Genomic DNA, 48713 nt, shown 5'->3' on the forward strand with positions numbered 1-48713 from the left:
ACGCTGGGCGCCATGTTTCCCGAACGCGTCATCCTGGGTGTCGGCACCGGCGAGTCGCTCAATGAAGTGCCATCTACCGGCATGGTCTGGCCCGAGCTCAAGGAACGCTCGGCGCGGCTGCGCGAGGCGGTGACGCTGATCCGCCAGCTGTGGAGCGAGGATCGAGTCACCTTCAATGGCGAATATTACCAGACCCAGAACGCTACCATTTACGACAAGCCAGAGCAGATGGTGCCGATCTACCTGGCCGCCGGCGGGCCGCTTAATGCCAAATATGCCGGTCGCGCCGGCGACGGCTTCATCTGCACCTCCGGCAAGGGCGCCGAGCTTTATGTTGATCAGCTGCTGCCCAATGTCGCCATCGGCCGCGACGAATCCGATCGTGCTGACAAGCCTTTCGAGCGAATGATTGAAGTGAAGGTTTCATTCGATACCGACGCTGCGGCGGCGCTGGAAAACACCCGCGGCTGGGCTGCGCTGTCGCTCTCGGCCGAGGAAAAGCATTCGGTGGAAGATCCTGCCGAAATGGAACGTCTCGCCGCGGCTTTGCCCATCGAACGCATCGCCAAGCGCTGGATCGTATCCAGCGACCCCGACGAGCATGTCGCGGCCATCAAGACCTACATCGACTACGGCTTCGACCATCTGGTGTTCCACGCCCCGGGCGAAGACCAGAGCCGCTTTATCGCGCTTTACGCCAAAGAGATTCTTCCGCGCCTGCGGGCGCTGTCTGCCCAATAGGTCCGCCATGCCCATGCCGCGCTATTCCGTCTGGGGCGTTACCGGCATGCCGGAGGTCGATGCCGGCGATGATCTCGTCGCGCTCATCGCCGCGGCCATTGACGCCTCCATCGCCGAAGACCCGGAAGCCGCTCTGCGCGATGGCGACATCCTCGTCATCACCAGCAAGATCGTCTCTAAGGCCGAGGGCATGCAGGTGCCCGCCGCCGATCGCGAGAAGGCCATCGCCCAGGATACCGTCCGCGTCGTTGCCGAGCGCGTCCATCCCGGCGGCGTCACCCAGATCGTCGAAACCCGCCACGGCTTGATCATGGCCGCCGCCGGCATCGACACCTCCAATGTCCCCGACGGCCTCGCCCTCCGCCTGCCGCTCGATCCCGACCGATCCGCCCGCACTCTATGTACCGGCCTGCGCGCCCGCTTCGGCGTATCGCTGGGCATCATTATCACCGACACCTTCGGCCGCCCCTGGCGCGTCGGCCAGACCGACGTGGCCATCGGCGCTGCCGGCATCATGGTCACCGACGACCTGCGCGGCGGTGTCGATGCCAATGGCCGCCCGCTCAATGTCACCATTACCGTGCTGGCGGACGAACTGGCCGGCGCCGCCGATCTGGTCAAGGGCAAGGCCAGCGGCATTCCCGTCGCCGTGGTGCGCGGCCTCGGCCGTCTCGTGACCGCGGTAGACGCCCCCGGCGCCCGCACGCTGACCCGCGTCGGCGATGACGACATGTTCCGCTTCGGCTCGGCCGAGGCCTATCAATTGGGCTATGACGCCGCGCAGGCCGAACTGCGCGCGCAGCCCCAGAGCAAACGCGTCAAACAGGACTGACCCCATGCGCCCCCTGAACTCGCTGCTGAGTCTTGCCGTGCTTGCTCTTTCCGCCAGCGCCGCCTTCGCGCAGACCACCTATCCGCTGACCCTCGACAATTGCGGCGTCGAAGTCACCCTGCCCGCCGCCCCGGCAAAGGTCTTGACCATCAAGTCGACCGCCACCGAAATGCTGCTGGCTCTCGGCCTCGGCAGCCATATCGCCGGCGTCGGTTTCCAGGATGGCCCGGCCCCCGAGCCATGGAAGGCTGAGGCCGCGGCCCTGCCCGTCCTCTCGGACAAGCTGCCCTCCCAGGAGGTCGTGCTCGAGGTCGAACCCGATTTCATTTACGGTGGCTGGGAAAGCAATTTTGCCGCCGATGGCGCCGGTGAACGCCCAACGCTCGCCGCCCTCGGTGTCGCCACCTATGTCTCCCCGGCCGCCTGCCGCTCGATCAAGCCGGCCAAGCTGACCTTCGACGAAGTCTTCGCCGAGATCGCCGAAATGGGCGAAATCTTCGACGCCAAGCCTGCCGCGGGTGCGCTGATCGCCGAACAGCAGGCGGTGCTTGATGCGATTCCCACCGACGAACGCGGCCTCACCGCCGTCTGGTATTCCTCCGGCACTAAGGCCCCATATGTCGGTGCCGGCAGTGGCGCACCGCAGATGATGCTCGAAGCCCTCGGCCTCGACAATATCTTCGCCGCCGAGGACGAAGGCTGGTTTGCCGCCAGCTGGGAAGCCGTAGTCGACGCCGATCCCGACGTCATCGTCCTGGTCGACGCCACCTGGAATTCCGCCGAACAGAAGAAAAAGCTGCTCGCTGAAAACCCGGTGACCAGCAAGCTCGATGCCGTCATCAACCAGCGCTATCTGATCGTCCCCTTCCCTGCCTCGGAAGCCGGTGTGCGCAATGTCGGTGCCACGGCCGACATGGCCACCCAATTGGCCGGGCTCAGCTTTACGCCGTGAGCCCAACGCGGCTGGCGGCACTAGGCGTGAGCCTCTTCGCCCTGTTGCTGGCCAGCCTCGTGCTGGCCGTCACCTTCGGCCCCGCCGATATTGCCCCCGTGGAAGTCTGGCAGACCATCGGCCATCACTTCGGCCTGGTCACGGAAAGCCCGGTCAGCCGGCTGCGCGACGCCATTATCTGGGACCTCCGCCTGCCCCGCGTGCTGGCCGCCGCGGCGGTCGGCGCTGGCCTCGCGCTCTGCGGCGCGGTCATGCAGGCGTTGACCCGCAATCCGCTCGCCGATCCCTATCTGCTCGGCCTCTCCTCCGGCGCCTCGCTCGGCGCCGTGACGTTCCTATTGCTCGGCGCGTCGCTTCTGATGCCGCTCGGCGCCTTCCTCGGCGCCGGCGCCGCCATGGGTCTGACACTCCTCGTCACCCAGCTCCTCGGCGGCGCCACGCCAACCCGCGCCATCCTCGCCGGCATTTCCATCTCGGCGCTGGCCGCCGCCGCCACCTCATTCCTGATCTTCTGGTCAGCCACCGGCGATTCCTACCGCGAAATTCTGAGCTGGCTGATGGGTTCGCTCTCCGGCGTCGTCTGGTCCGAGGCCCTGCTTACCATCGCCGCCCTGACCCTCTGCGGCCTGCCCATCCTGCTCTCCGGCAAGGCCCTCGACGCCTTCGCCTTTGGCGATACCGCCGCCGCCACCCTCGGCGTCGACGTCGCCCGCCTGCGCTGGTTTCTGCTCGGCGGCACCGCCCTCCTCACCGGCATCCTCGTCTCCATCGGCGGCGCCATCGGCTTTGTCGGCCTCATCATCCCGCATGTCGTGCGGCTGCTAACCGGCTCGCGCCATCGCCTGCTGCTGCCCGTCGCCATGCTGCTCGGCGCCAGTTTCATGGTCTGGACCGACACCGCCGCCCGAACCCTCTTCGCCCCGCGAGAACTGCCAGTCGGCATCATCACCGCCTTGCTTGGTGCCCCGATCTTTCTCGCCGTCCTCCTGCGCTACCGACGCATCACATGAGCGGCCTTTCCGTCTCCAACCTCAGCGTCACCTTGGGCGAAAAAGCCATTCTGCGAGACGTGAGCCTCTCCGCGGCCCCCGGCCAACTCACTGGCCTGATCGGCCCCAATGGCGCCGGCAAATCCACCCTGATGCGCGCCCTGCTCGGCCTAACGCCGCTCACTTCTGGCGCGGTCACCTTCGACGACACCGACCTCCTCGCCATGCCGCGGCGCACCCGCGCCCAGCTCGCCGCCTTCGTCGAACAGAGCGGCTCCACCGACGCCCGCCTCGCCGTTCACGAGGTCGTCATGCTCGGCCGCATCCCCTTCCAGTCCGTCTGGCAATCCATGCCCTCCTCCGCCGACACAGCCGAAGCCGACGCCGCCCTCGCCGCCGTCCACATGTCCGCTTTCGCCACTCGCCTGTTCCACACCCTCTCCGGAGGCGAACAGCAGCGCGCCCTCATCGCCCGCGCTTTGGCCCAGCAACCGCGCCTGCTCATCCTCGACGAACCGACCAGCCATCTCGACGTCCATGCCCAGCTCACCATACTCGACTTGCTGCGCCGCCGCGCCCAGGCCGGTGCCACGGTCGTCCTCGCCCTGCACGACCTCAACCTTGCAGCCGCCTTCTGCGACTCGCTGGTCGTGCTGCATGACGGCCATCGGACCGGCCAGGGCAGTCCCGAACAAGTGCTGACCCCCGCGCTGCTCCGCGCGGTCTATGGCGTCGACGCAACCCTGCTCAAACACCCCAAAACCGGCCGCCCCCTCATCGCCTACGACCTGCCCGGCTGAAACCGCCCTGCCCCGCGCAATTGCGATTGACAATTTTCCGGCGCCGACCCAAATTTTGATCGACTGGTCAAATTTTGACCTGAGGGCATTTGGGAGGCATTCATGGAATTCGGCATCACCTTCAAGGGCTTTATCGAAGCGGAACGCGCGCGCTACCTGGTGCGCGCCGCCGAATATGCCGGCTTCTCATACTGCTGGTTCTATGACTCCCACATTCTCTGGCGCGATTGCTACGCCGCCATCGCCATGTGCATGGAACACACCGAACACATGCGCTTTGGCCCACTGGTAACCAATCCCGATGTGCGCGACTGGTCGGTCGCCGCTTCGATATTCGGTTCGCTGTCTAAACAGTCCGGCGGCCGCTTCGACCTCGCCGTCGGCCGTGGCGACAGCTCCATGCGCGTCATGGGCAAAAAGCCCGCCACTCTCGCCCGCGTCGCCGAATTCATTGCCAAAACCAAGGCCATGGTGCGCGGCGAAGAAGTCACCTATGGCGAAATCCCCGCCGCCGTAAAATTCCCCTGGGCCGTCGGCCATGACATGCCGAGCTGGATTGCCGCCTATGGCCCCCTGGCCCTCAAGACCGCTGGTGAACATGCCGACGGCGTCGTGCTACAGCTGGCCGATCCCGGTCTCTGCAAATGGTTCACCGACCAGTGCATCGATGCCGGCAAGGCCGCGGGCAAGGACATGTCCAACTTCCGCTCCCTGGCCGCCGCCCCCGCCTATTTCGGCGACAAGGCCCGCGCCATTGAGGCCACCAAGTGGTTCCCGGCCATGGTTGGTAATCACGTCGCTGATATCGTCGAAAAATACGGCGCCGACAGCGACAAGGTGCCCGCTTCGCTCACCAGCTATATCGAGAAACGCCGCGGCTACGACTATTCCAAGCACGGCCAGGCCGATAACCCGTTCCTCGACTTCATCACGCCCGACGTGGTGGAAAACTTCTGCGTCCTCGGCGAGCCCGACGAGCACATCGCCAAGATCCACACCCTCAAGGATGCCGGCGTCACCCAGTTCAACATCTATCTCGATAGCGGCGACGAAGAAGAAATCATCGCCGGCTACGGCCGCCACGTCATCCCGGCGTTCCGCTAGCGGTTGAGGATCGTCCCGCTCATCACATCGATCTGCATGCCATCAAACGCCGGGCTCACGTTCCCCGGCGTTTCCGCATCGGTGCGCGCATAGTCCAGATCGATATGCATATTGGTGAGCACCGCCTGCTTCGGCGCAAAGCGTTCAATCCACTCCAGCGTTTCCGGCAGGCTCAGATGGCTCGGATGCGGCGTCGGCCGCAGCGCGTCGATAATCCACAGGTCGAGCCCCGAAATCGCCGGGAATGACGCCTCGGGAAAGCCCGACAGGTCGCAGCTATAGGCCAGATTGCCGACGCGATAACCCAGCGAATTGATATTGCCATGCGCCTGCTCGAACACCGTCACGGTGATCGAACCACCCGGCCCATCGACCTCCAGCACATCCCCCGGCACGATCTGATGCGCATTGAGGATCGGCGGATAGTCGCTGCCCGGCGGCGAGACGAAGCAATAGCTAAACGCTTCGTTCAGCCGCGCGCCAGTGTCGGCATCGAAATACACATCAACACGCTTGCGATTATGCAACGCCAAAACCCGCAGGTCATCAATGCCATGCGTATGGTCGGCGTGGGCATGGGTATAGAACACCGCCTCCACCCGATCGACGCGGGCCGCCAGCATCTGCTCGCGCAGGTCGCAGCCGGTGTCGATGACGATGCGGGTCGGCTCTTCGCTACCCTCGCTAAACCCTTCCAGCAGCAGCGAACAGCGCAGCCGGCGGTTACGCGGGTCGTCGGGATCGCAATCGCCCCAGACATTGCCGATACGCGGCACCCCGCCGGATGACCCGCAGCCCAGAACGGTCGCGACGATCCTTTGGGCTGGCGGCATCGGTTACAAAAGTCCGGTTTTGCTGAACAGTCGGGCGAAGTTGGCGGTCGTTTCGGCGCCGAGCTGTTCGAGGCTGATGCCCCGCACTTCGGCGACCTTTTCGGCGGTGTGACGCACGAAACTGGGCTCGTTGCTCTCGCCGCGATGCGGGATCGGGGCGAGATAAGGGGCATCCGTTTCAACGAGATAGCGGTCGGCCGGCACGAATTTGGCGACGGTGCGAATCTCTTCGGCATTGCGGAAGGTGATGATGCCGGAGAAGGAAATATAGCCGCCGAGGTCGAGTGCTGTGCGGGCAAGGTCTTCACCGGCGGTGAAGCAGTGCAACAGGAACGGGAATGCCCCCTGCCCTGACTGTTCCTTGAGGATCGCGGCCATGTCATCGTCGCATTTGCGGCTGTGGATAACCAGTGGAAGACCGGTGATCCGCGCGGCCGCGATGTGGCGAAGCAGCCCAGTCCTCTGCGCCTCTTTGGGTGCATTGTCGTAGAAGTAGTCCAAGCCCGCTTCACCGATGGCAACGCAGCGGGGGTGGGCACTTAGCCGGACAAGATCATCCGTTGTGATATGCAATTCCTGGTCGGCATGGTGCGGATGCGTGCCGACCGAGCACCAGACGTTGCTGTAACGTTCTGCCAGTGCGGCGTAGGTGGAGAACTTTTCCACAGCTGTGGAAATCGTCACCATTCCCGTCACGCCAGCCGCTGCTGCGCGCGCCATTACGCCGTCGATATCATTGGCAAGCGCCTCGAAATCGAGGTGGCAATGGCTGTCGATCAGCATCTCATTCGGCCTTGCGTACGATGCGAGCAAACACGCCCTGCGGCGCAGGCAAAGGGGTGTTTTGCAGCAATCTTGCAGCCACTTTGCTTGCAGAAAGCGTGCGGTCTGCTTCCGAAATGCCTAGTTGATCGAGCAGGCGCGCCGCTGATGCCGGGACGAAGGCCAGCATGGGGATGGCCAGACGCCGAACCGTGTCCGCCGTAACATAGAGTACCGTCGCCATCCTCTCCGGATCGGTCTTCTTCAGCGCCCAGGGCTCCTGCCCGGCGAAGTAGTTGTTGGCCGAGCTCAGCGCCGCGATGATCGCGCCACTGGCTTCATGCACCAGCTGCTCGTCCATCGCCTTTTGCGCTGCCTCGATCGCTGCGGTGACCTCGGCGATGATCGCCTCATCAGCCTCGGTCAGCGGACCGGGCGTCGGCACCTTGGCGTCGCAGTTCTTGTTGATCATCGACAGCGAGCGCTGCGCCAGATTGCCAAGGTTGTTGGCCAGGTCGGCATTGACCCGCAGCGTCAGCTTGTCGTCGCTATAGTCGCCGTCATTGCCGAAGGAGACTTCGCGCAACAGGAAGTAGCGCAGCGCGTCGGCGCCGAACTGCTCCACCAGCGCGAACGGGTCGATCACATTGCCGACCGACTTGCTCATTTTCTGGCCGTCGACGGTGAGGAAGCCATGCGCAAAGACGCGGTGCTGCACCTCGATGCCGGCGCTCATCAGGAAGGCGGGCCAATAGACCGTGTGGAAGCGGATGATGTCCTTGCCGATGACATGCAGGTCCGCCGGCCAGAACTTCTTGAACAGCTCACTAGCTTCATCGGGGAAGCCGACGCCGGTGATGTAATTGGTCAGAGCATCGACCCAGACATACATCACATGGCCTTCGGCGCCGGGCACCGGAATGCCCCAGTCGAAGGTGGTGCGGGAAATGGAGAGATCCTGCAGCCCGCCCTTCACGAAAGAAATGATCTCGTTGCGGCGTTCTTTCGGCGCGATGAAATCGGGATTGCTCTCATAGAGGTCGAGCAGCTTCTGCTGATAGGCCGAAAGGCGGAAGAAATAGGTCGGTTCCTCGACCCAGTTCACCTCGGCGCCGGTCGGGGCAAATTTCTTGCCGTCCTTCTCGGTCAGCTCGTCTTCGTCGAAATAGGCCTCGTCGCGCACCGAATACCAGCCCTTGTAAGTGGACTGGAAAATGTCGCCATTATTGTTGGCGGCCATCTTGTTCCAGATCGCCTGGCTGGCCTCGTGATGGCGCTGCTCGGTGGTGCGGATGAAATCGTCATTGGAGACGTTCAGCGCTTCGGCAAGCCGGCGGAAATCGGCCGAATGGCGGTCGGCCAGCTCGCGTGGCGTGACGCCCTGCGCCGCCGCCGTCTGCACCATCTTGATGCCATGCTCGTCGGTGCCGGTGAGGAAATACACCTCGCGGCCCTCCAGCCGCTTCCAGCGGGCGATGGCGTCGGTCGCGATCATCTCATAGGCATGCCCGATATGGGGCGCGCCATTGGGGTAGGAGATCGCGGTCGTGACGTAGAACGGCTTGGAGGTCATAGGGGCTCGGCTGAAACTGTCGTGGCTACATGCTTCCTGATCGCATCGAAAATGGCGATCAGCGTCTGCTTCATGTCGAGACTGATGCTGTCGGCCTCGGCGAAAAGGGCGTGTGCCTTGTCCCATAGCTCGTTGGCAGAGGCAAGACGCCTGCGAGCGCCCGGCTGCATGGCAGCATTCCGGGCCTCCTCGGCCAACCAGTCATCCAGCATTTCCCGCGCAAAAGTCAGCTCTGTGCTCTGCCGCTCCGACCCCAGCGTTTCTGCCAAGGCAATAGCCACACCCGCCGGCTGTCCCGCTGGATTGCTCAGCCAGGCCTGCAGCGCGCCAAGCGCCGAATCCGCCTCCAGCGCCAAAGTCTCGAAAGCCCGTCGCGGGCGACCACCGGCCAGCGCAATGGCGCGATCCACCTCGTTGCGCCCCAGCGCCGGATCATGGTCCAGCAGCACGCCGCGCACATCCTCATCGCCCACCGGCCGTAGCGCCAGATTGTGGCAGCGCGACTTGATGGTCGGCAGCAATTGCCCCGGCCGATGCGAGATCAGCAAAAAGATCGTCTCCGGCGGCGGCTCTTCCAGCGTCTTGAGCAGCGCATTGGCGGCCGATGGATTGCAGTAATCGATGGCATCGATGATCGCCACGCGATAGCCCGAGCGGCCCCGCGTATGGTGCAGGCTGTCGCGCAGCTCACGCACATCCTCCACCCGGATCACCGTATAAAAGCTCTTGGCGTCCTTGGGCCGGCGCCGGAGGAGAAAGAGGTTCGGATGCGACAAAGCCGCAATCTGCTCCTCGACGCGATGCCCCTCTTCGTCGCCGGTCTGGGTCAGGATGGCCGCGGCCAGCTCAAAGGCAAACGTTGCCTTGCCGATGCCCTGCGGTCCATGCAGCAGGATGGCGCCCGGCAGCCGGCGCTCGGCGAGTTGCTGGAGAATAGGCGCCCGCACCCGCTCATGCCCGCGCGCCAATTGGCGCCGCTCGGGCGGCAGCACGTCTTCAAGGGCATCGGGATCGATCACGCCGCTGTGCCAGCCAGCAGTTCGGGAAACCGCCCGCTGACCGCCTCCCAGATCGCCGCCTCCAGCGCCTCTTCGGCTTGCGCCGCCGAAATCACCACGCAGCGCTCCGGATTGGCTTTGGCAATCGCCAGGAAGCCGTCGCGCAGCTTGTGGTGCCACTCGATCTCCTCCTTCTCGAAGCGATCGCCCGTCACCTGCAGTCCGTCTTCGACGGCCCGCTCCGCTACCCGCTTGAAGGCCGCATCGGGATCCATGTCGAGCACGATGGTCAGGTCCGGCACATGGCCGTCCAGCGCCAGGCTTTCGAGGCCCGCGATCAGCTTCTCATTCACGCCGCCGGTCAGCCCCTGATAGGCCCGCGTCGAATCGTGAAACCGGTCTGACAGCACCCAGGTGCCATTGCGCAGGTTGGGCGCGATCAACTGGTTGACGTGGTCGAGCCGCGCCGCCGCAAACAGCACCGCTTCGGCGCCCGGCCCCCAGCTTTCCGACCGCCCCTGCAGGATGAAGGAGCGGATCGCCTCGGCCTTGGGCGTGCCACCCGGCTCGCGCGTGCGGATCGCCTCGATGGAATGCCGCTGCAGGTTATGCAGCAGGCGCTTCACCTGGGTGGATTTGCCCACGCCTTCGCCACCCTCAAAGGTGATGAAACGGGCGCGGCTGGTTTTGGGCACATCGAGCATGGCTTCGTCTTATACGAGTCAGATTGGCAGGAACAGACGGCTGCGACGCGTGACCCGATGCGTTTTAGCGCAACCCGCGATCAGGGTATCCAGCCCAGGGCCAGCTGCTTCAGTGCATCGGTGGCTTTGCGGGTGATGCCGCCATCTTCAATGGTTTCCGCGGCAAACAGCGGCGCAACCTGCACCAATTGGTCATCGCAGAACACGCGCAATTCGGCGACCTGGTCGCCCTGCAGCACCGGCGGCATCAGCGGCCCGGTATAGCTGACCGAAGCGCTGAGGCATTTGCGCGAGCCTTTCGGCAGGTACAGCGCCACCTCGCCGTCTCCGACGAGGCCCACGCTGCCGCTGGTTCCGCCATAGACATTGGCATAGGCCACCACATCGCCCGCCGCATAGGCCGAGACCCGCTCGAAAGCCCGCGCGCCCCAGGTAATGAGCTTGCGTCCCTCTTCGGTGCGCTGCGCCATGGACGTCAGCCCATGCACCACGGCAATCAACCTTCGCCCGCCATCATCGGTCGAAATCACCGATCCGTAACCGGCCGATTCCGTATGCCCGGTCTTGAGTCCGTCGACGCCAATACCCAGCTCGACCAGCGAATTGCGGTTGGGCTGCTTGATGCCGTTCCACTCCATCTCCGGCTCGGAGAAATAGTGGTAATAATCGGGGAATTCGCGGATCAGGTAGCGCGCCAGATCGGCCAGATCGCGCGCCGTCACATGCATTTCCGGGTCCGGCAGGCCGGTCGGATTGGTGAAATGGGAATCCGTCAGCCCAATCTCTTCGGCCAACTCGTTCATCATCGCGGCAAAACTGCCTTCCGAGCCGGCAATGCCTTCGGCCAGGATAATCGCCGCATCATTGCCCGACTGGATGATCACCGAGCGGATCAGGTTCTCGACGCTGATCTGCGAGTTGAGATCGGCAAACATTGTCGAGCCGCCCGAGGTGGCGCCACCAGTGCGCCAGGCATGTTCGGAAACGAAGAATTCGTCGCTCATCTTGACCCGGCCATCGCGCAATTCGTGGAACACCACGGCGATGGTCATGAGCTTGGCCATGCTGGCCGGCTCCATTGGCAGGTCGGCATCCTTCTGGAAGATCACCGTGCCGCTCTGTTCATCCATCAGGATGGCGAACTTGGCCTGGGTGTCGAATTGCGCCTGCGCCATGGCCGGCGCGGTCAGCGCCAGCGTGATCGCCAGAATGTGCCAGAACCGCGCCACGTCGCCCTCCCGATGCCGACTGCCAGACTAGTTGAGTTTTATGTCATTCAGTCCGAGTTCGCGAGCCAGATCGAGAACATCAATGCGTGATACGCCGGGCTTGAGATAGGTCATCCGCAGCCGCGTTGCGTCACGGCCGGCCATGGTCACCGGCTCTTCGGCGACCGAACCAAGAATGGCGAACTGTTCGGTCAGCGCGATGGCATTGTCTTGGTCGGCAAACACGCCCAGCGTCAGGTCGATCTTGCGCGCATCGGCATCCACCGACTGCACCCAGTCGGCCAGCGCCGGCGACTGCGTCGCCATGGCATTGACCGCCGCATGGGCGCTGCCCACAGCGACGTCGGCCTTTTGACCATCTGCATAAGAGAACAATCCGCCAAAGAAATTGCCGGCAATATCGGCCAGGCTATTGGTGCTGTCATTATAAGCAAACTGGGTTTCGCTGGCATAGGCCGGGCCGGAATAGCTCGCCACCAGCATGCGGGTATCGTCACCTTCGAGCGGCGCCGGACCGACATATTGCGCGCTGATCTGCGCATGCCCCGAATTCACATAGCCGAGCATTTCGGCGGCGCGATGCGACAGGTCCATGATGCGGCCGGGCATGTAGGGACCACGATCATTGACGCGGACGATCACCGAGCGGCCATTGGCCTGGTTGGTGACGCGAACATAAGAGGGCAGCGGCAGCGTCGGATGCGCGCCAGTGATGGCATTGGCCGAAAAGATTTCGCCATTGGCGGTGCGGCGGCCATGGAAATCCGAGCCATACCAGGAGGCTTCGCCGCTGGCGGCATAATCGGGCTGTTCGGCCGGCGTATAGACCTTGCCGCGCACCGTATAGGGCTTGCCGACCTGATAGCGGCCGCCACCCTTGGGCGGATTGGGATTATTGGTGACCCGCGGCGAAACGCCGACGCCATATTCGGAAGACGAAAATGCACTGCGCTTGACCGTTGCACCGAGCCCGCCACCACAGGCGGCGATCATCGGGGCGATCAATGACGCCAGGGCGACAAGGCGGATGGCTTTACGCCAAGGGGTCGTCGTCACGATACGCAAACTCTACGCTGGTCACACTACGAGCGCAGATCATAACGCGATCGAGAAACACTCGCCCCCAAAAGACCCATTTCTGGTTTCAGCGAAGTTAAGGCGAACAGATTGTTAGCGGTGCCGACGGCATTTGATGCCAATGCGGCGCGGATTTGCCCGAGAAAGCCGTATTGGGCCGGTTACCCTATCACCGTCTCGACCATGCGCAGCCAATTGCCCAGCGCGATCTTGCCGACCAGTTCCTGACCATAGCCCTTGTCGAGCAGCGCCTGCAGCAGTTTGGGCACCCCGGTCACATCGCCGATCGGCGCCGGCATCTGCGCGCCATCGAAATCGCTGCCCAGCGCCACGCCATCCTCGCCCAGCGCCTCCACCAGCGCATCGACATGGCGCACCATCAACTCGATCTCGGTATCCACGGTGAACTTGCCATCCGGCCGCAGGAAGCCGGTGGCAAAGTTCAGCCCGACCATGCCGCCCGTGTCGCGGATTGCTGCCAGCTGCCAATCCACCAGATTGCGCGCATGCGGGCAGATGGCATGCACATTGGAATGCGTCGCCACCAGCGGATGCGTGCTGACCGCCGCCACATCGCGGAAGCCGGCGGCATTGAGATGGCTGAGATCGATCATGACGCCCAGCTGGTTGCAGACCCGCACCAATTCCTTGCCGGCCTCGCTCAGGCCCGGCCCGATATCGGGATCCATATTGTGGCGGAACGGCACGCCGGTACCAAAGGCATTGGCCCGGCTCCAGGTGATGCCAATCGACCGCAGCCCGGCGGCATAAAGCACATCCAGCGAGCGGAAGTCGGTGTCGATCGCCTCGGCACCTTCGATATGGAAAATCGCGGCGAGCTGGGCCTCAGCCATGGCCGCGCGGATCTCCGCCGCCGTACGACACACCGCCAGCGCCCCGGCCCGCTCCAGCCGGAACAGCACCGAAGCCATGCCATTCGTGGACGCCAGCGCATCAGCGACCGCCAGCTCCGGCGGCAATTCCGGGCTCAGCCCCGGACTATTGGCAACCGCTGCCAGATTGCTCTTCAGCGGCGGCGGAAACATCGCAAAAAACCCGCCCGCCATGCCGGCCGCCTTGGCCCGCGGCAGGTCGATATGGCCCGTCCCATTGCCCTTGATGAACAGCCCCTCCTGATCCCCCGGCGCCTCGGCCAGGCGCAGCAGGGTGTCATTGTGGCCGTCGAAGAAGGGAATGGTCATGAGGTCGTCCGGGAATCAGCAAATTGTCCAAAGCCTAGCATCAAGTGAGCGGTCATTTGGCAAACGCCCCCCGATCCCCTACATATCGCTCAACATGACCACCAAAAAACCAACAAAACCACGCAACACGTCCGGCCCGCGCCGCGCGACATCGCCGCGCGCCGACACGCTTCCCACCCGCGAACAGCTGCTCGCAGCCCTCGCCGAGCAGTCCGACATCAAGGGCAAGCGCGACCTGGCAAAAGTCTTCGGCATTCGCGGCGACATGCGGCGCCCCTTCAAGGCCATGCTGGCCGAGCTGGAAGGCGATGGCGTCATCACCCGCACCCGTAAAGCTCTGCGCCGCACCGCCGCCCTGCCCCATGTCACCGTGCTCGATATCCCGACCGATGCCGATCCCGACAACATGCATGCCTATCCGGCGCAGTGGAACGAGGAGGAAGGCGACAAGCCCCGCGTCACGGTGATCGCCGGCCGCGACGCTCGCGTCGTTCCGGCCCCGGGTGATCGTATCCTTGCCCGCATCGATGCCGGCGAGGACGAGATCCCGAACTACACCGCCAAGCCAATGAAGATCCTCGACAAGCCGCGCCGCGGCCAGATCGGCATCGTGCGCATGGATGACGATGGCGCCCGCCTGATCCCGGTCGATCGCAAGCAGAAGGAAATGCGCATCCCGCTCGGCGACCTGCTCGACGCCAGCGACGGCGATCTGGTGGAAGTGGAGGTCAAGCTCTCCGGCCGCCTGATGATCCCGCGCGCCAAGGTGACCAAGGTCATCGGCAATCCGCTGTCGGAAGGCGCCGTCAGCCTGATCGCCATCCACAGTCTCGAAATCCCCTATCACTTCCCCGCCTCGGTCATTCGCGAGGCCGAGGAAGCCAGGGAAGCCACGCTGAAGGGCCGCGAGGATTGGCGCGGCCTGCCGCTGATCACCATCGACCCCTTCGACGCCAAGGACCATGACGACGCCGTCTATGCCCAGGCCGATGAAGACCCAGCCAATCCGGGCGGCCATGTCGTCTATGTCGCCATCGCCGATGTTGCCGCCTATGTCCGTCCCGGCACGGCGCTGGACCGCGAAGCATACCTCCGTGGCAATTCGGTCTATTTCCCCGACCGCGTCGTCCCCATGCTGCCCGAGCGCATTTCCAACGAGCTCTGCTCGCTGAAAGAAGGCGAGCCGCGCGCTGCCTTGGCCGTCCGCATGGTCATGGGCTCCGATGGCAAGAAGAAGAGCCACAGCTTCCATCGCGTGCTGATGCGCTCGGCCGCAAAGCTCAGCTACCAGCAGGCGCAGGCCGCCATTGATGGGAAGGCCGACGACAAGACCGGCCCGATCCTCGATCCGATCCTGCGGCCCCTCTACGCCGCCTATGACGCCATGGCCTCAGCCCGCGACGTGCGTGGCCCGCTCGATCTCGACCTGCCCGAGCGCAAGATCGTCCTCGACGACAAGGGCATGGTGAAGGACATCCGCATCCCGGAACGCCTCGACGCCCACCGCCTCATCGAAGAGATGATGATTGCGGCAAACGTCGCCGCGGCTGAAACGCTCGAAGCCAAGCGTTCACCCCTGCTCTATCGCGTCCATGATGAGCCCTCGTCCGAAAAGCTGCAGGCCCTGCGCGACTTCCTCGGCTCGCTCGATATCGCCATCAAGAAGTCCGACTCGGTCCGGGCCAGCGACTTCAATGGCATCCTCCGCCAGGCCCGCAAGGCCGGCAATGTGGAACAGGTGTCCGAAATGGTGCTGCGCAGCCAAGCGCAGGCCGTCTACGACAATGAAAACCTCGGCCATTTCGGTCTCAACCTCGATCGCTATGCCCATTTCACCTCACCGATCCGCCGCTATGCCGATTTGATCGTCCACCGGGCGCTGGTCTCAGCGCTTGGCCTCGGCGATGACGGCATGACCGAAAACGAGGGCCTGCGCCTCGCCGGCATCGCCCAGCACATTTCCTCAACCGAACGCCGCGCCATGAGCGCCGAGCGTGAAACGGCCGATCGTCTGCTGGCGCAATTCCTCGCGGCCCAGATCGGCGCCCGCTTCGAGGGCCGCATTGCCGGCGTCACCCGCTCGGGTCTCTTCGTCCGCCTGCTTGAGACCGGCGCTGATGGCTTTATCCCGGCCTCGACCCTCGGCCAGGATTTCTACCGCTATGTCGAAGAGCAGCAGGCGATGATCGGCGACCGCACGGGCGAGAAATTCGCCCTCGGCGATCGCGTAACCGTCCGGTTGCTTGAAGCCGCGCCCGTCGCCGGTGCGCTGCGGTTTGAACTCCTGTCGGAAGGCTCACGCGGCAATCCGTCATCTGGTCGTCGCAACCAGAAGCGCCCATCTAGGAGTTACGGTCCCAAGGGCCGAACAAAGAGGTGATGCGGATGGGTACCAAGAGTCTCGAAGAACGCAGCGTCGGCCAGGCCATCTGGCGTGGCACCCTGTGCAAGTGCCCGCATTGCGGCAAGGGCAGCATGTTCCGCGCCTATCTCAAGGTGGCGGACGAATGCCATGTCTGCGGCGAGCAGCTCAACTTGCACCGCGCCGACGACTTCCCGCCCTATATCGCCATCACCATTGTCGGCCACATCCTGATCCTCGCCATGATGCACATGGAAATGGTCTGGCACGTCAATCCGCTGACCTATCTCTACACCATGGTCCCGCTGGCCGTGATCATGCCGCTGGCCATGCTGCCCTCCATCAAGGGCGCCATCGTCGGGCTACAATGGGCGAACCACATGTATGGCTTCGGCACCGGCCAGGTGGATTGATCTTCCTTACCTCTCCCTCTGTGGGAGAGGTCGATCCTTTTGGGTGGGGTGAGGGGCCGCCCTCATCCCGCGAGAGACAAGTCTTCAAGCCCGGCTGAACCGCACCGCCGCCCAGCCACCTTCTAGCTCGGCATGCTCACCCGCCAGCCAACCCGCCGAAGCCAGGGCTCCCGCTCCTGCCCCATCAGCCAGAGCCTCCTCGCCCTTGGGCCTTGCCAGCCACAGCGTCCCGTCCGCCGGCAGTTTCTCCACCACCTGCCCGACAAACGCTTCCGCTTCGACCGCAGTCCGGCAGAATGCCACTACGGCCTCGAATGCATCGCTCAGGTGCACCGGCTCCACCTCCGCTCCTGCGGTTATCCCATGCGCTATATCCTGTGGTACATTGATGAGCACCACGCGGGTCCCGGCCTGCAGTTGTAGTGTCTTGAGCAGATTGGCAGCTTCCGTCATCTCACGCCTTTCGGTTTACGCGTTTAGCTTGACAACTGCCGCCAAATCCGTAGGTTGCGCCCAAATTCAAAGCGCTGCGATTTCGCGGCGCCTTATTATTTGTCGAGGATAGACCATGGCTAAAGCCGCTTCCGTCAAGATCAAGCTCGTGTCGACGGCTGATACTGGCTATTACTACGTCACCAAGAAGAACGCCCGCACCCAGACCGAGAAGCTTTCGTACAACAAGTACGACCCGGTAGTGCGCAAGCACGTCGAGTTCAAGGAAGCCAAGATCAAGTAATCTGGCGCCTGCTCGGTATCGAGACACAAAAGCCCCGCATCCATGATGCGGGGCTTTTTGCTGCCCATATCGCCATCTGGTGACGGTTTGGTTCCCCAAGTGTGAAACCACAGGGCTTGAAAATGCGGGGATATTTTTCACTGAGGGAATGAGTGGCTGGTCCGGAGCGGCATGTCGAAGAGGCCACTCTGTCCGCATCCGGACCAACCGCCCCACGGGACTCAGGAGTTGCGGCGGACCTGAGAGAGCCGTAGGGAACCAAAAAGAACTGTCCTGAAATGAAACAGTTCTCGTGTGGTTGCAACCTACGCCTCGGCCCGGAAAACTCAAGGATTTCCGGCGCCTTCAGGCTTGCAATGCTTTGTTAATTATAACGGATAACCCTAACGCTGCCGATTGCGCAGCATAATCAAGCCGCGTCGAACACCACGCGATTGCGGCCTTCGCGCTTGGCCCGATACAGCGCCACGTCAGCCCGCTTGATCAGCGACTCCGGCGTATCAGACGCATTTTCGTTGAGCGTCACCCCGGCCGATACCGTCACCGCCAGCGGCCGTCCGGCATTAACCTCAAAAATCCGTTCCGAAATCGACTGCCGCACCCGCTCCGCCACCAGTTCGGCCTGCGCATAATCGGTATCGGGCATCAGTACGACAAACTCTTCCCCGCCGAATCTGCAAGCAAGATCAACGCCCCGGATGTTGCGCTTGAGCCGTGCCGCGAATTCCTTGAGCACTGCGTCACCGATGTCATGGCCATAGGTGTCATTGACCGACTTGAAGTGGTCGATGTCCAGAATCATCAGCGCCATGTCGCGCTCTTGGCTCTGCGCCTTGCCCAGCATGACCCCGAGATGGCGGTCGAAATAGCGCCGGTTGTAGAGCCCGGTCATGTCGTCGGTCACGGCCAAGGCCATGGTATTGCTGACGCTTTGGCGCAGCTCCATGGCATAGCGCTGCCGGCGGATCTGGGTCCGCACGCGAGCTGCAAGCTCATTGCGCTCCACCGGCCGCGAGATGAAATCATTGACGCCTAGGTCCAGCGCCCGCACCACGCGCGGCTTGTCTGCCTCGTCGGCGACCAGGATGATCGGCAGGTTGCGCGTATGTTCGAGCGTCCTGATCTGCGAGCAAACCCGCAGCGGATCAAAGTCGGTCAGCGACATCGCCACCAGCGCCAATTCATAATGCTTGCCAGTCACCTGGAACACCGCATCGGCTGGCTGCGTCAGGATATCCACGTCATGCTCGGGCGTGAGATACTGCGCGATACGCTCGCCGTGGCGCTGATCGGTATCGACAATCAGAATGGAGCCGCCGGTCGTGTTGATCTTGTCCATCTGCCGAATGGCGTCTTCGATGGCAATCTGTTGCCCGGTCACGGCGCGGGCGCGGAGTTCGTCGGTCAGCGACTTCAAGCGAGCCAGACTTTTGACGCGCGCCATCAGTTGCACGTCGTCCACCGGCTTGGTCAAAAAATCATCCGCACCGGCATCGAGACCATTCACCCGGTCGGATGGCTGGTCGAGCGCGGTGATCATCACCACCGGCACATGCTGGGTGCGGGGATTGGCCTTGATGCGACGGCAGGCCTCGAAGCCATCCATATCCGGCATCATGACATCGAGCAGCACGATGTCGACGTCGGAAGTCTCCATGATTTCAAGGGCTTGCGGGCCGGACGAGGCCGTTACGACGTCATAGTACTCCGCCGATAACCGCGCTTCGAGCAGCCGCACATTGGTAGGAATATCGTCAACGATCAATACGCGTGCGGTCACTCTGCAGCCCCGAAGCTATGCGCTCGCCAATGGCGTCCCTTCCATTGGCATCAAGCCACCGATCAAGCAGCAGAGCTGCGATCAGGCCGGGCCAATATAGCGGGCAATAGTTTCCAGAAAGTGAGGCACCGAGATCGGTTTACTGATGTAACCCTCACAGCCGCCTTGTAAAATTCTCTCTTCATCGCCCTTCATGGCGAAGGCCGTGACGGCGATCACCGGGATATGGGCGAGGTCATCATCGTCCTTGAGCCACTTGGTCACCACCAGGCCCGAAACCTCCGGCAACTGGATATCCATCAGGATCAGGTCGGGGCGATGGGCGCGGGCAAGATCGAGCGCTTCCATCCCGTTGCGGGTCTGGATGACGGCATAACCACGCGATTCCAGCAGATCATTGAAGAGCTTCATGTTGAGCTCATTGTCCTCAACGATCATCACAGTCTTGGGCATTTGTCCTTCTCCGCGTCGCCGGGACGCTGGCGGCGCTTCGCATTACCGCACCATTCAGGTAGCATCGAATCTCTTACAAAACACAAATGAGGCCCGCAGTGCCGCGTTCTGAACGAGCCGAACCATCCGTTTCTCCGCTGGCCGAGTCTTGCCTCGGCTATCTGGCGGAGCACCCGGAGGAGCTGCTCGCGTTCATGCACTATGCCGGTCTCGATCCCGATGCCTTGCGCCGCTCCGTCGGCACCCCAGCCCTTCAGCGTGGGCTTATCGACTATTTTGCCTCAAACGAACCGATTCTGCTCGCTTTCTGCGCCAATGCCGGCCTGTCGCCCGAACAGTTCATGCGCGTCTGGCACAAGCTCAATCCGGCGGGGTAGCTGATGGCGCTCGACTGGCTCTGCCGCGACTGCCTGGCCCATGCCTCGAGCACAATCGTGCCCGCGCGCTGCCCGAGCTGCGGCTCGCCGCGCCTGCGCAGCCACGAAGAGCTGTTTGCCCTCTCCATCGCCCATGTCGATTGCGACGCCTTCTATGCCTCGGTCGAAAAGCGCGACGACCCAAGCCTGCGCGACAAGCCGCTGATCATCGGCGGCGGCACGCGCGGTGTGGTTTCCACCTGCTGCTACATCGCGCGCCAATCCGGCGTCCGCTCGGCCATGCCGATGTTCAAGGCGCTGCAGCTCTGCCCCGACGCCGTGGTGCTGAAACCCAACATGGCCAAATATGTCGCCGTCAGCCGGCAGATCCGCACCTATATGGACGCGCTGACGCCTCTGGTCGAACCACTCTCCATCGACGAAGCCTTCCTCGACCTCTCCGGCACCCAGACCCTGCACAAGGCGCCACCTGCCCTGGTGCTGGCTCGCTTTTCAAAAGCCATCGAGACCGAGGTCGGCGTCTCCATCTCCGTCGGTCTCAGCCACAACAAGTTCCTCGCCAAGACCGCCTCCGACCTCGACAAGCCGCGCGGCTTCGCCGTCATCGGCGCGGCCGAAACCATCGCGTTCCTGGCGCCAAAGCCGATCAGCCTGATTTATGGCGTCGGCAAGGTGTTTGCCGAGACCCTGCGCAAGGATGGGCTCGTGACCATCGGGCAATTGCAGGATGAGCCACCGGAAAACCTGATGCGCCGCTATGGCGAGACCGGTGCGCGACTGGCCCGCTTGGCCCGCGGCGAGGACAGCCGCCGCATTTCCAGCGACAGCGAGATGAAGACCATCTCCTCGGAAACCACCTTCAACACCGACATTTCCAGCATGGAAGAGCTCTCCACCCAGCTGCTGCAGGTCACCGAGCGCCTGTCGGAACGCCTCAAGGCAAAAAATGTCGTCGGCGACACGGTGACGCTGAAACTCAAATCGGCCGGTTTCCGCTTGCGTACGCGCGCCCGGCACCTGATGATCCCCACGCAGCTGGCCAATGTGATCTATGAGACCGGCCTGTCGCTGCTCGAACGCGAAATCGACGGCACCGCTTTCCGGCTGATTGGAATCGGTGTTTCGGGTATCGATACCGCCGATGGCAGCGATCCGGCCGATTTGCTGGAACCGGCCATTGCGCGAAAAGCTGCGGCCGAACGGGCCATGGATCGCGTGCGCAACCGTTTCGGTCGCGAAGCGGTCGTGCGCGGCAAGCTATATAAACAAAAGCCGGCGACCATGCCGGCAGAAGACATCGACCAGAACGAAGGCAAGACCAGATGACCAGTCCGATCGAAAAGCTCCGTGAATATGGCTACGAACTGCCCGCGCCCAAGGCGCCCGTGGCCAGCTATGTGCCGGTCACCCGGACCGGTAACATCATGTATGTCTCCGGCCAGATCTCGGCCGATGCCAATGGCGTGGTCACCGGCCTGCTTGGCGACAATATGAATGTCGTCCAGGGTGGCAATGCCGCCGAACTGGCTGCGCTCAACGTGTTGAGCCAGATCGTCCACATGGGCGGCGTGCCGCTCGAAGAGATCAAGCGTATCCTCAAAGTTACGGTTCTCGTCGCCTCGACCCCCGATTTCACCGAACAGCATCTGGTGGCCAATGGCTGCTCCAACCTTTTGGTCGGCGTGCTGGGCGACAAGGGCAAGCACGCCCGCGCAGCCTTCGGCGTCGCCTCCCTGCCCTTCGGCGCAGCCGTCGAGATCGAGGCCGTCGTCGAAGTTTAGGCCCGGCCTGACTGCAACACGATCGTCACACAACGGTGCCAATGAGGCCCCTTCAACACGATGAGGCCAGCATGACCGACACCCTGTTTCCCGATCCGATTGCCCATCGTGGCCTGCATGACCGCGCCAAGGGCGTGATCGAAAATTCGGCCAGCGCCTTCGAAGCCGCCATTGCCGGCGGCTTCGCCATCGAATGCGACGTGCAGCTCACCGCCGATGGCGTGCCGGTGATTTTCCACGACGACGACATGCAGCGCCTTCTCGGGCTAGACGGCGCCGTGGCCGATGTCGCTGCGAGCACCATCACTTCGACGCCCCTGCTCGACAGCGCTGCCAAGGATTGCCCGCAGAAGTTCACCGACTTTCTCGTCCAGATCGCCGGTCGTGCCCTGCTGCAGATCGAGCTGAAGCACCAGCGCGATGCGCATGGCACCCAGCTCTTGGCTCGCTCGGTCGCCGAACTGCTCAAGACCTATGAGGGCCCGACCACCGTCGAATCTTTCGATCCCAACCTGCTCACCGCCATCCGCCAGTTCGGCTTCACCGGCCCGCGCGGCATCATCACCTATGATTATGAGCAGAAGGATTGGGACACTCATCTCAACGAGCAGCAACGCTACACCCTGCGCCACCTGCTGCATTGGCATGAGACCCAGTTCGACTTCATCTCCTGCCACGACAAGGCCCTGCAGCTGCCCGCCATCATCTTCTGGCGCGCCCTGGGCAAGCCTGTCACGGCCTGGACCATCCGCAGCCAGGCCGAAGCCGACGCGGCCCGGCCTTTCGTCGATCAGATCGTCTTCGAAGGTTTTGCGCCCGCCAAATCTGCGTGATTGCCTGCGCGGGAAACCTTACAATGGCGAGCGAAGCGTCCTATCTTGGGGGACGCTTCCTTTCCGCCCGGACATGCCTTGGCCGACCAGCCCACATCGCGCGCCACCATCCATCCCAGCACCGCCGGCATATCGGCCGAGGTGTGGAACAGCCTTGTCCCGTCCACCGATGGCGTGACGGATAACCCCTTCCTCGACCACGCCTTTTTCCTGGCGCTGGAAGAGTCTGGCTGCGCCACGGCCAAGACCGGCTGGCAGCCGCAGCATATCCTGCTGAGCGACGACGATGACCAGCCGCTGGGCCTGATGCCGCTGTTCCTGAAATCCCATTCCATGGGCGAATATGTCTTCGACCACGGCTGGGCAGATGCGCTGGAGCGGGCCGGCGGCAGCTATTATCCCAAGCTGCAATGCTCTGTTCCTTTCACTCCGGCCACGGCGCCCAAGTTGCTGGTGCCCAGCGGCGACCTGGCGATCGAAGCGGCCCTGCTGTCGACGGCCCAGCAACTGGCCGTCCAACGCAATGCCTCCTCGGTCCACGCCACCTTCGTGCCCGAAGCCGAGGCCGTGCAGACCGAAGCGCTGGGCTGGCTGCGGCGTGTGGACACGCAGTTCCACTGGCACAACCAAGGCTTTGCCAGCTTTGACGATTTTCTCGAAACCCTCTCGTCGCGCAAGCGCAAGACCATCAAGCGCGAGCGGCGCGATGCTTTGGCCGATGGCCTGACCGTCAAATGGCTCAGCGGCAAGGATCTGCGCGAAGAGCATTGGGACGCGTTCTACGATTTCTACGAGGATACCGGCGCCCGCAAATGGGGCCGGCCCTATCTCAATCGCAAGTTCTTCTCGCTGCTGAACGAATCAATGGCCGACCGCATCGTGCTGATGCTGGCCTATGATGGCCCGACACCAATCGCGGGGGCGATCAACTTTGTCGGCAAGGACCGCATCTTCGGCCGCAACTGGGGCTGCACCCGCGACGTGCCCTTCCTGCATTTCGAGCTCTGCTACTACCAGGCGATCGACTATGCCATCGAGCACAAGCTTGCCGTGGTGGAAGCGGGCGCCCAGGGCGAGCACAAGCTGGCGCGCGGCTATGCCCCCGCCACCACCTATTCCGTGCACTGGCTGGCCCACCCCGGCCTGCGCGAGGCCGTTGCCGATTATCTCGAGCACGAGCGGGCTTCGGTAGAGCATAGCCAGGACGTGCTGGAACACTACACGCCCTTCCGCAAGGGCGAGCGGACTGACCGCTGAGGCGTGGCACTATCGCCACTTTCCCCGTCCGGCCAAGCTCGCTAAGGAAAGACCATGATCTGGGACATCGTCATCTTCCTGCTACAGGCCGTTTTCGTCTTCGTCATCTCGACGGCGCTGTTCGATGCCTTCCACTGGCTGCTGCACCGCTGGGAGAGCTCGTCCAGCCCGCTGCTGCGCAAATTCTCGTCCTGGCACTGGGTGCACCACAAATTTTTGGGCTTGGATATGCAGATCAACCCGGCCTATGCCCGGGCCAATATCTGGTTTCACATCCTGCCCGAATACCTGACCTCGATGGTCGGCACGTTGATCTTCCTGGTGATCTTTCCCTGGCCGGTCATTGCGGCCGTCGCAGCGCTGCGCACCGTCATGCTGGTGATGACGCTGCGCGAGGAAGGTCTGGACTATAACCACATGTCGATGGATCGCGTTGGCGGCCAGCAGGGCCTGCTCTGGGTGGGCAACAATTACCACGCGATGCACCACGTCTATCCGCACAATTTCTTCTCGTCCTTTGCCAATATTTTCGACCTGATCTTCGGCACCACCTGCCAGATCGAGGGCCGCAAATTCCTGGTCACCGGCGCCGGTGGCGCCTTTGGTTCAGCCATGGTGGAAAAGCTCACCAAGCTCGGCGGCATAGTGGAAACCGCCAAGTCCGGCGTCGATTTCACCGCCGGCAATTACGCGCCAATGCGCGAAAAACTCGAGCGCGCCGATGTTCTGATCCTGTCGCATGGCGCCAAGAGCGAAGATTGCTGGAATGCCAACAACGTCACCTTCCGTGAGCTGACCGAGCTCTTCACCGAAATGGGCAAGACGCGCCTGGCGCCGCCGGAAGTCTGGGCCCTGGGCTCGGAGGTCGAATTCCACGGCGACATGGGCATGGACGAGCTGAAGGCCTATTCCGCCTCAAAGCGCGCCTTCGCCCTGCGCGCCCGCGACTATTACCGCTCCGATGCGCTGATCTACCGCCACATCGTGCCCTCGAGCTTCACCTCGGCCATGGGCAAGGGCGCCATGAGTGCGGCGACCGCCGTCAGCATCGCGCTGTTCTTCATCCGCCGTGGATTCCGCTACGTGCCGGTTACCCTGACCGGGCTGGCCGTGCTCAACTATTTCCGCTTCCGATTCTTCCAGAAAGCCGAAGCAGACCTGTCCCAGCCGGCGGAGTGAACCATGAGCTACGATCCATCCAATATCTTCGGCAAGATCCTGCGCGGCGAAATCCCGGCCCACAAGGTCTATGAGGACGATGTCGCGCTGGTGATGATGGACATTTTCCCGCAGTCGCGCGGGCATGTGCTGGTCATTCCCAAGGCCGCTTCGCGCAACCTGCTCGATGCCGATCCGGCAGCGCTCTCAGCGGTCATCCCGCTGGTGCAGCAGGTCGCCAAGGCGGTCAAGCATGTGACCGGCGCCGATGGCATCCGCCTCGCCCAGTTCAACGAAGCGCCGGCCGGGCAGACGGTGTTTCACCTGCATTTCCACGTCATACCCGTCTATGAGGGCGTGGCGCTGGGCAGCCATGGTGGCGGCAAGGCCGATGATGCCGAACTGGCAGTCCTGGCCAAGGATATCGCCGCCGCGCTTTAATGCGTTCGGCTGCCCTTCATGGTCAGCAGTGCGACAATAGCCATTGTTCCGATGATCATCAGCAGGGTCATGGTGTCATTCTCCTCGATGCGGAGAATGACTATGCGCCCATTCCGTTCGATCACAAAGTGTGGTCGACGACCAGGCCACCCCTGAGCGTCACGATGCGGTCGGCCCGCCGCGCCAGATCGTGGTTATGCGTGGCGATCAGCGCCGCCGCACCCTCGTTCTTGATCAGATTGGCCAGCGCGCCAAAGACGATGTCGCTGGTCTCGGGATCGAGATTGCCGGTTGGCTCGTCGGCGAGGATCACCTTGGGATGATTGGCCGCAGCGCGGGCAATCGCCACGCGCTGCTGCTCGCCACCCGATAGCTCGGCCGGCCGATGGCTGGCGCGCTGGGCGATGCCCAGCAGGTCCAGCAACTCCATCGAGCGCTTGTCGGCCTCGGCCGGCGACTTCCCGGCAATCAGCTGCGGCATCGAGACATTTTCGAGCGCGGTGAATTCGGGCAGCAGGTGGTGGAACTGGTAGACATAGCCCACGGTCGAGCGGCGCAATTGCGTGCGGCCGCGATCGCCCAGCTTGCTGGTCGGAATGCCGATGATTTCCACCTCGCCGCCCTGCGGGCTTTCCAGCAGGCCGGAGAGATGCAGCAGCGTCGACTTGCCGGCCCCCGATGGCGCCACCAGCGCCACCAGCTCGCCGCTGTTGACGGTCAGGTTGGCCGCTTCGAGCACGCGGACGATCTTGTCGCCCTCCCCGTAATGCCGGTGGACGTCGCTCAGAACCAGATGAGGCTTACTCATAACGCAGGGCCTCTACCGGATCATATTGGGCGGCGCGCCAGGCCGGATAAAGCGTCGCAAGGAAGCTCAGCCCCAGCGCCAGACAGACCACGACGGTCACTTCCATCGGATCGGTCTTGGACGGCAGCGACGACAGGAAAAACACTTCCGGCGGGAAGATCGCCACGCCCAGCGTATTGGACAGGAAAGACCGCATTGCTTCGGCATTGGAGGCGACGATCAGCCCCAGCGCCACACCACTCAGTGTGCCAATAACGCCAATGGTCGTGCCGGTGATCGAAAATATGCGCATGATCGCGCCGCGCGTCGCGCCCATGGTGCGCAACACGGCGATATCCGAACTCTTGTCCTTCACCAGCATGATCAAGCTGGAGATGATGTTGAAGGCTGCGACGAGAATGATCATCGAGAGGATGGTGAACATCACCACGCGCTCGACCTGCAGCGCCGAGAAAAAGGTCTCATTCCGCTGCTGCCAGTCGGTCAGGATCAACGGCCGGCCAGCCGGATCGCTCTGCAGCCGCTGCCGCATCACGGCAATATCGTCGGGATCGTCGATGAAGATTTCGGCGGCAGAGACGCGGCCGATCTGGTCATAATATTCTGCCAGCTGCTCATTGGTCAGCGGCGGATCAAGCGGCCCGAGCACCGGCAACTCCATGCCCGGCTTGAGCACCTCATCGAACATCTTGAAATAGTCCTGCGCCGGCGCGAGCGGCATGTAGATGAACAGGCTATCGAATTCGACCATGCCCAGGTCAAAGATCACGGTGACCGGATAGCTGCGCACTTGCACGGTCGAGCCAAACGGCGTCATCGCCCCATCGGGATTGATCAGCTTGATCTGATCGCCCAGCGACACGCCAAGCGTCTGCGCGAGGCGATAGCCAATGGCCACGCCATTGCCCGCATCCCACTGGTCCCAGCCGCCCTGTTCGGCAGAATTATAAAGCAGCTTGAGCTTCTTGAGGTTTTCCTCATCCATGCCGCGCACCGAAGCGCCGGTGGAACTGCCCTGCCCCGAAGCCAGCACCTGACCTTCGACGAAATAGACGGCAAAATCGACGCCATCGATCTGCTCGATCGAGGCGACGGCGTCCTTGTAGTCGGTGAATTCGCGCTCGATCGGATAGGCGGTGAAATGCCCGTTGAGCCCAAGGATCTTGGTCAGCAATTCGGCGCGAAAGCCATTCATCACCGACATGACGACGATCAGCGTGGCGACGCCGATGGCCACGCCCACCATGGTCAGGCTGGCGATCACCGAAATGAACGCCTCCTTGCGCCGGGCGCGCAGATAGCGCCCTGCAATCATCCATTCAAAGCGCGAGAAGGCGCGCGTGCCCTTGTTCAGCAGAGGCGACGCCGTATCGGTCAAATGTCGGTCTTTCGCTGGGGTTCGATTAGGCTCTTGAGCCGGGCGACGGCATCGGCGATCGGCAGCGTTTCGCGCTCGCCGCTCTTGCGATGCTTGATCTCGGCTTCGCCCGAGGCCAGGCCACGCGGCCCGAGGATGATCTGATAGGGAATGCCGATCAGGTCCGCCGTGGTGAACTTTGCACCGGCACCCTGGTCACGGTCATCATAGAGCATGTCGAGACCAGCGGCGTTGAGCTCGGCGTAGAGCTTTTCGCAAGCCGCATCGACCGCGGCATCGCCGGCCTTGAGGTTGATCAGCACGGCCTCAAAAGGCGCAACGGAAACCGGCCAGACAATGCCTGAATCGTCGTGGAAGGCCTCGATCAAGGCCGGCACCAGACGCGACGGCCCGATGCCGTAAGAGCCCATATGCACGACGGTTTCCTTGCCATCCTGGCCGGTGACACTGGCCTTCATGGGTTCGGAATACTTGGTGCCGAAGTAGAAAATATGGCCAACTTCGATGCCGCGTGCCGAAACCCGGAATTCTTCCGGTACGGCCGCTTCATATTCGCCCATATCGACCATGTCTTCGGTCGCGGCATAGAGCGAGGTCCAGTCATTGAAGATCGGATTGAGGTCGCCGCGGAAGTCGGTGTCCTGGGCCGGAATCGGCTTGTCGAGCAGGCGGCGGTCGCAGAACACGGCGCTTTCGCCGGTATCAGCCAGCACGATCCACTCATGGCTGAGATCGCCACCGATCGGGCCGGTATCGGCGCGCATCGGAATGGCGGTCAGGCCCATGCGGGCATAGGTGCGCAGGTATGCCACGAACATGCGCTCATAGGCGGCGACGGCGGCTTCCTTGGTCAGATCGAAGGAATAAGCATCCTTCATCAGGAATTCGCGGCTGCGCATGGTGCCGAAGCGCGGACGCACCTCGTCGCGGAACTTCCACTGAATATGGTAAAGGTTGAGCGGCAGGTCCTTGTAGGACTTCACATAGGTGCGGAAGATGTCGGTGATCATCTCCTCATTGGTCGGGCCATAGAGGAATTCGCGCTCGTGGCGGTCCTCGATGCGCAGCATTTCCTTGCCATAGGCGTCATAGCGCCCCGACTCGCGCCACAGGTCGGCAGACTGGATCGTCGGCATCAGCAGCTGCACCGCACCAGCGCGATTCTGCTCTTCTTCGATGATCTTCTGCACCTTCATCAGCACTTTGTAGCCGAGCGGCAGCCAGGAATAGAGGCCGGAGGCCTGCTGGCGGATCATGCCGGCGCGCAGCATCAGGCGATGCGAGACGATCTCGGCTTCCTTGGGCACGTCGCGCAGCACAGGCAGGAAATAGCGAGACAGGCGCATGGGAAACTCCGGGAACAGTCCGAGACTCGAGGCTTTTGTTGATGCCCACTCAAATCCTGTTCGTCCATCCGATGCAAGCATGGAAGGCATGCAGAATCTGCGTGACAGGGTGAAATCTTGTTGTTAGGGTCCGTGACAATAAAGCACAGGCGGTTACAAGCCGCCGGACGTCGACAACGTCAAGGGAGGAGCGTTGGCTGCCGCTGCATAGCGTGCCTAAGACCAGCGTATTGTCGATCAAACTCAATAATGCGGGGCCAACGTGCCCCGCTTTTTTGTTTCTGGTTCAGGCTATATTCGACCGGCATGATTGGAAAGGTACGGTAATGGCGGATGCGGCAGACCTCAGACGCATGGCTCTCGCCCTGCCCGGCACCAGCGAAGCCGCCCATTTCGACCGCGCCGCTTTCAAGGTCGACCGCATCTATGTCACGCTGGCCGCCGATGGGCTGACCGCCAATATCAAATTCACCCCGGACGAGCAGGATTTTAAATGCCAGCTGGCGCCGGAGGTGTTTGCGCCAGTCGACAATGCCTGGGGCACGCAGGGCTGGACGGTTCTTACGCTGGCGACGGCAAGCCAGGATGATCTGCGCATGGCGCTTGGTATGGCCCATGTCCACGCCCAGGGCACCAAGAAGCGCAAGCGCGCCTAGCGCGCACAGCCTTCCAGGAAACCGTCGAGCACCGGCACGATATTGTCGGTGGCAAAGCGGTGGCTGCGGCCATCGTATGAAATGTGGATCGGCTGCTCGGCGTCACGCGCCGTGGCGATGAACTCGCGCAGGCGCGCTTCCTCCGACGTGTCGATCACCACGGTGCGCTCGCCATCGACATTGTCGTAATAGCCGGCGAGTTCGGCGAACACATCGTTATCCACCACGGCGGTCACGGCAACATCGGGAAAATCCTCGTCGCCTTTCCGGGCATCCTGATCGGTAAACACCAGCATCTGGATATCGTCGGGATATTCATTGTCGCAATAGAACTGCAATTCGACCGCATCAAGCTTGTCGGCCTGGAAGGCCACATGGCTCCAGGTCTTCTTGGTGTCGGAACTATTGAGGTCCCAGGCGAGTGCCGGCGAGGTCGCCAACAAAGCCGCAGCAAGCCAGATCATCCGCTTCATCGATTTCCCCCACATGGATAACCCAAGCTAGCGATGAAATCGGCTCAACTGTGGCGCTCAGCGATTCCAGTAGTGATGCAGCGTTTCGTTGGAGAGGCCCCAGAATAGCAGCAGGGTCATGACGATCGCCACGCCCGTGGCCAGCAGGAACTTGTAGAGCAAGCGCGGCTTGCCCGGTGCGCCGGGATCGGTACCGGCCACCACCTCGCCCAGCTCGGCCTGGCTGCGATTGCCGATCGGCGCTACGGCGACGAAACTCAGCCACCAGACGACGAAGAACACAGCGATCATCGAGCCGATTTGCATGGGCTTTCCTCTTCAATAACGCCCCTTCAATACGCCGACGGGCATTTCCGCGAAAGCAGAAATGCCCGTCTCGAATTGACGCAGTGGTGATCGCTCAGACGCGGTCGCGATCTGGTTAGACGCGGTGCACGAAGACCGAAACGTTGGGCTTGCGCCCCCAATAGGCGTTGACCTCGTTGCGGATTGCCTTGAACAGCGCCGAGTTCAGCACTTCGGTATCGCTGCGGCGCTTGGGCGGCATCGACTTAATGACGCCGGCGACGGTATCTTCCACCAGCTCACCCAGCGACTCGTCTTCGGTCTCGGGCAGGCCTTCGATCACCAGATCCGGACCCGACACCACCTGGCCGCTGCCATTGACGCAGAGGCTGACCACGACATGACCACCAAACGACAGGCGGCGGCGACCCTTGACGCCGGATTCTTCCGGCGTGCAGAGCACGAGACCATCGAGATAGAGTTCGCCGGTGCGCACTTCGGCCGGGAAGGCGAGTGGCTCGGGGAACAGGCGCACCATGTCGCCATTGCGGGCGTCGATGACATTGGCAATACCGGCTTCGCGGCCCAGCTTGGCATGGGCCTGCAGATGGGTGGCTTCGCCATGCACCGGCACCAGCACTTCCGGGTTGAGCCAGGAATAGAGCTTGCGCAGCTCTTCGCGACGCGGGTGACCGGTGACATGCACCAGGCCGTCATTGGCGGTGATGACTTCCACGCCCTTGTCGATCAGCATGTTCTGGATGTCGATGACTTCGCGCTCATTGCCCGGAATGGCCCAGGACGAGAAGATCATCCGGTCGCCGGCATTGAGGTCGATCACCGGATGCTCGCCACGGGCGATACGGGCGATGGCGGCGCGCGCCTCGCCCTGCGATCCGGTGCAGATCAGCACGATCTTATTGCGGGCGATGGACTTGTAGGCATCCTGGTCGAGCAGCGGCGGCAGGCCTTCGAGCATGCCCAGTTCGCGGGCAATGCCCATGATACGGTGCAGCGAGCGACCCGACATCACCACCTGGCGCCCGGCCTTCTCGGCAGCGCGGACGATGGAGATGACGCGACCGACGTTGGACGCAAAGGTCGTGACGGCAACGCGGTTGGGCGACTCGGCGATCATCGCCGCGAGGTTCGCTGCGACTTCGGCTTCACTGGGGCTTTCGCCATCCTTGAGCGCATTGGTCGAGTCGCAGATCAACGCCAGCGGGGTGGACCGGTCCTGACCGATGGCTTGCAGGCGCGCCACGTCGGTCGGCGCATTGCCGACCGGGGTCGGATCGAGCTTCCAGTCACCGGTATGGAGCACGCGGCCGATCGGGGTGGAAATCAGCAGCGCGTTGGATTCGGGGATCGAGTGGGCGACATTGATCGCTTCGATGGTGAAGGGGCCAAGCTCGAAGGGCTTGCCCGGGCGCATGATGGTGATGTCGACATTTTCGACAATGCCGTCGCCCGCCCGCTTGGCCGCCAGCATGGCGGCGGTGAAGGGCGTGCAGAACACCGGCTTCTCAAAGCCTGGCCAGAGGTCAAGCACGGCGCCGTAGTGGTCTTCGTGGCTATGGGTCAGGATCAGGCCCAGCACGTCATCGGCGCGCTCTTCCAGAAATTCCGGATTGGCCATGATCAGCTCGATGCCCGGCAGGTCCGGTCCGCCGAAGGTCACGCCGCAGTCGACGACGATCCACTTGCGCGACTTTTCCGGGCCGAAGCCATAGGCGCCCATGTTCATGCCGATTTCGCCAACGCCGCCGAGCGGTACGAAGACGAGTTCATCCCTTTGGTTTTTAGCCATGGGTCAATTCAGTCCTTTCGAGCGCAACGCCGGGTCGATCTTTGGTCGCCGGTCGCCTGCGCAGTAGTGATGGTCAGCTTCGGGCGCTGGCCGTTGCCCCAAAATGCACGTCACCCGCGGTAATGGCGATGCGACGGTTGTCGTCGGAACGGACGATCAGGCGTCCGTCGTCGTCGATGGTTTCAAAAATGCCACGCAGCACTTCGCCGTTCTGGTTGACCGCGACAGGTGCGCCGATGCCGGCCGCAGAGGCGCGCCAATGCTTGAGCACATCGCCAATGCCACGACCATCGTCCCAGAGTCCAAAGGTTTCGACCCAAGCGTCGCTCAGCGCCTCGAAAACCGCCGCGGCATCGCGCCTCACGCCGAGCGCGGTCAGGCTGGTCGCCGGATAGGGCAGCCCCTCGGGCGCCGCAACGGCATTGACGCCAAAGCCGATCGCCACGGCATGCCGACCATCGGGCAATTTGCTGGCTTCCAGCAGAATGCCGGCCAGCTTGGCGCCGTCGGCCAAAACGTCATTGGGCCATTTGAGCGCGATGCGGCCGCCATTGAGCGAATCCGCGCCGTCGATGCCAATCTTGACGAGGCCATTCGGCAGGATTTTGGAAAGTGCCCGGTTGAGCGACACACCGGCGACAAAGCCTAATGTTGCTGCAGCGGTCGGATCGCTGTCCGGGACGATCAGCAGGGTCGCGGCGAGATTGCCATGCGGGCTCTCCCACTGGCGACCGCGACGCCCCCTGCCCGCGGTCTGCTGCAGCGCGGCAAACCACAAGCCGCCGGCATCGCCGGCAGCCGCTGCAACCAGCGCTTCGCTATTGGTCGAGCCGATGGAGTCATAGCCGCGCAGCCGGTAGCCGGCCGCGCGTGCTGTTGGTCCTAGGCTAAAGCCCGTCACCTAGAACAGGCTTCCCGCGGCGGTATGCGCGAAATTCGCCAGTGGACCGCCGACCGTGAAGTAGTAGGTCACGACGAGGAAGCCTGCGACGCCCATGATGATATTGAGCTCGGCCGGCACGACCTCAAAGTCGCGCACGGGCTCGTCGAAATACATCACCTTGACCACGCGCAGGTAGTAGAAGGCGCTGACCGCCGAGGCCAGCACGCCGATCACCGCCAGCACATAGAGCTGGGCATCGATGGCGGCGAGGAAGGCATGCCACTTGGCAAAGAAACCAGCCAGCGGCGGCATGCCGATCAGCGAGAACATGATGATCGCCATCACTGCCGCCACGAAGGGCCGCTTCTGCGCGGCACCCGCCAGCTCGTCGATGGTTTCGACGGCGCCATTCTCGGTGCGCAGCGACAACAGGCATGCGAACAAGCCAACCGTCATCGCCACATAGATCGCCATATAGATTGCAACGCCTTCGACGCCGACCTGCGTGCCGGACGACAGGCCGACCAAAGCAAAGCCCACATGGCCAATCGACGAATAGGCTATCAGTCGCTTGATCGACTTCTGGCCGATGGCGGCAAAGGCAGCCAAGACCATGGAGGCAATCGACAGGAAGATCACGACCTGCTGCCAGTCGCTGGTAATGCCCTGGAACGTGTCCATCACCAAGCGCACCATCAGCGCCATGGCGGCGACCTTGGGTGCGGTGGCAAAGAAGGCGGTGACCGGGGTCGGCGCGCCTTCGTAAACGTCCGGCGTCCACATGTGGAACGGCACGGCCGAGATCTTGAATGCAACGCCGGCCAGCAGGAACACCATGCCAAAGATCAGACCGATGGAACGGCCCTCGTCCGCGATGGCAACGACGATGTCCTGCAGATTGGTATGGCCGGTGAAGCCATAGACCATGGAAGCGCCATAGAGCAGCATGCCCGAGGACAGTGCGCCCAGAACGAAATACTTGAGGCCCGCTTCCGTCGCCCGGCTGTCATCGCGCTTGATGGCGGCGAGAACATAAAGCGACAGCGACTGCAGCTCGAGCCCGACATAAAGGCTCATCAGGTCATTGGCCGACACCATGGCCATCATGCCTAGCGTCGCCAGCAGTACGAGGATGGCATATTCGAACTTATGCGTGCCGTTTTCCTCGGCGCGCGGCAGGGCCAGCATCAGCGCAAAGGCCGAACCGCCCAGCACCAGGACCTTCATGAAGCGGGCAAAGCTGTCGGCGATGAACACGCCATTGAACAGCACGCCTTCGGCCGGTGCGAACAGCACCAGCGCACCAACCACGAGCAGCAGCAACACGGCGCCATAGGACACCAGCAGCGACTTTTCCTTGTTGACCACGACACCGATCAGCAAAAGCACGATGGCGCCAATGGCCAGCAGCATTTCCGGATAGGCCGGAGCCAGGCTCGCGAAATCTGTAACGTCTGAGTTCACGGGCATTCTCCTAGTGGGCAGCAGGCTCGACCGCCGGTGCTTCTTCAGCAGCGGCAACCGGTTCGGCGTGAGAAAGCGGCGCCTGGGCATCGGCCAGCGACACGGCCGGGTCGAGGCCAACCGACGTCGCATAGTGGGATACGAGATTATCGACTGCCGCGGCCGTCGTATCGAGGATCGGCGACGGATAGAAGCCGAAGACGATCGTCAAAACGATCAGCGGGTAGAGAATGACCTTCTCGCGCAGGTTGAGATCGAGGATGCCCATGAGGCTATCCTTGGTCAGTGCGCCGAAGATCACCCGGCGATACAGCCACAGCGCATAGCCGGCCGACAGGATCACGCCGAAGGCCGCGCCGAAGCCGACCCAGGTGTTGACCTGGAACACGCCCATCATAGTGAGGAATTCGCCGACGAAGCCCGACGTGCCCGGCAGGCCGACATTGGCCATGGTGAAGACCATGAAAGCGAAGGCATAGCGCGGCATGCGCTCGACCAGACCGCCATAGGCCGAGATCTCACGGGTATGCATGCGATCGTAGATCACGCCGACGCAGAGGAACAGCGCGCCCGAGACGATACCATGGCTCAGCATCTGGAACATGGCGCCCTGGATGCCCAGCGCATTGCCGGCAAAGATACCCATGGTGACAAAGCCCATGTGCGCCACCGACGAATAGGCGATCAGCTTCTTGATATCGGTCTGCACCAACGCGATCAGCGAGGTGATGATGATGGCGGCGACCGAAAGGAAGAAGACGATATTGGCGAACTGTGCCGAAGCATCCGGAAACATTGGCAGCGAGAAGCGCAGGAAGCCGTAACCGCCTAGCTTGAGCAGGATGGCGGCCAGGATCACCGAACCAGCGGTCGGCGCCTGAACGTGCGCTTCCGGCAGCCAGCGATGGAAGGGCCACATCGGCATCTTGACGGCGAGCGAGGCAAAGAACGCCCACCACAGCCAAGGCTGCCAGCTCTCGGGGAAGTCGTGGGTGAGAAGACGCGAAATGTCGGTGGTGCCGGCATTCCAATACATGGCCATGATGGCCAACAGCATCAGCACCGAGCCGACGAAGGTGTAGAAGAAGAATTTGTAGCTGGCGGCGATACGCTTGGCGCCGCCCCAGATGCCAATGATCAGGAACATCGGCAGCAGCGTGCCTTCGAAGAAGACGTAGAACATCGCCAGATCGAGCGTGGTGAACACGCCAATCATCAGCGTCTCGAGGATCAGGAATACGATCATGTATTCCTTGAGACGGTTGTCGACTTCCCAACTGGCCAGCACGGCAAACGGCATCAGCAGTGCCGTCAGCACCACGAAGAGCACCGAAATGCCGTCGACGCCGACGCGATAGCCGATGGTGTCGCCGATCCAGGGAAAGTTGACGACGAACTGGAAGCCCGCATTGGACGGATCGAAGCTCTGCCACATGGCTAGCGACAGCGCAAAGGTCACCAGCGTGATCGCAAAGGCGAGCCAGCGAATGGTGTCGATCGCCTGCTTGGGCGTCAGCAGCAGCGCCACGGCGCCGGCAAACGGCAACCAGGTGAGGACTGTAAGAATGGTATTGTCGAAGGTCATCAGATCAGTCCCCCGGCCGCAATGGCCCAGGTCAGCAGTGCCGCAATGCCGATCAGCATGGCGAAGGCATAATGGTAGAGGTAGCCGGACTGGAGCTTGACGACCCAGGACGTCACATTTTGCACCCGGCGGCCGAGGCCTTCGGACAGCGTCTCGTCGATCAGCCAGTCATCGAAGCCCTTCCACAAGGCGCGTCCAACCCAGAGAGCGGGCTTGACGAAGATCGTGTTGTAGAGCTCGTCGAAATACCATTTGTTGAGCAGGAACTGGTAGAGACCAGGGTTCTGCGCAGCAATCCTGCCCGGCATTTCGGGGCGGCGGATATACATGATGTAGGCCGTACCCGCGCCGATCAGCATGGCAATCGTGGCGCTCCACTTCACCCACAGCGGCACGTGATGGGCAGCTTCGATGATCTCGTGATCAACCACGAGCGCACCGGCGAAGAAGTGTTCGATATGCTCCACGTCGTGGAAGAACATGCCGTAGAACACCGCACCAGCCAGCACTGCGCCGACGGCCAGCACATAGAGCGGGATCTGCATCACCTTGGGCGGCTCATGGGCATGGTCATAGGCCGAGCCATGATCGTGGTGACCATGATCGTCATGGGCACGGGCCGCATGATCGTGCAGCGGCTCGTCGTGGCTGTCGCCATCATGCGCCACCACATCATGACCATGGCCATGCTGCGCATCGCGCGGCGAACCGTGGAAGGTCAGGTGGATCAGGCGCCAGGAGTAGAAGCTGGTGAAGAGAGCGGCGATGACCAGCAGCCAGAAGGCGAACATGCCGGTATTGCCGCCGACCGCATAGGCCGCCTCGATGATCGAGTCCTTGGAGAAGAAGCCGGCAAAGCCGAGGAATTCCGAACCCGGAATGCCCACGCCGGTTAGCGCCAGCGTGCCGATCAGCATCATGGCATAGGTGACCGGGATCTTCTTGCGAAGCCCGCCCATGTTACGCATGTCCTGCTCGTGATGCATGGCGTGGATCACCGCGCCGGCGCCCAGAAACAGCAGGGCCTTGAAAAAGGCATGCGTGAACAGGTGGAACACACCGGCCGAATAGGCCCCTGCCCCCAGCGCCACGAACATGTAGCCGAGCTGCGAACAGGTCGAGTAAGCGATGACGCGCTTGATGTCGTTCTGCACAAGGCCAACCGTCGCCGCGAAGAAGGCGGTGATGGCACCAATGACCAGAACTACGGTCAAAGCGAAGGGCGAGGTCTCGAACAGCGGCGACAGGCGCGCCACCATGAACACGCCGGCCGTCACCATGGTCGCAGCATGGATCAGCGCCGACACGGGGGTCGGGCCTTCCATGGCGTCCGGCAGCCAGGTGTGCAGCAGGAACTGCGCCGACTTGCCCATGGCACCCATGAACAGCAGCAGGCAGATCACTGTCATCGCGTCGAGCTGGAAGCCGAGGAAGTTCATGATCGGCAGGCCGGTGGTCGACAATTCGTTGGCGGCATGGAAGGCGCCATCGAAGTCGATATGGCCCAGCACCATGAAGGCGCCGAAAATGCCCAAGGCAAAGCCGAAGTCGCCGACACGGTTGACGATGAAAGCCTTCATCGCCGCGGCCGTTGCCGATGGCTTGGTGTACCAGAAGCCGATCAGCAGATAAGACGCGAGACCCACGCCTTCCCAGCCGAAGAACATCTGCAGGAAATTATCCGCCGTGATCAGCATCAGCATGGCGAAGGTGAAGAGCGACAGATAGGCGAAGAACCGGTTGCGATGCGGATCGTCGGCCATATAGCCGATCGAATAGACATGCACCAAGGCCGACACCGTATTGACCACGACCAGCATGATGGCGGTCAGCGTATCGACGCGCAGCACCCAGCGCAGGTCCATGTCGCCGACCTGGATCCAGCGCATAACCTCGATCTTGAGCACGGCGGTATGGCCGTCGATCGCAGCGCCCATCAGCCCGCCGCCAAAGGCGACCGGCAGGAAGACGACCCAGCTCAGCACCGCTGCGATCAGCAGCAGGCCCGTGGTGATATATTCGCTCGGACGGTGGCCGATGGTGCGGCCCAGCAGCCCCGCGATCAGCGCGCCGACCAGGGGCAGGAAAACAATCGCTTGAATCATAGCGGTCTTCTAGCCCTTCAACTGGTTGACGTCTTCAACTGCGATCGAGCCGCGGTTGCGATAGTAAATAACGAGGATGGCGAGACCGATGGCGGCCTCGGCAGCCGCCACGGTCAGGATCAGCAGCGCGAAGATCTGCCCCTGCAGATCGTTCAGCACGGCGCTGAAGGCGACCATGTTGAGATTGACCGCAAGCAGGATCAATTCCACCGACATCAGGATGACGATGATATTCTTGCGGTTGATGAAAATGCCGAACACGCCGAGCGTGAACAGAATGGCTGCTACGGTCAGGTAGTGACCGAGCTCGATACCCAAGCCCATGTTTGCCTCCTACAGCCCTTGACCGCTTTTGACTTTGACCACTTCCAGCGTCTCGGATGGCCGGCGGGCCACCTGATCGATTGGGTTCTGGCGTTTGACGTTTGTCTTGTGGCGCAGCGTCAGCACGATGGCGCCGATCATGGCAACCAAAAGCACGGCGGCAGCGCCTTGGAACAGGAAGATATAGCGCGTGTAGAGCACCAGCCCGATGGCGCGCATATTGTCGGTCCCGACCTCGATCGGCAGGCCCGAACCGGATGCCGCTTCAGGCGAAACCACAAAGCTTCCGGCCAAGAGCAGCAACTCGAGCAGCAGGATCACACCCACCACGACACCAACAGGCGCATACTGGAGGAACCCGGAGCGCAGCGAGGTGAAATCGACATCGAGCATCATCACGACGAAGAGGAACAGCACCGCCACGGCGCCGACATAGACGACGATCAGCAGCAGGGCGAGGAATTCAGCGCCGGCCAGCATGAACAGACCCGACGCATTGAAGAAGGCCAGGATCAGGAACAGCACGGCATGCACGGGATTGCGCGCCGAGATGACCATGACCGCCGAGGCAACCAGGATCGCCGCGAACAGGTAGAAGAAGAATAGTGGAAGGGTCATACTCTTCCCTCTCAGCGATACGGCGCGTCAGCGGCGAGGTTGGCGGCGATTTCACGCTCCCAACGATCACCGTTGGCGAGGAGCTTCTCTTTCGAGAAATACAGCTCTTCACGCGTTTCGGTTGCAAATTCGAAGTTCGGGCCTTCGACGATGGCGTCCACCGGGCAGGCTTCCTGGCAGAAGCCGCAATAGATGCACTTCACCATGTCGATGTCATAGCGCACGGTGCGGCGGGTGCCGTCATTTTGGCGCGGGCCAGCTTCGATGGTGATAGCCTGGGCCGGGCAGATGGCTTCGCACAGTTTGCAGGCAATGCAGCGCTCTTCGCCATTGGGATAGCGGCGCAGCGCATGCTCACCGCGGAAGCGCGGCGACACATGACCCTTTTCGAAGGGGTAGTTGATGGTCGGCTTGGGCGAGAAGAAATAGCGCATGGTCAGGAAGAAGGCTTTCACCAGCTCCGTGAGCAGCAGCGTATTGACGAACTGGGCGGCGCGCATCAAGCCATCCCTCCATGCCAGCCCCAGCCCGTGAGCATCAGGACGAATGCAACTATGACGACCATGATCAGCGACAGCGGCAGGAACAGCTTCCAGCCAATGCGCATCAGCTGGTCGTAGCGGTACCGCGGCACGATGGCCTTGGCCATGGCGAACATGAAGAACACCATGCTGACCTTGATGACGAACCACACCACGCCCGGAATCCAGGTGAAGGGCGGCAGGTCGATCGGCGATGCCCAGCCGCCCAGGAACAGGACGGTGGTCATGGCGCACATCAGCAGGATCGAGATGTACTCGCCCAGCATGAACAACATGTAGGGCGTTGCCGAATATTCCGTCATGAAGCCGGCAACGAGTTCGGATTCACCTTCCGCCAGATCGAAGGGCGGGCGGTTGGTCTCGGCCAGGGCCGAGATATAGAAGATCACGAACATCGGGAACAGCGGCAGCCAGAACCAGTTGAGGAACGACAGCCACGGCACGCCCAGCATATGGGCCAGGCCCATTTCCTGCTGCGCCATCACGATATCGGAAAGGTTCAGCGAGCCGACGCAGAGAAGCACGGTGATGATGACGAGGCCGATCGAGACTTCGTAGGACACCATCTGCGCGGCGGAACGGAGCGAGCCGAGGAAGGGGTACTTCGAGTTGGATGCCCAGCCGCCGATGATCACGCCATAGACGCCGAGCGACGAAATGGCGAGGAGGTAGAGGATGCCGAGGTTGATATCGGCAATCACCAGCCCTGCCCCGACCGGCACCACGGCCCAGCCGGTCAGCGCCAGCGTTGCCGTCAGCAGCGGCGCCAACAGGAACAGCACCTTGTCGGAGCCGCCCGGAATGATCGGCTCCTTGAGCGCGAACTTCAGCAGGTCGGCGAAGGACTGCAGCAGGCCGAACGGACCCACCACGTTGGGACCACGGCGCATCTGCACGGCAGCCCAAATCTTGCGGTCGGCCAGCAGGATGAACGCCGTGAAGATCAGCAGCGCGACGAGCAGCAGCAAGGCCTTGTAGACAAACCCCACCTGCACACCCCATCCAAGGATGGGAATGCCCAGCAGGTAGTCGAGAGCGGAGGTAATAAAGTCCATTATACTCCCTACTCCGCAGCTTGCTGCAGGCCAGCGGCCGTGGCGGCGCATTCGCCCATCACGGCGGACGAGCGGGCAATCGGATTGGTCAGATAGAATTCAGACACAGCCGAACCATAAGGCGCCGACTTGGTCTTGATGGCCGCCTTGGCCAGCTTGGCCACATCGGCAACCGAACCGGCTGCGATCTGGTCGATGCGCGCCAGATGCGGGAATTCCGCATAGATGGCCGCGCGCAGCTGGGTCAGCGAGTTGAAGGGCAGAGGCTTGCCGATGGCACCCGACAGGGCGCGAATGATCGCCCAGTCTTCCTTGGCGTCGCCCGGCGGGAACACGGCGCGGTTGGTCACCTGCACGCGGCCCTCGGTATTGACGTAGGTGCCGGACTTTTCGGTATAGGTCGCGGCCGGCAGGATGACGTCGGCGCGGTGTGCACCGGCATCGCCATGGCTGCCGACATAGACCACGAAGGCCTTGCCCATGGCAGAGGTATCGTATTCGTCGGCGCCGAGCAGGAACAGCACGTCGAGCTCGCCCTTGCCGGCCAGAACAATCTGGTCAGCCGAGCAGACGCCACCGTCATGCGGGGTGAAGCCGATGTCGATGCCACCGACGCGGCTGGCCGCATTGTGCAGCAGCGCAAAGCCGTTCCAGCCTTCGGCAACGCCGGCGCCAGTGGCCAGCTTTGCAGCCATGGCGATGGTGTCGCGACCAGCCTGCTTGCCGAGCTTGGCATGCGAGACGGCGCCTTCACCGACGATGATCAGCGGACGCTTGGCCTGGGAGAGAATCTCGCCGAACGAGCCCTTGCCGGCCACCAGATCGGCCAAGGTCTCAAGACCTTCGCCCAGATAGCTATAGCTATAGGTAAGGTCGGCCTGTTCGCCGATCACGGCAATCGGCAGGCCCTTGGCGCGCCAGGTCTTCCGGATGCGCGCATTGATCAATGCGGCTTCCTTGCGCGGGTTGGCGCCGATGATGACGATGGCATCGGCCTCTTCGATCCCGGCAATGGTCGGGTTGAAGATATAGGCCGAGCGCGGCATGGTCGTATCGATACCCGACATGGCCGGACGCACGTCGGTCATACCCGAGCCGACCGAAGCCAGCAGCGCCTTGAGCGCATACATTTCTTCGACGGCAGCCAGGTCGCCGGCAATCGCGCCGACCTTGTTGCCAGCCTTCTTGATCCGGGCGGCGACGGCAGAAAGCGCTTCTTCCCAGCTGGCAGCCTGTAGCTTGCCAGACTTGCGCACATAAGGGCGATCGAGCCGCTGGCTCTTGAGGCCGTCCCAAATGAAGCGGGTCTTGTCGGAAATCCACTCTTCGTTGATCGCCTCGTTGATACGCGGCAGGATGCGCATCACTTCGCGGCCCCGGCTGTCGACGCGGATATTGGAGCCGACGGCATCCATCACGTCGATGCTCTCGGTCTTCACCAGTTCCCAGGGGCGGGCGTTGAACGCATAGGGCTTGGAGGTCAGTGCACCGACCGGGCAGAGGTCGATCACATTGCCCTGCAGCTCGCTGGTCAGCGCCTTCTCCAGGTATGTGGTGATCTCGGCGTCTTCGCCGCGACCCAGCAGGCCCATTTCGGCAATGCCGGCGACTTCGGTGGTGAAGCGGACGCAGCGGGTGCAGTGAATGCAGCGGTTCATCGAGGTCTTGACCAGCGGGCCAATATACTTGTCCTCGACGGCGCGCTTGTTCTCGGCAAAGCGGTTCTTGTCCACGCCATAGGCCATGGCCTGGTCCTGCAGATCGCATTCGCCGCCCTGATCGCAGATCGGGCAATCGAGCGGATGGTTGATCAGCAGGAATTCCATCACGCCTTCGCGGGCCTTCTTGACCATCGGCGTGTTGGTGAACATTTCGGGCGGCTCGCCATTCGGGCCGGGACGCAGGTCCTTGACCGACATGGCGCAGCTAGCCGTCGGCTTGGGCGGACCACCCTTCACCTCGACCAGGCACATGCGGCAATTGCCGGCGACCGACAGGCGCTCATGATAGCAGAAGCGCGGGATTTCCGCGCCAGCGGCCTCAGCCGCCTGCATCAGCGTATAATAGTCCGGAACCTCGACGAGCTGGCCGTCGACCTTGATATTTGCCATCAGCCCTACTCCGCCGCGATCGATGGCACGGCGCCATCGGAGGTGGACGAATATGTATACTGCTCGATGCGTGCCTCGATCGTCGGACGGAAGTTGCGGATCAGGCCCTGAACCGGCCAGGCCGCAGCATCGCCCAGGGCGCAGATGGTGTGCCCTTCGATCTGCTTGGTCACTTCGAACAGCATGTCGATTTCGCGCTTCTGGGCACGGCCTTCGACCATGCGCTCCATTACGCGCATCATCCAGCCGGTGCCTTCGCGGCACGGCGTGCACTGGCCGCAGCTCTCATGCTTGAAGAAAGCCGAAATGCGCCAGATGGCTTTGATGATGTCGGTCGACTTGTCCATGATGATCATGCCGCCGGTGCCGAAGCTCGACTTCTTCTCACGCAGACCATCGAAATCCATGATGGCATCCATCATGTCTTCGCCACGGACCACCGGGCAGGATGCGCCGCCGGGGATCACGGCGAGCAGGTTGTCCCAGCCGCCGCGGATACCGCCGCAATGCTTTTCGATGATGTCCTTGAAGCTTTCGCCCAAGGCTTCCTCGAAGGTTGCCGGCTTGTTGACATGGCCAGAGACCATGAACAGCTTGGTGCCGACATTATTCGGACGTCCAATCGAAGAGAACCAGCCTGCCGAGCGGCGCAGGATTTCCGGCACGACGGCGATGGATTCGACATTATTGACGGTGGTCGGGTTGCCATAGACACCCATGCCGGCCGGGAACGGCGGCTTGAGGCGCGGCTGGCCCTTCTTGCCTTCCAGCGATTCCATCAGCGCGGTTTCTTCGCCGCAGATGTAAGCGCCTGCACCGTGATGAACAATGATGTCCAGGTCCCAGCCGTGGATATTGTCCTTGCCGATCAGCTTGGCCTCATAGGCCTCCTCAACGGCCCGTTCCAGGCGTTCGCGCTCGCGTACGAATTCACCACGCACATAGATAAAGGCCAGATGAGCATCCATGGCGCGGCAGGCAATCAGGCAGCCTTCGATCAGGTGATGCGGATCGTGGCGCAGGATTTCGCGGTCCTTACACGTGCCGGGCTCGGACTCGTCGGCATTGACCAGCAGGTAATGCGGCCGGCCATCGCTGACCTTGGGCATGAACGACCATTTGAGGCCGGTGGGGAAACCGGCGCCACCACGGCCGCGCAGGCCGGAGGCTTTCACCTCATTGGTGATCCAGTCCCGCCCCTGGTCGAGAAATTCCTTGGTACCATTCCAGCCGCCGCGCTTGCGCGCGCCTTCGAGGCCCCAGTCGCCCTGGCCGTAAAGGTTGGTGAAGATGCGATCCTTGTCAGCGAGCAATTCTCACACTCCTAACGCGGCTTCTTGCCGAAGACGCGGACATATTCTTCCTCGCCACCACGGGCGAGCACTTCGGCTTGCTGGAGCCAGTTGTCGCGCGCAACGCGACCCCGGAAATTCAGGGAGCCTTCGACCTGGTCGATCTGCTCCGGCGTCAGAGCGGCAACCTGGCTCCACCGGGTAATGCCCAGTGCATTGAGCCGGCGCTCCAGCACCGGACCAACGCCCGAGACCAGCTTGAGATCGTCGGCCGGGCCTTCGGGTGCCACGAACAGCGGCGCATCGCCGCCCTTTTCCGCCACCGGATTGACTTCCTTGGGGTTGGCCTTGGGAGCAATGATGGTGCGCGTCTTTTTCGGGCTGGCCTCGGTGGCGCCGTCGGCCGTGGCATTGGTGGTCGCCTTGCCCGGAGCCTTGCCGCCATCGATCTTGGACGCATCGGTTTCGGCGCCGGTCGCGGTCTCGCGCATCGCCTTGTTGGGCTCGCCATTGGCCTTGGCCGACGTGTCGGCGGCCTTGCGCTCACCCTCGGCCTTGGCCTCGGACACCTTGGCATCCTTGGATGGCCCCTTGATCGCCGGAGCCGATTCCTCGGTCACATCCTTGGGCTTGGCCGCGGTGGTCGGTGCCTGAGCCGGGGCCGCAGTGGCCGGAGCGGCGGCCGCCGGTGCAGCAGGCGCTGCTTCCGGTGGCGGCGCAGGCGGCACGAACTTTTCGCGATAGGTCGTCGCTTCTTCGAGCAGCACGACGCGACCACCCTCCGGGGCTGCATTGAGACGCCCGATCTGCGGACCCGGCGTGATCGTCTCGCCCTTGCCTGCGGCAAAGGCGTCGATGATCTCGGCCAGACGGTCTTCCGTCAGGTCCTCATAGGTATCCTTGAAGATGGTGACCATCGGCGCGTTGACGCAAGCGCCAGCGCATTCGACCTCTTCCCAGCTCATGGTGCCATCGGCATTGAGATGGTGCGGATCGTGATGGATCTTGCTCTTGCAGACCTCGATCAGCCCCTCGGCGCCGCGCAGCTGGCACGGCGTCGTGCCACAGACCTGCACATGGGCACGGGTGCCCACAGGCTGCAGCTGGAACTGGGTATAGAAGGTCGCCACTTCCAGCACGCGAATATAGGCCATGCCGAGCATTTCGGCGACCTTTTCGATGCTGGCGCGGCTGACCCAGCCGTCCTGTTCCTGGGCGCGCATCAACAGCGGAATGACGGCGGACTGCTGCCGGCCGGCTGGATAGAGGCCGATCTTCCATTCCGCCCATTTGGCGTTGTCATTGTTAAAGGCGAAAGACGCGGGCTGAACCTGGTCATCCGCAAGGCGACGCGCAACCATTAGCGATCAACCTCTCCGAACACGATATCGAGCGAGCCAAGGATGGCCGAGACGTCGGCCAGCATGTGGCCGCGGCACAGGAAATCCATGGCCGACAAATGCGCAAAACCCGGCGCGCGGATCTTGCAGCGGTAAGGCTTGTTGGAGCCGTCGCTGACCAGATAGACGCCGAATTCGCCCTTGGGCGCTTCGACGGCAGCATAGACCTCGCCGGCCGGAACCTTGTAGCCCTCGGTATAAAGCTTGAAGTGATGGATCAGCGCTTCCATCGACTTCTTCATCTCGCCGCGCTTGGGCGGAACCACCTTGCCGTCGAGCGAGGACACCGGGCCCTTGCCATCGGCAGCATTCAGCTTTTCCACGCACTGGCGCATGATCGAGGTCGACTGCTTCATCTCTTCCATGCGGATCAGATAGCGGTCGTAGCAGTCGCCATTCTTGCCGATCGGAATGTCGAATTCCATCTCGTCATAGCATTCATAGGGCTGGCTTTTGCGCAGATCCCAGGCTGCCCCCGAACCACGAACCATCACGCCCGAGAAACCCATGTTCCAGGCGTCTTCGAGCTTGACCAGGCCGATATCGACATTGCGCTGCTTGAAGATGCGGTTTTCGGTCAGCAGCGTGTCGAGGTCGACGATGAATTTCGGGAACTCCTGGCAGAAGGTCTCGATATCGTCGATCAGCGCCTGCGGCAGGTCCTGGTGGACACCGCCCGGACGGAAATAGGCCGCATGCATGCGCGCGCCCGAGGCACGCTCATAAAAGATCATCAGCTTTTCGCGCCACTCAAAGCCCCAGACCGGCGGCGTCAGCGCGCCGACGTCCATGGCCTGCGTGGTAACGTTCATCAGGTGGGCCAAGAGGCGTCCGATTTCCGAATAGAGCACGCGGATCAACTGGCCGCGGCGCGGCACTTCAAGACCCAGCAGCTTTTCTACGGCCAGGGCAAAAGCATGCTCCTGGTTCATCGGCGCCACATAGTCGAGACGATCGAAGTAAGGAACGGCCTGCAGATAGGTCTTGGACTCGATCAGCTTTTCGGTGCCGCGATGCAGCAGCCCGATATGCGGATCGACGCGCTCGACGATTTCGCCGTCGAGTTCGAGGATCAGACGCAACACGCCATGCGCCGAAGGGTGCACGGGGCCAAAGTTGATGGTGAAATTGCGGACTTCGGCTTCAACACTCATGGCTTGGCCTTCTCGTCACCGGGCAGCACGTAATCCGTACCCTCCCAAGGCGACAGATAGTCGAACGAACGGTATTCCTGCATCAGCTTTACCGGCTCATAAACGACGCGCTTGCGCTCTTCGTCATAACGGACTTCCACGAAGCCAGTCGTCGGAAAGTCCTTGCGCAACGGATGACCGTCAAAACCATAGTCGGTCAAAATGCGGCGCAGGTCGCCATGACCTGAGAACAGCATGCCGTAAAGGTCATAGGCTTCGCGCTCGAACCATTCGGCGCCCTTGAACACGCCGGTAATGCTCGGCACCGGCGTCACGTCATCGGCCGTTACCTTCACGCGGATGCGCTGGTTCAGGTATGGGCTCATGAAATGGTAGACGACGTCGAAACGCTCATCGCGAGCCGGATAGTCGGCGCCGCAGACATCGACGAAGCTGACGAAACGGCAGCGCGCATCGTCACGCAGGAAGGTGACAACATCGACGATCGCCTCGCGCGCCACGACAAGCGTCAGCTCGCCATAGGCCACTTCCTGGCTCAGCACGGCATCGCCCAGCGCACCGGAGATATGGGCGCCGAGATCCAGCAGCGGATCGACCTGGGTTACTTCATCCATTGTCCGGGCCCCTAGCGTTCGATCGTGCCGGTGCGGCGGATTTTCTTCTGCAGCAGCAGGATGCCGTAGAGCAGCGCTTCGGCCGTCGGCGGGCAGCCTGGGACATAGACGTCGACCGGCAGCACGCGATCGCAGCCCCGCACCACCGAATAGGAATAGTGGTAATAGCCGCCGCCATTGGCACAAGAGCCCATGGAGATGACATAGCGCGGCTCGGGCATCTGGTCGTAGACCTTGCGCAGCGCCGGAGCCATCTTGTTGGTCAGCGTGCCAGCAACGATCAACACGTCCGACTGGCGCGGAGAGGCACGCGGCGCGGTGCCGAAACGCTCGATATCGTAGCGCGGCATCGACATCTGCATCATCTCGACGGCGCAGCAGGCGAGACCCGTCTGCATCCACATCAGCGAACCGGTACGCGCCCAGTTCACCAGCTGATTGACAGTGGAAACCAGAAAGCCCTTGTCGGCCAGCTCGTCGGTGACATCGGTGAAGAACGGGTCGGTAGCGCCGGCAACCTTATTGGTGCGCGGGTCGACAAGGCCCGTGGGGCGCGGCGCGACCAGCGTACCGCTCTGCTCGCTCAATCCCATTCCAGGGCCCCTTTCCGCCATTCATAGATAAAGCCGACGGTCAAAACGCCGAGGAAGATCATCATCGACCAGAAGCCAAACCAGCCCACGTCGTGGAAGGCCACGGCCCAGGGGAAGAGGAAGGCCACTTCCAGGTCGAAAATGATGAAGAGAATCGAGACCAGATAGAATCGCACATCAAACTTCATGCGCGCATCGTCGAAGGCGTCGAAACCGGCTTCGAAGGCAGAAACCTTCTCCGGATCGGGGTTCTTCACGGCGATGATGAAGGGCGCCACCAGCAGGGCTGCGCCAATAACGGCGGCAATGCCGAGGAAGATGACAATCGGCAGATAGTCGCTGAGCAAATCAGTCATGCGGCAGCCTGTTTTCTAGTCCGGCCGGGCGACCGGGTTACGTGGGTTGCGCAAGCAATTGGGGCGAGCGAACCGACGCGACAGTTGATGGCTTGGGCTTAGACCTTTGGCTACCCGGTTTCAAGGGAAAGAAAATATGAGAAAAATCATCATATATCGTAACGTGCCGGTGGAAGAACTTTCGTCTCCGGGCGCAGGATTTGTCAGCCGCAAATTGGCTTGATTGCAGGCGTTTTCGGAAAACGCCGCATCGTCAGGCAGGCCAAAAATTCACCCACGCATTCCCCAAACCAAAACGGCGACCCAGTTGCCTGGATCGCCGAATTGGGTTTGCAAGACGCTAGGTCGAGAGGGCGGCAAGCCGCCCTGCCCGATTGCAAATCTTAGAAGTGGTAGTAGACGCCGACGGTTGCCTTGGCGGACTCGAAGAACGAGTCAGCAGCGCCGTCAAAGTCGCCCTGGCCAACAACTTCA

General features: G+C 62.3%; 50 protein-coding genes (1 of these 50 cut by a window edge). 17 read left to right on the plus strand and 33 right to left on the minus strand.

Features of this window, described 5'->3' with window-relative positions:
- From fgd to BM045_RS16245, 6 genes are all read left to right on the plus strand, one after another.
- Nucleotides 1-741: the 3' portion of a glucose-6-phosphate dehydrogenase (coenzyme-F420) gene (fgd, locus tag BM045_RS16220; RefSeq protein ID WP_092185130.1), read on the plus strand. The gene continues 264 nt to the left of window position 1, outside the view; only the last 741 of its 1005 coding nucleotides appear in the window; its start codon lies off the left edge, out of view; the stop codon is at nt 739-741.
- Nucleotides 742-754: 13 nt separating this feature from the next.
- Complete coding sequence (cofE, locus tag BM045_RS16225) at nt 755-1573, plus strand: coenzyme F420-0:L-glutamate ligase (protein ID WP_092185131.1); 819 nt, start codon at nt 755-757, stop codon at nt 1571-1573.
- 4 nt (nt 1574-1577) lie between these two features.
- On the plus strand, nt 1578-2525 hold the full coding sequence (locus tag BM045_RS16230; RefSeq protein WP_092185132.1) for a putative F420-0 ABC transporter substrate-binding protein: 948 nt from the start codon (nt 1578-1580) through the stop codon (nt 2523-2525).
- A 26-nt stretch (nt 2526-2551) separates the two neighbouring features.
- Nucleotides 2552-3535 carry a putative F420-0 ABC transporter permease subunit gene (locus BM045_RS16235; protein ID WP_244523025.1) on the plus strand — a complete coding sequence of 328 codons (984 nt, stop codon included), beginning with the start codon at nt 2552-2554 and terminating at the stop codon, nt 3533-3535.
- The gene (locus tag BM045_RS16240; RefSeq protein ID WP_092185134.1) at nt 3532-4314 is read left to right on the plus strand and encodes an ABC transporter ATP-binding protein; all 783 of its coding nucleotides are present in this window, start codon (nt 3532-3534) and stop codon (nt 4312-4314) included. Before BM045_RS16235 ends, BM045_RS16240 begins: the two co-directional genes overlap by 4 nt.
- A 102-nt stretch (nt 4315-4416) precedes the next feature.
- On the plus strand, nt 4417-5418 hold the full coding sequence (locus BM045_RS16245) for a TIGR03842 family LLM class F420-dependent oxidoreductase (RefSeq protein ID WP_092185140.1): 1002 nt from the start codon (nt 4417-4419) through the stop codon (nt 5416-5418).
- Here BM045_RS16245 and BM045_RS16250 read toward each other — a convergent pair.
- The 8 genes from BM045_RS16250 to BM045_RS16285 all read right to left on the minus strand — a co-directional run bounded on the left by BM045_RS16250 (nt 5415) and on the right by BM045_RS16285 (nt 13796).
- Entirely contained in the window at nt 5415-6251 is an 837-nt protein-coding gene (locus tag BM045_RS16250) for an MBL fold metallo-hydrolase (protein ID WP_092185147.1), read from the minus strand. The two genes, BM045_RS16245 and BM045_RS16250, sit on opposite strands and share 4 nt — an antisense overlap.
- A 3-nt stretch (nt 6252-6254) precedes the next feature.
- Entirely contained in the window at nt 6255-7034 is a 780-nt protein-coding gene (locus BM045_RS16255) for a TatD family hydrolase (protein ID WP_092185149.1), read from the minus strand.
- Between the two features lies 1 nt (nt 7035).
- On the minus strand, nt 7036-8586 hold the full coding sequence (metG, locus tag BM045_RS16260) for a methionine--tRNA ligase (RefSeq protein ID WP_092185150.1): 1551 nt from the start codon (nt 8584-8586) through the stop codon (nt 7036-7038).
- The gene (locus BM045_RS16265; RefSeq protein WP_170848548.1) at nt 8583-9605 is read right to left on the minus strand and encodes an AAA family ATPase; all 1023 of its coding nucleotides are present in this window, start codon (nt 9603-9605) and stop codon (nt 8583-8585) included. Before BM045_RS16265 ends, metG begins: the two co-directional genes overlap by 4 nt.
- A complete protein-coding gene (tmk, locus tag BM045_RS16270; protein ID WP_092185152.1) occupies nt 9602-10288 on the minus strand; it encodes a dTMP kinase in 687 nt (228 codons plus the stop codon). Before tmk ends, BM045_RS16265 begins: the two co-directional genes overlap by 4 nt.
- An 80-nt stretch (nt 10289-10368) precedes the next feature.
- Nucleotides 10369-11517, minus strand: a complete 1149-nt coding sequence (locus BM045_RS16275; RefSeq protein WP_244523026.1) for a D-alanyl-D-alanine carboxypeptidase family protein — start codon at nt 11515-11517, stop codon at nt 10369-10371.
- Nucleotides 11518-11544: 27 nt separating this feature from the next.
- On the minus strand, nt 11545-12573 hold the full coding sequence (locus BM045_RS19325; protein ID WP_280139479.1) for a septal ring lytic transglycosylase RlpA family protein: 1029 nt from the start codon (nt 12571-12573) through the stop codon (nt 11545-11547).
- A 182-nt stretch (nt 12574-12755) separates the two neighbouring features.
- Nucleotides 12756-13796 (minus strand): dipeptidase, encoded by a 1041-nt coding sequence (locus tag BM045_RS16285; protein ID WP_092185154.1) that lies wholly within the window; start codon nt 13794-13796, stop codon nt 12756-12758.
- A gap of 94 nt (nt 13797-13890) precedes the next feature.
- On the opposite strand from BM045_RS16285, the gene rnr reads away from it, so the two are divergent.
- Both rnr and BM045_RS16295 read left to right on the plus strand, forming a co-directional pair.
- Nucleotides 13891-16176 carry a ribonuclease R gene (gene rnr / locus BM045_RS16290; protein WP_092185155.1) on the plus strand — a complete coding sequence of 762 codons (2286 nt, stop codon included), beginning with the start codon at nt 13891-13893 and terminating at the stop codon, nt 16174-16176.
- A 5-nt stretch (nt 16177-16181) separates the two neighbouring features.
- Nucleotides 16182-16571 carry a DUF983 domain-containing protein gene (locus BM045_RS16295; RefSeq protein WP_244523027.1) on the plus strand — a complete coding sequence of 130 codons (390 nt, stop codon included), beginning with the start codon at nt 16182-16184 and terminating at the stop codon, nt 16569-16571.
- An 84-nt stretch (nt 16572-16655) separates the two neighbouring features.
- On the opposite strand, the gene BM045_RS16300 is transcribed toward BM045_RS16295, so the two are convergent.
- Nucleotides 16656-17024 (minus strand): hypothetical protein, encoded by a 369-nt coding sequence (locus BM045_RS16300; RefSeq protein ID WP_092185156.1) that lies wholly within the window; start codon nt 17022-17024, stop codon nt 16656-16658.
- Between the two features lie 115 nt (nt 17025-17139).
- On the opposite strand from BM045_RS16300, the gene rpmG reads away from it, so the two are divergent.
- On the plus strand, nt 17140-17307 hold the full coding sequence (gene rpmG / locus BM045_RS16305; protein WP_056233989.1) for a 50S ribosomal protein L33: 168 nt from the start codon (nt 17140-17142) through the stop codon (nt 17305-17307).
- Nucleotides 17308-17716: 409 nt separating this feature from the next.
- On the opposite strand, the gene BM045_RS16310 is transcribed toward rpmG, so the two are convergent.
- The gene (locus BM045_RS16310) at nt 17717-19087 is read right to left on the minus strand and encodes a PleD family two-component system response regulator (protein WP_092185157.1); all 1371 of its coding nucleotides are present in this window, start codon (nt 19085-19087) and stop codon (nt 17717-17719) included.
- A gap of 81 nt (nt 19088-19168) precedes the next feature.
- Nucleotides 19169-19540, minus strand: coding sequence for a response regulator (locus tag BM045_RS16315; protein ID WP_046170152.1), 372 nt, complete (start codon nt 19538-19540; stop codon nt 19169-19171).
- 86 nt (nt 19541-19626) lie between these two features.
- Here BM045_RS16315 and BM045_RS19330 point away from each other — a divergent pair, with 86 nt between their 5' ends.
- The 7 genes from BM045_RS19330 to BM045_RS16350 all read left to right on the plus strand — a co-directional run bounded on the left by BM045_RS19330 (nt 19627) and on the right by BM045_RS16350 (nt 25387).
- A complete protein-coding gene (locus BM045_RS19330) occupies nt 19627-19917 on the plus strand; it encodes a DUF3572 family protein (RefSeq protein WP_092185158.1) in 291 nt (96 codons plus the stop codon).
- Nucleotides 19918-19920: 3 nt separating this feature from the next.
- On the plus strand, nt 19921-21243 hold the full coding sequence (locus BM045_RS16325) for a DNA polymerase IV (protein ID WP_092185159.1): 1323 nt from the start codon (nt 19921-19923) through the stop codon (nt 21241-21243).
- Complete coding sequence (locus BM045_RS16330; protein ID WP_092185160.1) at nt 21240-21698, plus strand: RidA family protein; 459 nt, start codon at nt 21240-21242, stop codon at nt 21696-21698. Before BM045_RS16325 ends, BM045_RS16330 begins: the two co-directional genes overlap by 4 nt.
- 71 nt (nt 21699-21769) lie before the next feature.
- Entirely contained in the window at nt 21770-22531 is a 762-nt protein-coding gene (locus BM045_RS16335; RefSeq protein WP_170848550.1) for a glycerophosphodiester phosphodiesterase family protein, read from the plus strand.
- A gap of 129 nt (nt 22532-22660) precedes the next feature.
- Nucleotides 22661-23788, plus strand: coding sequence for a GNAT family N-acetyltransferase (locus BM045_RS16340; protein ID WP_244523031.1), 1128 nt, complete (start codon nt 22661-22663; stop codon nt 23786-23788).
- Between the two features lie 54 nt (nt 23789-23842).
- Nucleotides 23843-24967, plus strand: coding sequence for a hypothetical protein (locus BM045_RS16345; protein ID WP_092185170.1), 1125 nt, complete (start codon nt 23843-23845; stop codon nt 24965-24967).
- A gap of 3 nt (nt 24968-24970) precedes the next feature.
- Complete coding sequence (locus BM045_RS16350; protein ID WP_092185171.1) at nt 24971-25387, plus strand: HIT family protein; 417 nt, start codon at nt 24971-24973, stop codon at nt 25385-25387.
- Here the strand turns inward: BM045_RS16350 and BM045_RS19335 are convergent.
- From BM045_RS19335 to proS, 4 genes are read right to left on the minus strand one after another with little or no spacing between them, the layout of a single operon-like run.
- On the minus strand, nt 25384-25512 hold the full coding sequence (locus tag BM045_RS19335; RefSeq protein WP_280139480.1) for a hypothetical protein: 129 nt from the start codon (nt 25510-25512) through the stop codon (nt 25384-25386). The two genes, BM045_RS16350 and BM045_RS19335, sit on opposite strands and share 4 nt — an antisense overlap.
- Nucleotides 25509-26195 carry an ABC transporter ATP-binding protein gene (locus BM045_RS16355; RefSeq protein WP_092185173.1) on the minus strand — a complete coding sequence of 229 codons (687 nt, stop codon included), beginning with the start codon at nt 26193-26195 and terminating at the stop codon, nt 25509-25511. Before BM045_RS16355 ends, BM045_RS19335 begins: the two co-directional genes overlap by 4 nt.
- A complete protein-coding gene (locus BM045_RS16360) occupies nt 26188-27510 on the minus strand; it encodes an ABC transporter permease (RefSeq protein ID WP_092185225.1) in 1323 nt (440 codons plus the stop codon). Before BM045_RS16360 ends, BM045_RS16355 begins: the two co-directional genes overlap by 8 nt.
- A 59-nt stretch (nt 27511-27569) precedes the next feature.
- On the minus strand, nt 27570-28919 hold the full coding sequence (gene proS, locus BM045_RS16365) for a proline--tRNA ligase (RefSeq protein ID WP_092185174.1): 1350 nt from the start codon (nt 28917-28919) through the stop codon (nt 27570-27572).
- A gap of 326 nt (nt 28920-29245) precedes the next feature.
- On the opposite strand from proS, the gene BM045_RS16370 reads away from it, so the two are divergent.
- Complete coding sequence (locus tag BM045_RS16370; RefSeq protein ID WP_092185175.1) at nt 29246-29575, plus strand: MmcQ/YjbR family DNA-binding protein; 330 nt, start codon at nt 29246-29248, stop codon at nt 29573-29575.
- Here the strand turns inward: BM045_RS16370 and BM045_RS16375 are convergent.
- The 18 genes from BM045_RS16375 to BM045_RS16460 all read right to left on the minus strand — a co-directional run bounded on the left by BM045_RS16375 (nt 29572) and on the right by BM045_RS16460 (nt 48239).
- Nucleotides 29572-30048, minus strand: coding sequence for a hypothetical protein (locus tag BM045_RS16375; protein ID WP_092185176.1), 477 nt, complete (start codon nt 30046-30048; stop codon nt 29572-29574). The genes BM045_RS16370 and BM045_RS16375 overlap by 4 nt on opposite strands.
- Before the next feature lie 57 nt (nt 30049-30105).
- On the minus strand, nt 30106-30354 hold the full coding sequence (locus tag BM045_RS16380; protein WP_092185178.1) for a DUF1467 family protein: 249 nt from the start codon (nt 30352-30354) through the stop codon (nt 30106-30108).
- Nucleotides 30355-30469: 115 nt separating this feature from the next.
- Nucleotides 30470-32143, minus strand: a complete 1674-nt coding sequence (locus BM045_RS16385) for a ribonuclease J (protein WP_092185179.1) — start codon at nt 32141-32143, stop codon at nt 30470-30472.
- A gap of 73 nt (nt 32144-32216) precedes the next feature.
- Nucleotides 32217-33044, minus strand: a complete 828-nt coding sequence (locus tag BM045_RS16390) for a biotin--[acetyl-CoA-carboxylase] ligase (protein WP_092185180.1) — start codon at nt 33042-33044, stop codon at nt 32217-32219.
- Entirely contained in the window at nt 33045-34496 is a 1452-nt protein-coding gene (gene nuoN / locus BM045_RS16395) for an NADH-quinone oxidoreductase subunit NuoN (protein ID WP_092185181.1), read from the minus strand. It lies immediately after the preceding gene.
- Nucleotides 34497-34500: 4 nt separating this feature from the next.
- Nucleotides 34501-36075 (minus strand): NADH-quinone oxidoreductase subunit M, encoded by a 1575-nt coding sequence (locus tag BM045_RS16400; protein WP_092185182.1) that lies wholly within the window; start codon nt 36073-36075, stop codon nt 34501-34503.
- Nucleotides 36075-38180 carry an NADH-quinone oxidoreductase subunit L gene (gene nuoL, locus BM045_RS16405; RefSeq protein WP_092185183.1) on the minus strand — a complete coding sequence of 702 codons (2106 nt, stop codon included), beginning with the start codon at nt 38178-38180 and terminating at the stop codon, nt 36075-36077. The genes BM045_RS16400 and nuoL overlap by 1 nt, the downstream gene beginning before the upstream one ends.
- 9 nt (nt 38181-38189) lie before the next feature.
- Entirely contained in the window at nt 38190-38498 is a 309-nt protein-coding gene (gene nuoK / locus BM045_RS16410; RefSeq protein ID WP_092185227.1) for an NADH-quinone oxidoreductase subunit NuoK, read from the minus strand.
- Between the two features lie 15 nt (nt 38499-38513).
- Nucleotides 38514-39122 (minus strand): NADH-quinone oxidoreductase subunit J, encoded by a 609-nt coding sequence (locus BM045_RS16415; protein WP_092185185.1) that lies wholly within the window; start codon nt 39120-39122, stop codon nt 38514-38516.
- Between the two features lie 11 nt (nt 39123-39133).
- Entirely contained in the window at nt 39134-39622 is a 489-nt protein-coding gene (gene nuoI, locus BM045_RS16420; RefSeq protein WP_092185187.1) for an NADH-quinone oxidoreductase subunit NuoI, read from the minus strand.
- Nucleotides 39622-40719 (minus strand): NADH-quinone oxidoreductase subunit NuoH, encoded by a 1098-nt coding sequence (nuoH, locus tag BM045_RS16425; protein ID WP_092185188.1) that lies wholly within the window; start codon nt 40717-40719, stop codon nt 39622-39624. Before nuoH ends, nuoI begins: the two co-directional genes overlap by 1 nt.
- A gap of 8 nt (nt 40720-40727) precedes the next feature.
- A complete protein-coding gene (nuoG, locus tag BM045_RS16430) occupies nt 40728-42830 on the minus strand; it encodes an NADH-quinone oxidoreductase subunit NuoG (RefSeq protein ID WP_092185189.1) in 2103 nt (700 codons plus the stop codon).
- Nucleotides 42831-42835: 5 nt separating this feature from the next.
- Entirely contained in the window at nt 42836-44143 is a 1308-nt protein-coding gene (gene nuoF / locus BM045_RS16435; protein ID WP_092185190.1) for an NADH-quinone oxidoreductase subunit NuoF, read from the minus strand.
- Between the two features lie 11 nt (nt 44144-44154).
- On the minus strand, nt 44155-45483 hold the full coding sequence (gene nuoE, locus BM045_RS16440) for an NADH-quinone oxidoreductase subunit NuoE (RefSeq protein WP_092185191.1): 1329 nt from the start codon (nt 45481-45483) through the stop codon (nt 44155-44157).
- A complete protein-coding gene (locus BM045_RS16445) occupies nt 45483-46676 on the minus strand; it encodes an NADH-quinone oxidoreductase subunit D (RefSeq protein ID WP_092185192.1) in 1194 nt (397 codons plus the stop codon). Before BM045_RS16445 ends, nuoE begins: the two co-directional genes overlap by 1 nt.
- The gene (locus BM045_RS16450; RefSeq protein ID WP_092185198.1) at nt 46673-47290 is read right to left on the minus strand and encodes an NADH-quinone oxidoreductase subunit C; all 618 of its coding nucleotides are present in this window, start codon (nt 47288-47290) and stop codon (nt 46673-46675) included. The genes BM045_RS16445 and BM045_RS16450 overlap by 4 nt, the downstream gene beginning before the upstream one ends.
- 11 nt (nt 47291-47301) lie before the next feature.
- On the minus strand, nt 47302-47883 hold the full coding sequence (locus tag BM045_RS16455; RefSeq protein WP_092185199.1) for a NuoB/complex I 20 kDa subunit family protein: 582 nt from the start codon (nt 47881-47883) through the stop codon (nt 47302-47304).
- Complete coding sequence (locus BM045_RS16460) at nt 47874-48239, minus strand: NADH-quinone oxidoreductase subunit A (protein ID WP_092185200.1); 366 nt, start codon at nt 48237-48239, stop codon at nt 47874-47876. Before BM045_RS16460 ends, BM045_RS16455 begins: the two co-directional genes overlap by 10 nt.
- Nucleotides 48240-48713: the final 474 nt, after the last annotated feature.

The organism is Devosia sp. YR412 (assembly GCF_900110945.1).
Classification (GTDB): domain Bacteria; phylum Pseudomonadota; class Alphaproteobacteria; order Rhizobiales; family Devosiaceae; genus Devosia.

Excerpts from the sequence above, each read along its gene's own strand:
- BM045_RS16230 (WP_092185132.1), top strand. The coding sequence starts at position 1,578 with ATGCGCCCCCTGAACTCGCTGCTGAGTCTTGCCGTGCTTGCTCTTTCC.
- tmk (WP_092185152.1), bottom strand. The coding sequence starts at position 10,288 with ATGCTCGATGTGCCCAAAACCAGCCGCGCCCGTTTCATCACCTTTGAG.
- BM045_RS16445 (WP_092185192.1), bottom strand. The coding sequence starts at position 46,676 with ATGAGTGTTGAAGCCGAAGTCCGCAATTTCACCATCAACTTTGGCCCC.
- nuoE (WP_092185191.1), bottom strand. The coding sequence starts at position 45,483 with ATGGTTGCGCGTCGCCTTGCGGATGACCAGGTTCAGCCCGCGTCTTTC.
- BM045_RS16355 (WP_092185173.1), bottom strand. The coding sequence starts at position 26,195 with ATGAGTAAGCCTCATCTGGTTCTGAGCGACGTCCACCGGCATTACGGG.
- BM045_RS16450 (WP_092185198.1), bottom strand. The coding sequence starts at position 47,290 with ATGGATGAAGTAACCCAGGTCGATCCGCTGCTGGATCTCGGCGCCCAT.
- BM045_RS16385 (WP_092185179.1), bottom strand. The coding sequence starts at position 32,143 with ATGGCTAAAAACCAAAGGGATGAACTCGTCTTCGTACCGCTCGGCGGC.
- metG (WP_092185150.1), bottom strand. The coding sequence starts at position 8,586 with ATGACCTCCAAGCCGTTCTACGTCACGACCGCGATCTCCTACCCCAAT.
- BM045_RS19330 (WP_092185158.1), top strand. The coding sequence starts at position 19,627 with ATGAGGCCCGCAGTGCCGCGTTCTGAACGAGCCGAACCATCCGTTTCT.
- BM045_RS16370 (WP_092185175.1), top strand. The coding sequence starts at position 29,246 with ATGGCGGATGCGGCAGACCTCAGACGCATGGCTCTCGCCCTGCCCGGC.
- nuoG (WP_092185189.1), bottom strand. The coding sequence starts at position 42,830 with ATGGCAAATATCAAGGTCGACGGCCAGCTCGTCGAGGTTCCGGACTAT.
- nuoL (WP_092185183.1), bottom strand. The coding sequence starts at position 38,180 with ATGATTCAAGCGATTGTTTTCCTGCCCCTGGTCGGCGCGCTGATCGCG.
- BM045_RS16335 (WP_170848550.1), top strand. The coding sequence starts at position 21,770 with ATGACCGACACCCTGTTTCCCGATCCGATTGCCCATCGTGGCCTGCAT.
- BM045_RS16415 (WP_092185185.1), bottom strand. The coding sequence starts at position 39,122 with ATGACCCTTCCACTATTCTTCTTCTACCTGTTCGCGGCGATCCTGGTT.
- BM045_RS16300 (WP_092185156.1), bottom strand. The coding sequence starts at position 17,024 with ATGACGGAAGCTGCCAATCTGCTCAAGACACTACAACTGCAGGCCGGG.
- BM045_RS16315 (WP_046170152.1), bottom strand. The coding sequence starts at position 19,540 with ATGCCCAAGACTGTGATGATCGTTGAGGACAATGAGCTCAACATGAAG.
- BM045_RS16245 (WP_092185140.1), top strand. The coding sequence starts at position 4,417 with ATGGAATTCGGCATCACCTTCAAGGGCTTTATCGAAGCGGAACGCGCG.
- BM045_RS16250 (WP_092185147.1), bottom strand. The coding sequence starts at position 6,251 with ATGCCGCCAGCCCAAAGGATCGTCGCGACCGTTCTGGGCTGCGGGTCA.
- BM045_RS16375 (WP_092185176.1), bottom strand. The coding sequence starts at position 30,048 with ATGAAGCGGATGATCTGGCTTGCTGCGGCTTTGTTGGCGACCTCGCCG.
- rpmG (WP_056233989.1), top strand. The coding sequence starts at position 17,140 with ATGGCTAAAGCCGCTTCCGTCAAGATCAAGCTCGTGTCGACGGCTGAT.
- BM045_RS16325 (WP_092185159.1), top strand. The coding sequence starts at position 19,921 with ATGGCGCTCGACTGGCTCTGCCGCGACTGCCTGGCCCATGCCTCGAGC.
- nuoI (WP_092185187.1), bottom strand. The coding sequence starts at position 39,622 with ATGCGCGCCGCCCAGTTCGTCAATACGCTGCTGCTCACGGAGCTGGTG.
- BM045_RS16460 (WP_092185200.1), bottom strand. The coding sequence starts at position 48,239 with ATGACTGATTTGCTCAGCGACTATCTGCCGATTGTCATCTTCCTCGGC.
- nuoH (WP_092185188.1), bottom strand. The coding sequence starts at position 40,719 with ATGGACTTTATTACCTCCGCTCTCGACTACCTGCTGGGCATTCCCATC.
- BM045_RS16400 (WP_092185182.1), bottom strand. The coding sequence starts at position 36,075 with ATGACCTTCGACAATACCATTCTTACAGTCCTCACCTGGTTGCCGTTT.
- BM045_RS16455 (WP_092185199.1), bottom strand. The coding sequence starts at position 47,883 with ATGGGATTGAGCGAGCAGAGCGGTACGCTGGTCGCGCCGCGCCCCACG.
- proS (WP_092185174.1), bottom strand. The coding sequence starts at position 28,919 with ATGCGCCTGTCTCGCTATTTCCTGCCTGTGCTGCGCGACGTGCCCAAG.
- BM045_RS16330 (WP_092185160.1), top strand. The coding sequence starts at position 21,240 with ATGACCAGTCCGATCGAAAAGCTCCGTGAATATGGCTACGAACTGCCC.
- BM045_RS16380 (WP_092185178.1), bottom strand. The coding sequence starts at position 30,354 with ATGCAAATCGGCTCGATGATCGCTGTGTTCTTCGTCGTCTGGTGGCTG.
- BM045_RS16240 (WP_092185134.1), top strand. The coding sequence starts at position 3,532 with ATGAGCGGCCTTTCCGTCTCCAACCTCAGCGTCACCTTGGGCGAAAAA.
- BM045_RS16285 (WP_092185154.1), bottom strand. The coding sequence starts at position 13,796 with ATGACCATTCCCTTCTTCGACGGCCACAATGACACCCTGCTGCGCCTG.
- BM045_RS16255 (WP_092185149.1), bottom strand. The coding sequence starts at position 7,034 with ATGCTGATCGACAGCCATTGCCACCTCGATTTCGAGGCGCTTGCCAAT.
- BM045_RS16360 (WP_092185225.1), bottom strand. The coding sequence starts at position 27,510 with ATGATTGCAGGGCGCTATCTGCGCGCCCGGCGCAAGGAGGCGTTCATT.
- rnr (WP_092185155.1), top strand. The coding sequence starts at position 13,891 with ATGACCACCAAAAAACCAACAAAACCACGCAACACGTCCGGCCCGCGC.
- nuoN (WP_092185181.1), bottom strand. The coding sequence starts at position 34,496 with ATGCCCGTGAACTCAGACGTTACAGATTTCGCGAGCCTGGCTCCGGCC.
- BM045_RS16350 (WP_092185171.1), top strand. The coding sequence starts at position 24,971 with ATGAGCTACGATCCATCCAATATCTTCGGCAAGATCCTGCGCGGCGAA.
- BM045_RS16345 (WP_092185170.1), top strand. The coding sequence starts at position 23,843 with ATGATCTGGGACATCGTCATCTTCCTGCTACAGGCCGTTTTCGTCTTC.
- BM045_RS16295 (WP_244523027.1), top strand. The coding sequence starts at position 16,182 with ATGGGTACCAAGAGTCTCGAAGAACGCAGCGTCGGCCAGGCCATCTGG.
- cofE (WP_092185131.1), top strand. The coding sequence starts at position 755 with ATGCCGCGCTATTCCGTCTGGGGCGTTACCGGCATGCCGGAGGTCGAT.